This window comes from Pseudomonas sp. BTN1 (assembly GCF_001907715.1).
GTDB classification, from domain to species: domain Bacteria; phylum Pseudomonadota; class Gammaproteobacteria; order Pseudomonadales; family Pseudomonadaceae; genus Aquipseudomonas; species Aquipseudomonas paracarnis.
In genome coordinates this window covers 1-56,149 of the sequence record NZ_MPBM01000043.1, presented here as the reverse complement: position 1 = coordinate 56,149, position 56,149 = coordinate 1, and the positions used below count along the sequence as shown (strand labels likewise).

Genomic DNA, 56,149 nt, shown 5'->3' with positions numbered 1-56,149 from the left:
CGGCGTTTTGCGTTGATGGTTGACGATATTCGACACCTCCCCTTGCCGTCGGGTTAAGCCGTCACACTTGCTCAATCGTCAGAACTTTTGCATTAGCTTGAGTATCGCCATAAGCGTCCGGGCATCACGCCTTGCGTGATTAAAAAGATTGCGGCAGCAACTGATCGATTTCACTCGCCCGCTGCGTCGGCAGCCGCGTGAGAGCATCCTTCAGATATGCATACGGATCATGACCATTCAGGCGCGCAGACTGGATCAGACTCATGATCGCTGCCGCACGTTTTCCGCTGCGTAAGGCCCCTGCAAAGAGCCAGTTCTTGCGCCCAAGGCCCTATGATCGGATCTGGTTCTCTGCCCAGTTATTGTCTATGGGTACAGCCCCGTCATCGAGGTAGCGCGACAGCGCTGCCCAGCGTTCGAGACTGTAATCGAGTGCTCTGCTGATGGCTGAGACTTCAGGCACGAGGTCACGCTAGGCAATCAACCTGGCGTGCAGCATATTCATCACCCGTACAGCTTTTTCTTGCCGTATTCGGAGTCGTAAATCCGGCCCCAGATCGCGACTTCGCTTTCAATTTCGTACAACAACTGGATATAACGCAGAGCTTGCTCCGCAAGCGTGCTTTTATTCTTAGCGTGCAGCTCAAAGAAATTACGTTGCGCATGAGCCATTCACCCGATCTCGGTCACGTCTAGTTCGAAGCTGGCTTTGTAACCGACACAATCATCGCAGACCAGCTTGTCCTTCCAGTCATTCAGGAAGTTGCGAGCGTGTTCTCCGGCGCGGCTAGGGCTGAAGTCGTGAACCACCGCTGCCGCGTCCGAGAACTGGCTGGTGGCATAGGACCAAATATAAGAACTGTGGGTTTTCTTAGTTCCCGGCATGAGCATTTGCACAGGTGTCTCATCGGCTTGAATAATCTGCTGCCCGAGAACCACGTCGCGCAGCGCATCAACCAGCGGCTGGAACTGAACCCCAGTCACGGCCATCTGGCCACCGTCGGTGAGGCTATGCACGCTAACTCCTCCTCTCTTTCTCTTCGTTAAGTAGCATCAGCCATGAATTCATTCAAAAAGACCGTTCAAGTCATTGCACTCGTTGCAACGCTAAATGCAGCCTCATTGTTACAGGCAGCGTAATCAATTGCCGTCTACAAAGCCCCTAACTGTGGCTGCTGGACCAGGTGGATCGCTTATCTGAAGGAGTGGTCGACTATATGGAAAACAACATTAGCGATATGAACGAGAAGCTCGGCGTACCCGTAAATCTGGCGTCGTGCCACACGGGAGTTGTAAGTGGGAAATTCGTCGAAGGCCATGTTCCGGTCACACAAATTGCTGAACTAAGTCGACGAGCCAATCTGGACGGAATAGCTGCCTTCGGTATGCCCGTGGGATCGCTCGGAATGGAGTCAGGTGACCGACGCAGCGCCTACCCGGTAATTGGGATGAGCAAGTCAAGGGGAGAGACGGTTTTACAGGATTTTCGGGCCCGCTAGTGGCTGAGGAACCGCTCTACTAAACTGGTTGAATACCGGATACCGGGTTTCGAAAAAGCTACAGCCGGCTGATCAAATCTTCCGGCTGGAGTCTGATTAGCGGATCGCTGTATCCAAGCAAATATTAGTCGAAAATTTCCCGTAAAAACGATTTCTTATGATAAACCTGCTCTTCCTGATGCCTCGACTGATTCTGATGGCCGTTCTGATATCCGTCCCGCCAACCACCACCGTGACCAGGCTGCGGCGCGGAGTGGCCGTGCTTAGTGCCGCGTTTGTTGTCATGGTGGCCAGAAGACGGCTGGGCATACACAGGTTCAGACGGAGGTGTACCTTGCAGCGACTGAGATACGCTCTGTGGAAGAAAACGAGCTTCTTGTTCTTCCTGCTGGCTACGCTCGATGATCTTGTCGAGTTCTCCCCGGTCAAGCCAAACACCTCGACATTGCGGGCAATAGTCGATTTCAACGTTTTGACGTTCCGACATTACCAACAGTACTTCTTTGCAAACTGGGCAGTGCATGGTTCTCTCCTCCAGCGAATGAGCTATATAAAACGCAGCAGCCATTTCACCGACGCAGCAGCCGCAAGCCATTGAATACGACGAGCAAGCTCGCCCCCATGTCGGCGAAAACGGCCATCCACAATGTCGCGAAACCAGAGAGAGCCAACGCCAAGAAGACAACTTTTATGCCCAGAGCCAAAATGATGTTTTGCTTTAGAACCGAGGCGGATCGGCGACTCAGGCTGATAAAGTACGCGATTTTTCGAGGGTCGTCGTCCATGATCGCAACGTCAGCTGTTTCGAGAGCTGTCGCTGTCCCTGCGGCTCCCATTGCGAAACCTATATCGGATTGCGCTAAGGCGGGGGCGTCATTAACGCCGTCACCAACCATCCCAACGGCGCCATATCTGCGTTTGAGTTCAGCGACTGCAGTCTGCTTGTCCTCTGGCATCAGATTTCCACGGGCATCCTCGATGCCCAATTGCTCAGCGATCGACCTCGCCGTCGCAGGATTATCCCCAGTCAGCATTACTGGAACCACGTTCAAAGCCTTCAAAGCAGCCACAGCTTCAACACTCTCCGGTCGGACTGTGTCTGCGACCGCGAATATCGCGGCGGGGCCGCTATTGCCGCATAGCACGATCACCGTTTTGCCAGTTTCCTCAAGCCGTGAAAGTCTGGCCTCCAGCTCCGAAGAACACACGCCCAACTCCTCAACCAAACGATGGTTGCCTAGATGCCAAAGATGACCGTCGATCGTGCCTTTCACGCCTCGGCCATTTAGCACACTGAAGTCACTGACAGGCAGAGCCACAGCGCCAGGCTGCTGCGATTTCCACCCATTGACCAATGCTTTCGCTACTGGGTGGGTACTTTGCTCATCAAGACTCGCAGCAATCAAAGTTGCCTTCTCGATAGACAAGTCACTGAATATATCTGAGTCAGTCAGAACTGGCTTGCCCTGAGTCAACGTGCCTGTTTTATCCAGAGCAACCACCTTCAGCAGGCGCCCGCTTTCCAGGTAGGCACCACCCTTGATCAAGATTCCATGCCGTGCGGCTGCGGCAAGACCACTCACAACAGTGACAGGCGTTGAGACGACCAAGGCACAAGGACACGCGATGACCAACAACACCAGGGCCTCATACAACCATTCACCCCACGTACCACCAAGCAGCACTGGGCCTAAAACGGCAACAAGAAATGCCACCGCCACTACGGCTGGGGTGTAATACCGTGCGAACTGGTCAACGAACCTCTGCGTCGGCGCCCGCTGAGACTGCGCATCCTGAATCGCGGCAGCAATACGAGCGAGCGTACTTTCGCCAGCGACTGCCGTGACAGTCGCCTCCACGACGCCGTCTGTCACGATACTGCCAGCATATAGCGGATCCCCCTCTGCCTTATCTACTGGCAAGCTTTCACCAGTGATAGGGGCTTGGTCGAGAGCAGCACGACCAGATTCCACCCTCGCATCCAGCGGTACCCGCGACCCTGTGCGAACACGAATACGGCTGCCGAGAACGACATTCTCAACCGGGTGTTCTTTCCAGCCAGCTTCGGTCATGACTTCCGCAGTCTCAGGAGCTAATGCAGTCAGCGATTTAATCGCGTTACGCGCTCGCTCAAGTGAGAGTGCTTCGATGGCTTCGGCAATAGCGAAAAGGAAAACCACCATCGCGGCTTCCGGCCACTTGCCAATCACCATGGCACCCAAGACAGCCAAAGACATCAAGAAGTAGATGTTCAATGTGAAGTTCTTTACAGCGATCCACCCCTTCTTCAGAGTTGGTAGACCAGCAGTAAGAATGGACAGCGCAGCCAAGGACATTACAGGCAAAGAACCCTCCTGTCCGGTCGTCCAAGCGATCACTTCAGCGGCGATGGCAGCTAGACCGCTGACCGCCAGCAGCCCTTTCAAGCGCGTCGTCAGAGCAGGTGAAATGGCATTCGGGGTTGCGCCGGCCTCGATGAGATTGGGCCCCATATCCAGCGCGGTCAAAGCGATGACTATCGCCTTCGGATCATCCAAGCGATGATGCACTGTCAGCTCACGATCCAACAGATTGAAATCAAGTCGTGCGATGCCAGGCATCGGCTCTAAGCGATTACGAATTAGCCGCTCTTCGGTAGGGCAATCCATCTTATCAATGCGATACCGAACCAGGGTCGTGCCTTCTGGCTCAGCCATGGCCGAATGTGAAGTCACCGCCCCTGCGGAATCCACTTTGCTCAAACAGCAATGGTCGGCATCGGAATGGGCTTGAGCTGAAGTGCCATGATCGTGTGCGCTATGGTCTTGATTATGGTCGGTGGACTTGGCTCCACAAGGCTGAGAATCCTTCGAACCGCACGCATGCGATCCCGTTCTGCCCAAGCTCTCGGCGTGATCAGGCCCATGCTCAACATGATGTGCACGAGAATGAACCTGTTTGGCGAAGGTCTCGCGGGGGTCAGCAGAACAGCAATCGTCCGACTTCGGCACGAGGTGCAATTTGGCTTTCGACGGGTTTTCCTGGCTCATGACGCATCTACCAATAAGGATATGGCGTCATTGAACAGCCTGTAGTAGCTACAGTGTCAAGCAATGAGTTTGAAATTTCGACTGGGCCGAGGGCGCCGCTCGAGTCTACGTCCCTCAGTGCGAGCGCCTGATAGCTGCATGCTGCGATGCATCAGCCAGGTTGGTCAGCACCTCAAATGCCCACTCAGCTTTCACCCTGGGAGTCATGCATATCGAGCAAGTCGTCAATCGCGTTGTGAAGCCTACGAGTAAACGTTTGGAGAAATCCGCCATGATGGTTTTCGACGCCATTGGCATGTGTCGGCTGTAGACCTCTCTAAGCGCTCATTACCATCGGTAGCCGACAGGGTTAAGGGTAGAAATATCCAGAAAGCTCCTCGACACAGTCGCACCAGCATGTCCTCCTCAACAACCCTACTACAAGCTTTTCGGCATTAATTAGGAGATGCCCACTGGAAATCCGGTGACACCTGCTAACCGAGAATAAAACCCCGCCATGTCTGGCGGGGTCTCATCAATCACCCTTCTTGTGCTTATGCACGTCCAGGTCGGGATGCTTAGGCTTGTTCTCGGGGGTTACACGGCGACGCTGGTCTGTCTTGCCGGTTGATTCGGCAATTGGCTTGGGCCCAGGTTTGATGGCCATAGAACTTGCTCCTTCAGTTGATAGGTATATGCCCTGGCAAACGTCTGCCGTGTAAGCGTTCGCTCAGTACGGTCACGAGATTGAGGGCCCCAAACACTATAGCTTGATATTTTTATGCCAGCAGTGGCGCACCACTTTAGTAAGCGTCTGCCGAACACATCTTGCACCAGCCCGTTTGGTGTAGACGGACGCTCGAAAGACCCTGTCGAGACTATCGCGCTATTCGGTTTCAATGGCAGCTTGCTCCCCTATGCTCTTGACTCGTCTAGGAGCAGCAACCAGAGCGAGCCCCAGCAGCGGGTTCGAACAGTGACTCAATAATCGTACAGTCTGGAGTGTTCGAGCCTAGGCATCTTGACTCACACGTGCCTGCCATTGAGAGCAGCTCTATCCGGATCTGCAGGAGCTTAGCTACCTTAGATTCCACTTCTGCCAAGTGCTTCTTGACCACCGACAACGCATCAGCACACGGACGATCAGCATCTGCCGCGAGCGCAATGAGTTCGCGGATATCGTCGAGTGGAAAGCCCAGTTCACGATTCTGCCTGATGAAGATGAGTCGTGACCGATGCTTTTCGGTATAGATTCGATGCCGCCCTGTCGACCGTAGGGCCGGAGGGAGAAGGCCTATTTTCTCGTAGTAGCGAATCGTTTCAATGTGGCAACCCGTTGATTTCGACAGCGCTCCGATTCCTGACATCCAAACTCCCCAAGCATTTTCTTGAACCTGTAGTAGCTACAGATATTAACCTGCTCAATCGAAAAATGATTTCACGCGTTTTAAGGGCATTCCGTGGACAGAGAACAGCTAGAGAAGAACCAGATTCCCGTTTACTTCGTCGCGGTCATTGTCGCGGCTATCGGGGGCCTGCTCGCACCTGATGCCTCTCAAGCGTTAGGTGCGTTGGTGACACCAGCCATCGCTGTGCTGATGTACGCCATGTTTCTGCAGATCCCATTCTTGGATCTTCGCAAAGGGCTTGCAAACAAGCGTTTCATGACCGCGCTGCTGACCGCCAATTTCGTCGCCATCCCCCTGTTGGTTTGGGCGTTGACGATGGGCCTAGCCGACCACCCGGCGATTTTGGTGGGCGCACTATTGGTCTTGCTGACGCCTTGTATCGATTATGTTGTTGTGTTTACCCATATCGGTAAGGGCGACTCCAAACTGACTCTGGCGGCAACACCATTACTACTCGTGCTTCAGCTTGTGCTACTACCCCTCTATCTAGCCTTCATGGTGAGTGATGACTCGGCGGTGGTTATATCGGTCGGCCCATTTGTTGAGGCCTTCGTAGTGCTGATCGCTTTACCCTTGGTCTTGGCAGTAGCAACAGCTGCCGGGGCAAAGGGGTCACGCATCGTTGAGGGCTGGAACAATGTATGGGCTTGGATGCCTGTGCCAGCTATGGCGGCTGTATTGGTCGTAGTGATCGGCTCTCAGATTTCAACGGTGGTCAGAGACATGGACAAGCTGCTGCCTGTTATTCCCGTCTACATTGGTTTCATGCTCTTGGCACCCGTGGTGGGTGCGCTGGTGGCTCGGGCGTTTAAGTTACCGGCTAGCACGGCAAGATCTGTCGCTTTCAGCAGTTCGACACGAAACTCATTGGTAGTTCTACCATTGGCATTGGCCTTGCCCGAGGAAATCAGAGGGCTCGCTGCGGCAGCAGTGATTACTCAAACGCTGATTGAGTTGGTCAGCGAACTAATTTACATCCGAGCAATTCCTGCTTTGGTGTGGCGCAAAATGTAGATGCCAGGGAAGACATAAGCACAAAACACCCTGCGCGATTAAACAGGTGCCCACCTGTGCGGCAGCAGCTTGTTAATCTCACTCGCGCGCCGCGTCGGCAGGCGCGTGAGAACATCCTTTAGATAGGCGTACGGATCATGGCCATTCAGCCGCGCTGACTGGATCAAGCTCATGATCGCCGCAGCCCGTTTTCCGCTGCGTAGCGACCCGGCGAAGAGCCAGTTCTTGCGCCCAAGAGCCCATGGCCGGATCTGGTTGTCGGGTAGTCAGACGCGGTTGCCCGCGTCCAACCCCCTAAGAACCGTGCATGCGAGTTTCCCAGCACACGGCTCAAGCCTCTGCTAAGGCGCCATTGGGCACCCGGTTATACATCGTCGACATTGGCAAATTGCACATCTCGTGGGCAACGCAGGTGGTAAATCTCAAGATTAGCCGCAGCGTCCGTCCCGCCATGACCTAGCTTCACAATATGGCGACTGTGCCACGGTGTGTCTTTGGTCACCGGCTTGAAGCAGGCGCAGCACCTGCCGCCCTGTTGCACCCATACCCGATACAGCTTGGCTCGACCTTTAACGGAAGTGAGCATCTTCTTGCCCCAGCGGGACTCGAAGTACTCATCCCATGCAGGGTCGTGAGGGTTGGCAGCAGCCTTAATCTTGATATGTCGCACAATCGGTGTGTCTGAGGCGTCTACTAGCGTGTACTGACGCTTCCGACCATCGGCGGATTTTTCAGTACACGAGAACACCCAACGGCGCGCCCCTTGTACTTTGAAATACCGATCCTTCACCCATCGGCGTGTCTTGCGAGGGTGGCGACGTACCGCCCATCGCCAGAGCATTTCCCACACTGCGCTGTCCACCTGGTTGAAGACCTTCTTGGCGACGACATGACTGTGATAGTTCGCCCAGCCCCGTAGAACCGGGTTGAGCAAACCTATCAAGTTAGCCTGTCGTATCGTTTTGTTGGTCTTGATCAACTCTCGCAGCTTGGCAAGTAGAGCCCCGATGTTCGCCTTGGACGGCTTGATCAGGAGCTTGCCGTTGTACTTGCGCAGGTTCCATCCGAGGAAGTCGAACCCGTCCCCTATGTGCGTTATCTTGGTTTTTTCCGGAGAGAGGACAAGTCCACGCTCTGCCAGAAATTCAACCACGGCGGGCCTGACTTCATTCTCCAGCCATTCTTTCGAACAACCAGTGATGATGAAATCATCTGCATAACGCACCACGCGCATTTTTCGGGCTGTCCACTTCGCGTTGGGAAATCTCTTCGCCAGCATCGCTTCCAACCCATCCAGCGTCATGTTCGCCAACCCCGGGGATATGATGCCTCCCTGCGGGGTTCCGGCGTGGCTGGGGAATAGCTGCTTTTGGTAGACATAACCAGCCCGGAGCCATTTCTGCAAAATCGCCTTGTCCATGGGAATGTTGGCGATCAACCAGTCATGGCTGATATTGTCGAAACAGCCTTGAATGTCGCCCTCTAACACCCATTCCGCGTTTGCTTTTCGTGACAGCACACCAAAGCACTGTGCGACGGCATCCGCAGTTGAGCGTTCCGGCCTGAACCCATAAGAGTTCGGGTCGCCGGTAGTTTCCGCTATCGGTTCCAGAGCCAGCAGATGAAGCGCCTGCATGGCCCGGCATTTCATCGCGGGAATTCCAAGAGGTCTCGTTTTGCCGTTTTTCTTCGGAATAAGCACTCTCCGAAGCGGGAGCGGCGAGTAACCTCGCCGCGTCAACGACTCTATCGCGCCGAGCTTGGCCCTAGGCGTATTCCAAGTAACCTTGTCCACGCCGGGGGTATTTTTGCCTTTGTTTTCAGACACCCGTTTCACAGCAAATGCCTTGCCACTGAACGAGTGAGTCAGCAGCCATTGCAGGGCTTTCACCTTGTTATGTCTGCCATCTTGTACAGCCTTCACAATACGCGCTTGCAGCCCTCTGACACGACGTTGTACGGCGATCCAATCGATGCTGTCCCACGACGTGCCGGAAGGTGCACACGCCAATGCTGCTGCGTTCATTTGCTCTCCTTCCGTTGAAAGGGTTCTACCTACTCTCGTGTGAAGAGAGACCATGAGGACGTCTGCCCGCTTTCGCGTGAAGTGATGTTTCAACCTCTATCCAACCCATTACAGGACGGCGTTCGCTTTTTCCTCGTTCCTTCGCCCGCACCGCCATGGGCAATTTTTACAAACGGCTTTCCCTGACGGGAGCGATACGGGATTTCCACGTTCCGCTTACTGAAGTGCGTCGGGTTAGGTGCCTGCTATCGACCGGGAGGCATGTGGGTCACGAATGCGTAGTAGAAAGACGCAGTTCCCACCTCCATTACCATTTTGGTTCGAGCGTGTAAGCCATTTCCGCTCGCTTAATTTAACGATCGTTGCGCAGATTCACGTGTGTTCACCATACCAACTATCTAGCACTTGTCCGGCCATGGCTGCCAGAAGGGTACGCCTCTCACGATTGGTACCCCGCACCTTGCGGCGCCTCGTAACATTGTCGAAGGCGCTCTTGATTCAGCCTTCTAGATTCACCCGGTGACACGGGTGGTTCCCACCAAGGGGGAACAACTTCATTAAGCGACTTCGTGTCGCACCTCCGCCCAATTATTATCAATGGGAACCGCCCCGTCATCGAGGTAGCGCGACAGCGCTGCCCAGCGTTTAAGGCTGTAATCGAGCGCTCTGCTGATGGCCGAACCTTCGGGCACAAGATCACGCTGCGCGTTCATCCAGGCATGCAGCCTATCCTTCACCGGTACGGCTTTTTCTTGCCGTATTCGGCGCCGTAAATCCGGCTCCAGGTCTCTGACTTCTCTTTCGATTTCGTACAACAACTGGATATAGCGCAGGGCTTGCTCGGCGAGCGTGCTTTTATTCGTAGCGTGCAGTTCAAAGAACTTGCGCCGTGCATGGGCCATGCAGCCGATCTCGGTCACGCCGAGTTCAAAGCTGGCCTTGTAGCCGCCAAAATCGTCGCAGACCAACTTGCCATTCCAGTCCTGAAGGAAGTCGCGAGCATGCTCTCCGGCGCGACTGGGGCTGAAGTCATAAACCACCGCTGCCACATCCGAGAACTGGCTGGTAGCGTAGGACCACACATAGGAGCGGTGGGTTTTCTTTGTTCCCGGCATGAGCATCTGCACCGGTGTTTCATCTGCGTGGATGATTTGTTGCCCAAGCACTACTTCGCGCAGCGCATCGACCAGCGGCTGCAACTGAACTCCGGTCACGCCAACCCATTGAGCCAAGGTTGAACGTGGAATCGCCAAGCCCGCTCGACCTAAGATCGATTCCTGACGGTAAAGCGGCAGATGGTCAGCAAACTTGGCGATCATGACGTGTGCGAGCAGGCCCGAAGTCGGGATGCCCTTATCAATGACCTGCGGCGGAACCGGTGCCTGGATCAGCGTTTCGCAGTTATCGCAGACCCACTTGCCACGGACATGGCGTTCGACGGTGAACACGCCGGGCGTGTAGTCCAGCTTCTCGCTAACGTCCTCACCGATGCGCTTCAGGGCGCAGCCGCATGGGCGGTGAGTGTTGTCCGGTTCGTGATGGATCAACGTTCGCGGAAATTCTGCCGGCAATGCCGTGCGCTTGGGCCTTAGCTTTTCCTCGGTCGCCTCTGGTGCTATTTGCAACGCCTGAAGCTCGGCCTCAATCGCCGCGATATCAGTATCGATCAGGTCATCTAGCAGGCTGGCCTGTTCAGGATTCATCTGCTCGCTGCGCTTGGCAAACTTCAAACGCTTGAGCTGGGCGATCTCGTGGGTCTGTTTCTCAATGACTGTTTGATCACGGTTGATTTTCTTGCCCATAGTGTCGACTTGCGAGAGCAACTGCGCTGCGAGGACGCGCAGTTGATTGGGAGACAGTTGGTCGAGATTGGGCGAAGAAGTCATACGCCGGACTTTGCCAGAGCGGGCGTTTCGCGACGATAGACCGATAGGCTAATGGCTGCCGTTAAAGCAGTGTGATCGAGCCTCCAGAACCTGCGCGTTGCCATGGCAGCCCCAGCAACAACGTTTGAAGTTGCTCGGCATCCAGTTCCATCTCAGGACCATGGCGGATGCCAGGCCAGTGGAACTTGCCTTGGTTTAACCGGCGCGCCGCCAGCCATATTCCGAAGCCGTCATGCACCAGCACTTTCATGCGATTGGCGCGGCGGTTGGCGAACAGATAAGCGCAGTGCGGCTGCGCCGCACCGAACACCGCGATCACCTTGGCTAGCGCCGTTTCGGTGCCTGCGCGCATGGCCATCGGTTCGGTGGCGAGCCAGATGGAGTCGATGTGAATCATCGCAGAATATCTCGAAGAAAAGTCGCGCAGGCGGCAGCACTTTCAGTGGGCCAGTCCACTTTGATGATGGCGCGCGGGTGCTGTATTTCAACGCAGATATTCGATGATGCTGGATGGGAGTTCGCCCCCGCCAGCGGCATGGCTAACGGAATAAATGCAGGTGGGTGTGCCGGAATTTTCTGCGTTTGCAGCCGAATCCATTTGTGGACGAGGTTTGCGTTGAGGCTATGGCCGAGCGCGACGCTGGCAATCGAAGCGCCTGGTTGGGCGCACTCTTGAATGATCTGGGCTTTGAAGGATTTGGAATAGGAACGGCGTGTTGGCTGCATGAAATACCCGCTTGAAAGGCTAGAATTGGTGTCCACTTAATTTAAATGCACACCATGTCTTCGCTTTGCAGAGCTGGGTAGATGACCTGGCCGGACGGTTACCCACTTTATTCTGACTCCGCAGATCATTATCACGGGTTTTTAAGACTTTACTCCGCGCAGTGGGGCTACGGTATATGGCTTTACCCAACACCTTGCAACAGGCATTTCGACGGTGATGGCGGATTGGGCAAAAGCAGCCAGTGAGGGTGTTTTTTTGGCTATGCCGGCAGCTCTCAGATTACTTGCCTGCAGTTGATGGCCAAGAAAATCGCCGTGATTCAAAGCACGTCGGGAGATGTGCCAGATTCTGGTCTCGACTCGCTGAACCAAGATGGTGATTCAGTTGAAATGACACTTGCAAGGCAGCTCATTGCTTCATAGTTTGACGGCCACCTTCGGGTGGCCATTTTTTTATAACGATCCCAATTTACCAGCGGCCAACTCGACACTTCAAAAACCATGCGTCCTGGAAAACCTATTTCCTGATGCACCTAAGAGACTGGTTTGAGAGGGTGTATTCGCTTTTGCGCGAGGACGCCCATGAACCTACCACGCCCTACTCGAACCACAGCGATACTCAGTCTGTGCCTTGCATTATTGGCAGGCATTCTGTGTTATGAGCATCATCAACTCTCCCAACTCCGCACCAGCTTGGCTGCGACTGCAGACAAAGAGTCGCTCGATGCGTTGTTGACGCGGCTTGGCAAAGTCGATGAGCGACTGGGCACGGTAGCCGGCAACCACCTGGTGACCAACGAGGACTTCCGAGCCGGGCAGCAGGCTTTATCGAATCGAATTGATGCCGCACAAGCGTATGCAAAGCAAGCGACGGAGTCAGCGCAAGAAATCTCTCAAAATGCTGCGTCTGCTGGTGAATTGCTAGTCCTCAAAGCCAGCGTCGAAACACTCGATAGCCGTCTTCAAGAACTCAGTCAGTCACGCATCAAACAAACCACTGCTGTGCCCCTCAAGCCCAAGCCTAAGCCCGTTGCCCGCCAACCAAAGCGGCCAAAACCGCCCGCTACCGCCACTGTCACACCGCAAACACCCCCTTTTACCGTTGTCGGTATCGAGTATCGCGGCGGTGAACGCTTTTTGTCCGTAGCACCGCCTGGCAGCACGCAGTTGAATCAAATTTACCTTATCCGACCTGGTGACGCTGTGGCGGGCACCGCCTGGCGACTCAACGCGCTGGACGGAAGATCCGCACGCTTTGACGTGGCCGGAACACCTCAAACCGTAACCGTCGCGCAATAGGACCTCCTTTATGCACTCCCCTACCACTTCCTCGAAAACAATGAAGCCCAGGAACATTTTGGGTTTCATTGCAGGCTTGGCCACCTTCGCGTTTGCATACGGCTGTCATGCGGCTTCGGGGCAATCAACGTCGATCTCGAACACTCAGAACAGTGAAGTTCACAACTCTTCTCAAGGAGCAAGTCAGACAGAACTCGCCCGCGAGTGGGGATTGACCCCCCAAGAATGGTCCCGTTTTCAAACTGTGATGGAGGGTCCTCGCGGAATCTATTCGCCAGGCCTGGATCCTCTGACAGCACTTGGCATCGAAGCGAAGTCGGAGGAGGAGCGGCGACGCTATGCAGAGCTGCAGGTGCGAGCCGAGCGACAGCGTATCGATAAGGAACTGGCGTACCAAAGGGCCTATGACCAAGCCTTCGCACGTCTTTACCCCAATGAAAAAGTCATCCAACTATCGTCCAACCCTGCATCTGCTCCTGGCTCGGGAGCGTTAACTGCTGTGAAAGGCACTGGACGACTAGCCGTTTTTGTTCAAGACAGTTGCAACGCATGTATTGACCGCGTCAAAGACTTACAAAACCAGAAACAGTCCTTTGATCTGTACTTCGTTGGTAGTCAAGGTGATGACGAAATAATTCGCCGCTGGGCCATCTTGGCTGGAGTCGAACCGGCCAGCGTGAGAAGCCGACAGATCACATTGAATCACGATGCCGGTCGATGGCTTGGCCTTGGACTCGGCGGTGAGCTGCCGGCCGTGGTACGCGAGGTGAATGGACAATGGCAGCGTCTGTAATTCGCGCGGCTTTAACGGGGGGGCTACTGCTCACCGCGGCATTTGCTAACGGTGCCGAGGTTCCGCCACCGGCCTATCAGTTGATTGCCCTGCCTGCCGGCGTTCCGTCCGAGGTGCTGTACTCCGTTGCACTGCAAGAGAGTGGCACCCGACTTCGCGGCCAGATCGTCCCCTGGCCCTGGACGTTGAATGTCGCCGGCGCCGGATATCGCTTTGCGACACGCAGCGATGCTTGCAGAGCGTTGATGATCGCCCTTCAGACCGCAGGCCCAAATAGAGTCGACGTCGGGCTTGGACAAACCAACATCGGTGCCAACGGCCACCGTTATAGCTATCCCTGCGAAGGGCTGGATCCGTACAAAAACCTCTCGGTTACGGCCCAGATCCTGGCTGAGCAAAAAGCCAAAGGAGGCGACTGGATCACCGCTGCTGGTCGGTACCACCGCCCTGCCGGAGGCGAACCCGCTGCCCGATACCGACGAGCTTTTGCCAAACACCTCAGCCGGGTCACCGGTATCAACCTGATGGCGAATAATCCATGAATAGATTGCTGCATCTGCCTGTTTTGCTGTCTTTGGCCTCCCCCATGGCAGTGCATGCCACCTCGCTGATTGTTGTTGAAGACCGAGGGGGTGTTTCCGCTCTGCCCTACTACCAGTACTTGGCTCCAGAACCTACTGAGCAGTCAGCACAGTCAGAGAATATTGGTGTGCGTGGGCAAGGCTCGTTTCCAGTGCGCTCTGACCAACTGACACCCGGGCAGGTACAGGGCCGGGTAATCAATGCACCTGGCCTGCAACCATTGTTTCTTGTAGGCGACGATGAAAGCTCCAGAAAGTGGTTATCACAGCGCCGCGATCAGTTACAGCAACTGCAGGCAGTGGGCCTTGTGGTTAACGTGGCCAGCGCCGAGCGGTTTGCCGAAATCCAACGATGGGCAGGAAATCTACAGTTGGTCCCGGCTCCATCAAATGATCTGGCACAGCGCTTGGGAGTCCAGCATTACCCGCTGTTGATCACTGCCACAACGATCCAGCAGTAACCAGGGTATGGCCTCTCTTACGCACATCACCTTGGTCATCAAGCAACCAGATGACCCACGAGCAGGCCAACTGCTTTTTGAACAGGTCACCTATGTCGCCAAGCTCTATGGCGGCACCGTCATCGCCCGCGTACCTGGTGACGAGGTGGAGCTATGTCAGCGGCTAAAAGAACGACTGCCCGAGGCAGTTGAGCAAGCGAGGCAAGAGTTGGCCAATTCATCATCACGCATGAAAGGAGGATCCCGGCCCCATGAAGCTGACCAAGAAGCAACGCTGCGAGCTTCACGCTAAATTCGCGGGCCATTGCGCATACTGCGGTGTGCTGTTGGGTGACCGGTGGCATGCGGACCACATGGAAGCAGTATGGCGAGAACCAGAGAGGGTGGACGGCAAGTACTCCGGTGCCATCATTTTGGGGCGGCCAGAGAACCACGCCATCAGCAACATGATGCCCGCGTGCGTGCCGTGTAATTTGAGCAAGGCAGCGATGCCACTAGAAGTCTGGCGAGAGCGCATTGCTGGACACGTCAACTCCCTTAACAGCTACCACCCCATATACCGCCTGGCCAAGTCCTATGGGCTGATCGCTGAGACAGGCAAGCCAGTCGTTTTCCATTTCGAAACAGTGGGGCCATTGTCCCCTTTCACTCATAGGAAGTGATCCATGACCACCTCCTACACCATTGAGTCGTTACTACGCCCTGCTGTTGAGCTGTACACAGTTTGCGTATGTGCCGCTGCGGCGTTGCTCTGTATTTTCGCGCCCTGGGCGGTTGCTCTGACGCCTTTATTCGGCATGGTTGCCGGTACAGGCTTTCTGGGTCTAGGGTTCGTCCGCCTCAAACAAGCGTTGGTAGTGCTGCGTTACCGGCGCAATATTCGGCGCCTACCCCACTACACCATGACCAGCAAAGACATGCCGGTCAGCAATGAGCGGCTATTCATCGGTAAAGGCTTTCGCTGGACCCAAAAACATACTCAGCGGTTGATGGAGACTTACCTCCCAAAGTACGCCGAGTATGTCGAGCCCACGTCTATCTATACCTTTGCTCGCAGAATTGAGGAGCGTCTGGAGTTCGCACCCTTTCCACTCAAATTGCTGTCAAAGGCTACCTCGTGGGATGTGCCATTTAACCCGGCGCGTCCACTTCCTCCAGTCGGGGGGCTACCGCGCTTACACGGTATAGAGCCGAACGAAGCGGATGTCAGCCTGCCACTGGGTGAGCGGGTTGGACACTCCCTTGTATTGGGGACTACTCGTGTTGGAAAAACCCGCTTGGCAGAGTTGTTTATCACCCAAGACATCAGGCGTACCCGCCGTAGCCCCCGGCGCCGCGTTCATATGGGGCGCCGCGTGCAACCCGTTCATCGAAGCCAGCGCAATGTAGAAATGGACCTGGACCGCGAAGTGGTGATTGTCTTCGATCCTAAAGGCGACGCAGACCTCCTGAAGCGCATGTACATCGAATGCAAGCGCGCAAACCGACTGGAGGAATTCTACGTGTTCCACCTAGGCTGGCCCGATCACTCCGCTCGCTACAACGCCGTCGGCCGGTTTGGTCGGATCTCGGAGGTTGCCACCCGCATTGCCGGCCAACTTTCGGGGGAAGGCAATTCCGCGGCATTCCGGGAATTCGCCTGGCGTTTCGTCAACATCATCGCGCGCGCCCTCGTGGCACTGGGACGTCGGCCGGACTATGAACAGATCCTCAAGCATGTGACAAACATTGACGCGCTGTTTATTGAGTATGCGCAGAAGCACTTTGCTGAAAATGATCCCAAAGCCTGGCAAACCATCGTTGAGCTGGAAGGAAAGATCGATCGTAAGAACCTCAGTTTCGCCATGAAGGATCGACCGCTACGCGTGGTGGCCCTGGACATGTACCTCACTCAGCAACGCATCTCCGACCCAGTGATGGAGGGTCTGCGATCAGCCGTACGCTATGACAAAACCTATTTCGACAAGATCGTGGCCAGCCTTCTGCCATTGCTGGAAAAACTGACCACAGGCCGGATTGCAGAGCTGCTATCTCCCGACTACATGGATCTTGAGGACCCACGACCAATCTTTGACTGGATGCAGATCATCCGCAAACGGGCAGTGGTCTATGTCGGCCTGGACGCTTTATCTGATACAGAGGTAGCTGCAGCGGTGGGCAACTCGATGTTCAGCGACCTGGTGTCAGTTGCGGGTCACATCTATAAGTTTGGCATCGATGATGGCTTGCCCGGGGCCACCGGCGGCAAGGTAGCAATTAACGTACATGCGGACGAATTCAACGAACTGATGGGCGATGAATTCATACCGATGATCAACAAAGGCGGTGGTGCCGGCATGCAGGTCACGGCCTATACCCAAACCATGAGCGATATTGAGGCAAAAATCGGTAACCGGGCTAAAGCTGGCCAAGTCATCGGTAACTTCAACAACCTGTTCATGTTACGTGTACGTGAGACTGCAACCGCCGAGCTGCTGACCAACCAGTTGCCAAAGGTCCAGGTGTTTACCAGTACACCAGCAAGCAGTGCAAACGACGCTATTAACGGCAACACCGCTTTCACCTCTAACACTCACGATCAGATCCAAAGTGTCAGCGTACCGATGATCGAACCGGCGCATGTGGTTGCCCTACCCAAGGGGCAATGCTTTGCCCTGATAGAGGGCGGGAATTTGTGGAAGATTCGTATGCCGTTGCCGGCAAGCGATCCCGATGAAGTGATGCCCAAGGATCTTCAGGCCTTGGTTGAGGGCATGCGTAAAGGATCCGGAACCAGCAGCGACTGGTGGCAAGCACCGGGATATGACGCACTAAGTGAGTCGCTTCCTGATGACTTGGTAGACGACTTCCGCCAGATGGCCAATAACGGAAAAGCCGCATAGGCTTGAAGGAACAGAGCCATGGCCGATATCGCGGAAAAAGCCCAGCAACAGCAGGAAGGTCAAAAAAACTTCCTGGGCATGCTGTTCTCTACCCCTTTTCATTTCTTGGGGGTGATGTTCGGCTCCTTGCTCGGCGCCATCGTCGTTGAATGGCTTTGCATGTACACGTTCTGGCCGGATGCCGGCTGGAAACATGCTCAGCAGATGTTCCAACATGAACTGGGCTGGCTGTCCCAGGATCTGCTGCACAGCGTTGTCATCAAAGAACCGGGGCGTACGGCAACCTGGCTGGCACAAACGGTCTATGACTGGCTGATGGTGAAAACCGGCATGCAGGACAATATAAATGCACTGACACAGTACGCTCGCTCAACATCACCACAACAAACGGGAACCTTGAACCTTCGCTACGAACTCGGTCGGGCGATGATCAAATTCCAGGACTATGGCTTAGCCGCGTTATACACAGTCCTGACCTTCTGTGTGCGAATGGTCATTCTGACGTTGACGATTCCGCTGTTCGCACTGGCGGCGTTCACTGGCTTGGTCGATGGCCTGGTGCGGCGTGATCTACGAAAATTCGGCTCCGGCCGCGAGTCAAGTTACCTGTATCACAAAGCCCGGGGGACGATCATTCCGCTGACCATCGTGCCCTGGACGGTCTACCTGGCCATCCCCATCAGCATCAGCCCCCTTTTGATTCTGTTGCCCTGCGCCGTGCTGTTGGGTGTGTCCGTTTACATCACCGTTTCAAGCTTCAAAAAATACCTTTAGGAGCTGCCCATGCAGTGGACACAAGAACAGCAGCCCATCATCCATTCCACGGCTGACAAGCTACTGGTTCAGGCTTTTGCCGGTACCGGCAAAACCACCACACTGGTGGGCTACGCCACACAACACGCCTCGGTGAAAATGCTCTACCTCTGCTACAACAAATCCGTCGAGCTCGCTGCCAGGGGCCGCTTTCCACGCAGAAACGTGGTGTGTAAGACGGCGCATGGCCTCGCATATGCAGTCTATGGCAGTCAGTACGCCACCAAGCAGACCAATAACTTACGCCTGACGGACATCGCAAGGGCCATCAACACCCAGGACTGGGAGCTCGTGCGGGATGTCCTCAGCACGCTTAACAACTTCATGGCCAGCGCCGATGACGAGTTGGGCCGTGTGCATTTTCCCAGATTCCAGGGGCAACGAATGCTCACAAGTGCCCAGGAACGTTTCCTGAACAATGCTTTAAACGTGGCTAAAACCATCTGGAACCGGATGATCGATCTGCAGGACACAGCAATGTCGATCACCCATGACGCTTACTTGAAGCTGTATCAGCTAAGCAAGCCCGACCTGAGCGAACGATTTAACGCCATTCTGCTCGACGAAGGTCAAGACGTGAACCCAGTTATTGCCGACATAGTAAAAATACAACGGGTCCGCAAGGTGGCAGTCGGCGATCCCCACCAGCAGATCTATCGCTTCCGCGGCGCAGAAGATGCGCTCAACAGCGACTGGATGGCCGACGCCGAACGTCACTACCTGACCCAAAGCTTTCGCTTCGGCCCTGCCGTCGCGCATGTGGCCAACATCATTCTTTTTTACAAGGGTGAGACACGAAAGCTGCAGGGGTTAGGTTGCAATACCCTGGTTAAACGGGCTCTGCCTGAAGAGCTACCGCATCGCACGTTTATCCATCGTACCGTGACCGGCGTCATCGAGAACGCCCTGCAGCTGGTCGCAAGCAACCCCAAGATTTTCTGGGTCGGCGGTATCGACAGCTACTCGCTACGCGATCTGGAAGATTTATACCTATTCAGCCGCAACCGTAACCATGAGGTGCAGAACCGCAGGCTGTTGAGAGATTACCGGGACTTTTCACAGTACGTGGAAATAGCCGAGGTAAGCCAGGATACGGAGATGTTGCGATCGATCAAGATCATTACAGCCTATCCGGACCTGCCCCAGCGGATCCAAACCCTACGTTCCCGCTCTGTAGATAACGAGCTCGACGCCACCGTGACACTCACGACTGGGCACAAGGCCAAGGGGCTGGAGTGGGACTTTGTCAGCCTGTATGACGACTTTAGCGCTGATCCGCTTTCACCCGATATCGATCAAGGTCGTAAAGATGACGAGTTGAATTTGCTGTACGTGGCGGTGACGCGAGGGATGAAGATCCTAGCGTTGAACTCAATGGTGCTTTCTATCATGCAGCGCTATGTCGATGCTCGGACCTCTGCACTCCAACCTCAGAAATCACGCGCTTAGCAACAAACTATTTCAGATTGCTGGCACGCGCTTATTATTGAAACCCTGGTAGCTCTGCACATTGAGGACGTCGCCATGGGCCGTCAGAAATTTGAATACCACACTGAGTTCTCTCCCTTTCAGTACGTTGTCAGAACCAAAAAGCTCTTCATGTTCAAGTCCGAAGAGCCCACCACTGAACCCGACACCCAGGGTTTTCTGGAAGATTCTGAACGTCAAAACCGCCTTGCTCAATTAGGCAGCGAAGGCTGGGAGCTGGTCAGCGTGCAGCCCGTGGTCAAAGGAGAAGTCAAGGTTGGCAATCAAAACGCCCAAGGCTGGGCTTACGGATTCGCCTTGCCCATCGGGTATCTGCTGTTCTTCAAACGCCCTATCCACTGTGATTGATGGTGTCAGTACCGTCAGAAGAAATCCTTACAGTCCTGAATATGGTTTTCTTGCGGCGACCATAGCTTGATCACGGCAAGCTGACGGCATCAGGAATGACTAGAGCCCAGCCGTGATCCAGTACCCGCGTCTCACTGCACTCACTTGCCGACTTGCCTTGCCAGGCCTCATCGCACTTTTTGGATGCGGCCTGCCTGTCTCTCATGCGACCGCTGCTTCAGCCTCCGAACAGGCCAACCTGGACGTGATGATCCGCCAGTTGAATGCCTTAGAGGACACCGCACGTCGTAGCGCTCAAGTGGCCGACGAACCTGGCAAGCGTTACTTCTTCGATTACCAGCGTCTAGCAGGTGATATCGCTCGAATTCGTCATGGGTTGGAGGGCTATCTAACCCCAACCCGAGCCCAGCCTCGTGATCCTGTTGAGCTGTCAGGCCAATACACGACCGAAGGACGCAAGCCATGAGCATGAGCGGCGCTCAGGCTGCTGCGTTTCAAGCGGCAGGAGGATTTCCTGCCTCGACGAGCTACCTGTTTTTCGTCGGCGTCGCTGTAGCCATCATCTTTATGTGGGGCGCCTGGGCTATCTGGAGCTGCTACCGAGGATGGGCCACTGGCAACCTTGATCGAACGATTGCCTCGACCTCGCTCGTCCGCATCCTACTGCTTTGCATGATCCTCACCACATTTGTTCTTAGTTGACCCTATGGGAGATACACCATGACTTCATTCTTAAAACCGGGCCGCATGCTGATCGGGTTGCTTGCTCTCCCCCAACTGGCCATGGCGGCTCTTCCGCAGTCTCAGCCTCCTACCCGGGGGGAAGGCTCTAACCTGATGCAAACCATGCAGAACTACGCCTTTGACGGTTTTACTTTGCTTGGCCTCATCATCTGCGCAGTCATTTTCAGTGGCGTTGCTTGGCATGCCTTCGGCACCTACCACGAAATTCAACTTGGCAAGAAAAAATGGGGAGATCTGGGGGCGACAGCCGCCGTTGGCGTCGCCATCCTCGGTGTCGCCATTTTTCTGGTCACCAAGGCTTCAAATATTCTTTAAAAGAGCCGTGGCCATGACAGAACTCTCAGACGATGGGACCCTGATTTTCCTCCCTGTGCGATTGAACAATCAGCCAGTCATCATGGGCGGCCTTACCGCTGACGAAATGTGGGCCACCTTGGCGTTGAGCACCGGCGCAGGGCTGGTTATCGGTATTCCGGCCGCGATATTGACCCAGATTTGGGCACTTATCATCGGCGCCGCCATGCTCTGTGCTGTCCTAGGGCTGTTTCTTGCCAGTCGTTTCTTGCGTCGGTGGAAACGCGGCCGACCTGATACATGGCTATACCGCCAGATGCAATTGAACATCGCGCGGTTCTTTCCTACCTGGAATAAAGCCCTGCTGATTACTCGTACAGGTGCGTGGACCTGTCATCGAACGGAGGTTCAATGACTTACCGTAAAAAAGTAGACGCCCAACTGGCCCACATTAACAGCCTGCGCATGGTCATTGGTTTTCTCATTGCCCTGGGTCTGTACATGGCTTATGGCTGGCAGAGCGCACCGCGTGACCTAACTGTTCATGTACCTCCAGATCTACGTTCAGGTAGCACCCGTAAGTGGTGGGATATTCCACCGGAGTCGGTATACGCCTTCGGTCTGTACATTTTTCAGCAGATGAACCGTTGGCCCGTTGACGGTGAAACCGACTACGAGGACAACATTACCCGCTTGGAAAGCTACCTGACTCCCAGCTGCAAAGCCTACTTGCAGAAAGATTTCGAGCTACGCCGCAATAGCGGGGAACTGCGCAAACGTGAGCGGGGTGTATTTGAAATTCCAGGCAGAGGCATCGACGATAAGTCTGAGCAACATATTGAACAGCACAGCATCAATGACTGGACCGTCAACCTGGACATCACCGCTGACGAGCACTACGGCGGGGAGCGCGTAAAGCGGGCATTTGCTCGCTATCCGTTAAGAATTATCCGATTCGACGTCGATCCCGAAAAAAACCCATTCGGCTTGGCCTGGGACTGTTATAGCAGTAATCCACAACGCATCGAAGTCTCCGCAGAAACGACCAGAGCAGGAGGCAAATGATGACACGCCGCCTACTGATCATCGGGCTCGTAGCCCTTCACTTCTGCGGGTTGGCCAACGCCGTCGAAATCCTGCGCTGGGATCGTATCCCTATAGCACTGCCCTTGATCGTGGGTCAGGAGCGTATTGTCTTTGTGGACCAAAACGTACGGGTGGGTCTGCCTCGTAACCTCGTCGACAAACTGCGCGTGCAGAGCACCGGTGGTGCCCTCTACCTGTTGGCGAAAGAGCCGATTGAACCGACTCGCTTACAGCTGCAGAACATGAACTCCGGTGAGATCATGCTCGTGGATATCATCGCAACGGTAGGGAAACCAAATCAGGTCGCATCCGAGCCGGCTAAAATTGTAGCCGGGGACAGTCCCGCCCCGCGTTACGGCCAAGTCAACGCCAAACCTACAAGCAACCATTCAACTTCTTCCACGGCCCAAGCCAGCGCTCAAGCCGAGGAGGATGAGGACGCGCCGAAACCGCGTCGTGAGACCCCTCTTCCGGTGGTCATGACGCGCTATGCCGCACAGATGCTTTACGCGCCCCTACGCACCGTTGAGCCCGTGGAGGGGATTGCTCAGATCAATCTGAAGCGCGGTTTGGACCTCACCACCCTAATGCCGATATTGCCGGTCGAAGCCTCTGCGTTGGGGTCGTGGCGGTTAGACGAGTATTGGGTCACGGCGGTGAAGCTACGTAACACAAGCGCCCAAAACCTCACATTGGATCCGCGTGACCTGATGGGTGACTTTGTCACCGCGACTTTTCAGCATCCCTACCTTGGCGCCAAAGGTGATTCCAGCGACACCTCGACGGTCTACTTGGTGACCCGTGGTCATGGTCTAGCCGAATCGTTATTGCCGGCCGCCATCAGCCAGATCGATCCGAAGGGAGGCCGTCGTGAAGAGTAATCCACTTGTTAAATACCTGGTCATACCGTTCGCGATCCTGGCGATATACGTAGTGGTCAAATTATTCAATCGCGAAAGTGCCGACCAACAGGTTCATGCGCCGGAAACGGTTGTACTTAGTACGAAGGAGGCTAAAAAGCTTGGGGTTGACGGAGATACACCCAGCGACACATTGCGCACCATTGTCGTGGAAAGCAGACAACTCAAGGACCAAGTCTCCAATGCTTTGAAGAACAATGACGAACTAAAGCAACAGAACATCGAGCTGCAAAAACGCCTGCAGAACATCGACCTCAACGTCGATAACAAACTGCAGAACGTTCAGCAAACGATGAAGCAGGAGGCGCAACAACAGAGCCAAACCCTCTTGGACACACTGCAGCAGCAGTACAATACCCTGAGCAGCAAATCGGGCAGTGGCAATGAGTCTGGATCTGATTTGCCGATCGGCTTCGGCGTTCAGCCAGGTGACGGTCAAGGCTTCAAAGGCGGACCTGGCGCGGACGTTGTTTGGATAGAGCCGCAGGACGCAACGCCGGTCGATGTCAACGGCAAGCCCATCGCTGCAGGGACAAATCAAACGGCAAGCGGCTTCAACTTCCCGACCTCTTTTGGCGAGTCCGTGGACCGAGGACAAAATGCACTGCGCACGGGCGCTCAAAGTGTTGCGAATGAAATCTCGCCACAGGAGGCCCGCAAACAGGTGCGCAAGGTCTACACCTTGCCGCAGAACTCGACATTGATGGGTTCGGTGGCCATGTCCGCGCTGATCGGCCGGGTGCCCATTGACGGCACTGTCAACGACCCCTACCCGTTCAAGGTATTGATCGGGCCGGACAATCTCACGGCCAACGGCATCGACTTGCCCGACGTCGCCGGCGCGGTGGCCAGCGGAACGGCTTCCGGCGATTGGACCCTGTCTTGCGTACGCGGTCAGATCAAAAGCCTGACGTTCGTCTTCAATGACGGCACTGTGCGCACGCTGCCACAACCTCAGGAAGAAACGAATAGCAGTCAAAATAGTAACAATCAGAACAATGGCAACCAAACCACCATTCAGGGTGGCCTGGGCTGGATAAGCGATGCCTATGGCATTCCTTGTATCAGTGGCGACCGCAAAAGCAACGCCTCGCAATACATTGGCTCGCAGGTACTGATTACCGCCGCCGGCGCAGGTGCTGCCTCCCTCATCAAGTCAGATGGAAACAGCGGCTCTTTTATAAACCCTCAGTCCGGGACCATCGGTTCTGTCGGCGGCTCGGGCAGTGAAGCCATGGGCAAAATTATTGGCCAGGGCGTCAATGACGTCTCCAGCTGGGTCAACAAACTCTACGGGCAAGCCTTCGCAGCGGTGTATGTACAACCCGGGGCAAAGATAGCTGTGCACCTGGACCAGCAACTGACCATCGATTACGAACTCAATGGCCGCAAGGTCAACTATCGCTCAGGAGCCCGTCATGTTTCGACTGCGCTTGACTAATCATGGCTTAAAACTAGGTGCATACCTGGCCATCGCCCTACTCGCCTCGGCCTGTTCCACCAACAAAGACGAATTGCTCCCCCATGGGGACCGCACAATGATGGACGTTTGGGATCAAGGCTCCAGCGGCTCAAGCAGCTCGAGCAGCCGCCAATTGCTCGATGCACGCCAAGATCTTCGTCGGCCTCTGGAGACGAGGGAAACAGACAACACCATGTTCACACGTACCGCACAAAACGAGATCTACAGCCAATTTAAACGCCTACCCAATCCCGACCTGGTGATGTACGTCTTTCCTCATTTAGCGGGTTCAGACCCGGCACCGATCCCAGGCTACACCACGGTGTTTCCGCTGTATCAGCGGGTGCAATACGCCATGCCTGGCGAACGCACGGAGGCATATTGATGGGTTTTTTTGAACGATTCAAAACGCGACGGGCGACAGAGCGTGTGGAACCTGGCGTAACACCAGGTTCGCCGTTATCTGACGATGTGCAGGGACCAGCAACCGAGACGTTTGAGGCTGCTACAGAGCGTTACTACGAACGCCTTGCTGCCATGGGTATTCCCTCGCCGAGCGATTGGCGTAACCCAAAGAAAAAGCCAGCCACAACCGCTGATGCTGACCGTCTATACCACGTCAACCCCTCCTTCGTAGACCTACTGCCGTGGGTAGATTACCTGCCTGCAGAAAAAGCCATGCTATTGGAAGACGGCGTGTCTCGTGCTGCCTTTTTTGAGCTGACACCGATTGGTACTGAAGGTCGGGATCCCGAATGGTTACGCAAGGCCCGCGACGCCCTGGAAAACGCCCTCCAGGACTCCTTCGACGAGCTTGAAACCTCACCCTGGGTGGTTCAGCTCTATGCCCAGGACGAAACCAGCTGGGACGATTACCTTCAGCAACTGCATGACTACGTTCAACCACGCGCACAAGGCAGTGCATTCACCGAGCTTTATTTGAAGCTGATGAAGCAACACCTGGAATCCATCTCCAAACCAGGCGGGCTGTTTGAAGACACCAAGGTCAGCCAACTGCCCTGGAGGGGCCAACAGCGCCGCGTCCGTGTTGTTGTCTACCGCCGTACCCAAGGCGCGCAAGCGGATGTGCGAGGCCAGGCACCAGGTCCTTACCTGAAAATCATCTGCGATCGCTTGGTGGGCGGCTTGGCGAACGCCGGCATTAAAACCCATCGCATGGATGGCCACGCCATTCGCCATTGGCTGATTCATTGGTTCAATCCACGTCCCGATCATCTTGGCCCTGCCGATGCAGATATTCGCCGCTTCTACGAATTGGTGTGCAAGCAAGCACCTGGTGCTGCAGAGGGCGAGCTGCCGCTCGCCAGCGGCACTGACTTCTCGCAAAACCTGTTTTATCGCGAACCACTGTCAGATATAGAGAAAGGTCTGTGGTATTTCGACGGCCTTCCCCATCAGGTGGTGATGCTTGACCGCTTGAGGGATGCTCCCAAGACCGGGCACTTAACCGGTGAAACCCGAAAGGGCGGTGATGCGCTCAACGCACTGTTCGACAAAATGCCAGAGGACACCATTCTCTGTATCACTCTCGTGATCACCCCGCAGGACATTCTCGAAGGGCATCTGGAACAGCTTTCACGCAAGGCAGTTGGAGACACTCAGGCCTCGATCCTGACACGCGAAGACGTCGCCACCGCCCGTCAGTTGCTCGGGCGCAAGCACAAGCTGTACAGAGGTAGCGTAGCGTTTTACCTGCGGGGTAAAGATGATGCCCAGCTGCACGAACGCAGTTTGCAACTCAGCAGCGCATTGCTGGGTGCGGGCATGGAGCCGGTGGAACCTCGGGATGAAGTGGCACCGCTGAACTCCTACCTTAGATGGCTACCCGGCAACTTCGACCCCAATGCGCGCAAAGCACTGGAGTGGTACGCACAACTGATGTTCGCCCAACACATTGCGAACCTGGCCCCCGTCTGGGGTAGGTCGACCGGAACCGGGCACCCGGGTATTACCCTGTTTAACCGTGGGGGAGCGCCGATAACCTTCGACCCGCTGAACAAGCTGGACCGGCAGATGAACGCGCATTTGTTCATTTTCGGGCCTACGGGTTCAGGTAAATCGGCCAGCGCGACAAACATCCTTAGCCAAATCATCGCCATCTATCGGCCACGTCTATTCATTGTGGAGGCTGGCAACAGCTTCGGCTTACTCGGTGATTTCGCCAAAAAGTTGGGTTTGACGGTAAACCGGGTTCGACTTGCACCTGGATCGGGTGTCAGCCTCGCGCCATTCGCTGATGCCGTGAAGCTCATCGAACCCAGCCAAAACGTGAAGATTATCCAAGCTGATGATCTTGAGGCGTCGGACGAACATCTGACTAGCCAGACCGAGGATGAACAACGCGACATCCTGGGCGAGATGGAAATTGCGGCCAGGCTGATGATCACCGGTGGTGAAGAAAAAGAGGATGCCCGTCTTACTCGTGCCGACCGTAGCGCCATCCGCCAATGCATACTGAATGCAGCGAAAAAATGCGTGACGGAGCAACGTATCGTTCTGCCGGAAGATATCCGTGAAGCGCTGCGAGAAATGGGACTCGAGCCCGGTATTCCAGACGCCCGAAGCTCACGATTCTTGGAGATGGCGGAAGCCTTGTCCATGTTCTGTATGGGCACCGAAGGCGACATGTTCAACCGTCCTGGCACCCCATGGCCAGAAGCGGACATTACCATTGTCGACCTTGCCACCTATGCGCGAGAAGGCTATAGCGCACAGATGGCCATCGCTTATATTTCCCTGCTCAACACGGTCAACAACATTGCCGAGCGTGACCAGTTTAAAGGCCGTCCGCTGATCTGCTTCACCGACGAAGGCCACATCCAGTTGAAGGTCCCACTCCTATCCCCCTACTCCGTCAAGATTACCAAAATGTGGCGAAAGCTCGGCGCCTGGTTCTGGATGGCCACCCAGAACGTTGACGACGTGCCGCCAGAGGCCTCAGCCCTGCTCAACATGATCGAGTGGTGGATGTGCTTAAACATGCCGCCTGATGAGGTGGAGAAGATCGCGCGGTTTCGTGAACTGACTCCTGCACAGAAGTCGATGATGCTGTCAGCGCGTAAAGAAAGCGGCAAATTCACCGAGGGCGTCGTGTTGTCCAAAAGCATGGAAATGTTATTCCGGGCGGTACCACCGAGTTTGTATCTGGCCCTGGCCATGACCGAGCCGGAAGAGAAAAAGCAACGCTTCGACATCATGCAAGCCAAAGGCTGCAGCGAGCTGGATGCGGCCATTGAAGTTGCTGCAACGCTTGACCGCTATCGCGGTATCGAACCTCACATCATTACTTTCCCCGAGCAAGTCACGGCCTTGGAGCGCCAAGCATGAGAGCATTGAATTCCCTGACCCAGAACCTTATAGAAAGTCTGACCCAGCTGCTTGAACAACCGGGTGAAGACGCCCTTCAAACCCTTGAGGTGTGTGCCCCCGTTTTGATAGAGCAACTGCAACAGGTTTTGGTTCGTGCGGTGGATCGTCGTGACATCGAGTCCCAACTTCACGCGGTGTTAGCCAATTGGCTGCTACAGCACCCACAACCCGAGAATGCTGAGAACGCTCTTCTTGAGGCCCTTCGTAAACAAGCGCTGCTTTCATCGAAGCCAGCAGAGGCTCGGGCATGATAGGCCTTCGCAAATATTGGTTGATGCTGGGGTGCGTTTTGGCAGGCACATCGATGGCCTGCTTAGCCCTCACTCGAAGTGAGATACCATCCCCGCACAACACAGGCCCGTGGTTGTTTGGTCCTTCCAAAGCACGCTGGACTGTGACTGAGTTCGCGGATCTGGAGTGCCCCTACTGCAAGACGTACACACCTGCGTTGAAAACCTGGATACAGCAGCAGAAGGATGTAAACCTGCAGTGGCATCATCTGCCACTGGATGTGCACGGTCCGACCGCATTACACGAAGCCAAGCTCGCTGAATGTGCGGGGGCGCTTGGTGGCGCACCTGCCTTCTGGCAAGCCATTGACCAGATTTTTGACCGGACCCGTAGCAACGGTGAGGGTTTCAATGGGCATCTGAACGTCGTTGATGTTACTTACCAGGACTTATTGTCCTGTGCAGCTACCGACAAAGTGATCGCCCGGCATGTTGGCCAACAGGTCGAGGAGGCCCTCAAAGCGGGCATTACGGCAACTCCTACTGTGATAATTAAAGACAACACGACTGGCAGCTCCGTAAAGCTTGAGGGACCAGCTGACGGGGTATTGTTATTATCAGCTCGTGATTGGCTGGCTCAAAAAAAGAGCTGCGACGCTCTGCAAAAGTCGAACGTTAAATCACTTAGCCATTGTCATTAAATGAGCTTGCATTCCATTCATACATTTTCATGCCCGGCATGTCCTACGCGTGGGCCGAAAGAGACAGCGCAAATACGGTGTTTGCAACTGCAATCAGGGTCAGTTTCATACGACTTTTTCTTGAGGATTGATGGGCTCAACTGAGAGGTGCCGGCGACGCATCAGTCGATAGGCTGCCGGAATGACAAACAGCGACAGCAAGGGCGCGGTAATCATGCCTCCAACCATGGGTGCCGCAATTCGGCTCATCACCTCGCTGCCGGTCCCGCTGCCCAGCAAAATGGGTAACAAGCCAGCAATGATGACAGCCACAGTCATGGCTTTGGGCCGAACGCGCTGGACAGCGCCTTCACGAATCGCGGCCATCAGCCCGTGCTCGGTCCTATCGCCGAGGTCTTCACGCTCAGCCCAGGCGTTCTTCAGATAAAGCAGCATAATTACGCCAAATTCGGCAGAAACACCGGCCAAAGCGATAAAGCCGACACCAGTGGCGACCGACAGGTTGAATCCCAATAGATAGAGAAACCATACCCCACCAGTCAGTGCGAATGGCAGAGTGGCCATGATCAGCAAGGCCTCATCGAAGCGAGCAAAGGTTAAATAAAGCAGCACGAAGATGATCAACAGCGTGGCAGGCACCACCAGCTTGAGTCGTGCGTTGGCCCTTTCGAGAAATTCGAACTGTCCTGCGTAGCTCAGGCTCATACCAGGCTGCAACTTAACCTGCTCGCTGACGACCCGTCGTAGATCGGCGACTACCGAAGCAATATCCCGTCCCCGCACGTCGATATACACCCAGCCTGAAGGTCGGGCGTTCTCACTCTTAAGCATCGGCGGACCATCGCTGACCTTGATCTTCGCAACGGTGCCAAGAGTGATCTGGCTGCCTAGAGGGGTATAGATAGGTAACTGCTCCAGAGCGCCGAGTGAATCCCGCCACTCACGAGGGTAACGTACGTTAATTGGGAAACGAGCCAACCCTTCAATCGTCTCCCCGACGTTTTCACCGCCGATTGCGCCGGCCACGATCGATTGCACATCGGCAATATTTAACCCATAGCGGGCCGCAGCTTTACGATCGATATCCACATCAATATAGCGGCCACCGGTCAGTCGTTCGGCCAACGCTGAACTCACACCTGAGACATCCTTGGCAACACGTTCGATGGCTTGGGTGACGGCATCGATCTCCGTCAGGTTGGTACCGGCAACCTTCACACCAATAGGGCTTTTTATGCCAGTGGCCAGCATGTCGATGCGGTTACGAATCGGCGGTATCCAGATGTTGGTCAATCCTGGGACACGCACCGCTTGGTCTAGCTCCTCAACGAGCTTTTCCTGGGTCATGCCTGGGCGCCACTGTTCGTGTGGTTTGAATTGGATGGTGGTTTCGAACATTTCCAAAGGTGCTGGGTCAGTCGCGGTTTCAGCGCGGCCGGCTTTGCCGAAAACGTGTTCGACCTCTGGAACTGTCTTTATCAGACGGTCAGTCTGTTGAAGCAGTTGCGCGGCCTTCTGCGCCGATAATCCAGGCAGAGCTGATGGCATATAGAGCAGGTCCCCTTCGTCCAGCGGGGGAAGAAACTCACCACCCAGACGAGAGATCGGCCACAACGCGCTGACAAAGACTAGCAACGCAACCAGCAGCGTTATTTTAGGTCGATGTAATACGGCGTCCAGAGCGGGTTCGTAGATCCGGATCAACCAGCGATTTAGCGGATTCTGCTGCTCATTGGGAATTCGTCCACGAATCCAATACCCCATCAACACCGGTACGAGAGTTACCGACAGTCCAGCCGCTGCGGCCATAGCGTAGGTTTTGGTGAACGCCAATGGACCGAATAGACGTCCTTCCTGAGCCTCCAGCGTGAACACCGGAATGAACGACAGGGTGATGATCAGCAGACAGAAGAACAATGCAGGTCCTACCTCGGCAGCCGCTTCAGTCATCACGTGCCAATGACGTTCACCTTTCAGTTCCTCCCCAGGATTGGCCACGTGCCAAGCCTCGACCTTCTTGTGGGCATTTTCAATCATCACCACGGCAGCGTCGACCATAGCGCCGATGGCGATGGCAATCCCGCCAAGGGACATGATGTTGGCGTTGATACCCTGATAGCGCATCACGATGAAGGCGATCAGCACCCCAACCGGCAGGGAAATGATTGCCACCAGAGATGAACGCAGGTGCCAGAGAAAGATTCCGCAGACCAACGCGACGACGATGAACTCTTCGATCAGCTTGTGGCTGAGGTTTTCCACGGCACGATCAATCAACTTGCTGCGGTCGTAGGTGGTGACGATTTCAACCCCCGCCGGCAGACTGCTTTTCAGCTCGTCGAGTTTGGTTTTGACCGCCGCAATGGTTTCACGAGCATTCTTCCCGCTGCGCAGAATCACCACGCCGCCGACGGTCTCACCTTCACCGTCGAGTTCGGTAATGCCTCGACGCATCTCAGGCCCTAACTGAATCGTGGCAACATCGCCCAACGTGACCGGCACACTGCCCGCGCCCAGTTTGAGCGGGATGGCGCGAAAGTCATTGAGCGTCTTTAGGTAGCCGGAAGCTCGTACGATGAACTCTGTCTCCGCCATTTCCAGCACGGCTCCACCGGTTTCCTGATTGGCTTTGCCGATCGCCTCGGTCACCTCAGACTGCGTGATACCCAAGTTCGCCAACTTTAGCGGATCGAGCTGGACCTGATACTGTTTGACCATGCCACCTACGGTGGCAACTTCCGCAACGTTCGGCAGCGTCTTGAGCTCGAATTTGAGAAACCAGTCCTGTAGGGCTCGCAGTTGCGCCAGATCGTGCCCACCGCTGCGATCAACCAACGCGTACTGGAAAATCCAGCCAACGCCAGTGGCATCAGGTCCTAAGGCTGGCTTAGCACTGGCTGGTAGGCGGCTTTGTATCTGGCTCAGGTATTCCAACACCCGCGAGCGGGCCCAGTACAAGTCAGTTCCGTCTTCGAACAGCACATAAACGAAGCTGTCGCCAAAGAAGGAGTAACCGCGCACAGTCTTGGCCCCAGGTACCGAGAGCATGGTGGTTGCCAGTGGATAGGTCACCTGGTTTTCGACGATCTGTGGGGCTTGGCCTGGGTAAGGTGTACGGATAATTACCTGAACATCCGACAGGTCTGGCAATGCATCGATGGGCGTACTTTGAACCGCCCAGATCCCCCATGCCGTGACGAACAGCGTCGCCAGCAACACAAGAAAGCGGTTGGCCACCGACCAGCGAATAAGGGCCGCAATCATGGCTGGCCCCCAGAGCGTTCCAGACGTTCAACACGCAGACCATCGTCCGTCTGGCTAACAGCGATCCGAACCTTGTCGCCCGTTTTTAGGCCCTTCATCAGAGCAGGAGTGGCGAGAGGGAAAGTCATCGTCATGCCTGGCATACCCAATGTCTTGAAGGGACCGTGGGCGAGCGTGACTTCTTTGTCGTTGATCTCAACGATCTGACCATCGGCCTCATGCAAAGCGCCAACGGGCATAGTAGATGGCGAAACGTCCAATGAGCTTGCGACAACGCCCTTGAGACTGGCCTCCGAGTCGAGCAGGAACTGGCCAGAGGTCACCACTTTCTGCCCCTCTTCCAAGCCTTTCAATATCGCCGTCTTGCCATCGTTATCCTGGCCTAGCTGCACCTCCACCGGGCGATATCGACCAGCGTCTTCAGAGAGCATGACCAACGCACGTCGACCGGTACGAATGACGGCCTCGCTCGGCACCCACAGAACACTTTGCTCCGTTGAACGATTGAGGCTTACCTGTGCGGTCAAACCTGGTCTGAGTCGGCCATCTGGATTGGGTAACTCAACTCGAACGCGAAGTGTGCGACTGTCCGAACTGGTTTCCGGAAGAATCGCACTGACGACGCCCTTGAGCACAACTCCAGGGAATGCGGATAAACGCGCTTCAGCTGCTTGCCCTACTACGATTGACCCAGCTTCCGCCTCTGGTACAGCCACGGCCAGCCAGACACTGCTCAAACCATTAACACGAGCCAACGTCTCGCCTGCGGCCACCGTCATACCTTCACGCACACTCAGCTCTTGAAGCACACCACCAATAGGGCTGGTCAGAGTCAGGTTCGATTGAACTTTGCCAGTGCGCTCAACTTGAGCAATTAACGTAAGTGGCATTCCGGTTAGCCGCAGTCGCTGCCGGGCCGCTGTCAGCAAGCCAGCATCGCCACTACGCTTGAGGGCGAGAAATTCCTCCTGAGCAGCTGCCCACTCCGGCACCAAGATATCTGCCAAGGCGGCATTCGCTTTCAGCACATCACCAGGTGCGTGGGCATACACACGCTCGACAAAACCCGCTGTACGGGCCTGAATGACTGCAACGTCCCGTTCGTTGAAGGCCAGCACACCTACCACGTTCAGTGTCGAGGCAAATACGCCTCGACTGACACTAGCCAGTCGCACACCAAGGTTCTGAGTCAGGCTTGGATCAATTCGAATGGCAGCGCTGTCCCCCTTGGTATCTGCGTATTGAGGGATCATCTGCATGTCCATGAAGGGTGACTTACCCGGTTTATCGAATTTCTGTTGTGGGTACATGGGATCATACCAATACAGAACTTTTCGATCGGCAGAGGCTTTGGGTTCATGATCCGGTACGACACCAGCTACTCCGCTCATTCGCGGTTGGGCTAACCAGTAACCCCCGGCAACACCCAAGGCAATCGAGATGCCGATGATTAAAGTCCCTTTCCATAATTTAAAAATCATTGAGCGGACTCCCCGTAAGAGAAATACAGGCGAGCGCTGGTCAGGGCACGTTGCTCTTCAACGTCAACCTGCTTGAGACGGGCTTCGATGAGTTCGCGTCGGGCGGCAACAACCGAGTTCAAATCACCCTTGCCGGAGCGGTAGCTGGCCATCGTGAGTTCGACCTTTTCTTTAGCCAACGGCAACAAGCTTTCCTGATTACGGCTGACTGCACGATTGAGGCGCTCGTAGTCAGCCAACTCATCCTCCAGTTGCTGGGTATGCTCGCGTGACAGGGCTTCGCGCTCAGCCTCAAGCTGGTTTAGTTCGGCGTGCTTGGCCGCAATCTTGGGGTTTTGCCGAGAGTTAGGGAACAGCGGGAGATCCCATGAAAACTGCACGCTGACCATGTCACCGAATTGTTGGCCTCGGTGCTGATAATCGAATTCCCAGCTCCAGTCAGACTGCTTTTCCGCCTCAGCTTCACGGATCTTGGCTTGTGCTTCACGGGTCATCGGCACAAAAGCCGCTAATTCGGGGTGATGTTGCAGCTTATGGGAGTAACCTGAGGTCTCAATAGGCCAATCAGGCAAACCGCCTACCGGTTTGTCATCGGCGGCAGGGCCAATCCAGCGCTTGAGGGCGGCCCGGGCCTGTGCACGTTGACGAACTAAATCATCCTGCTGCTCAGCCAGTTGAGCAGCTTCCTGTTTAGGTGTCACCGCATCGGCGGGTTGGGCTCGGCCACCCGCAATCTGAGCTCTGACGGTATCGGTCAGAAGACGGTTTTCTTTGTAGAAGTCCTGGAACAACGCATCTTTACGCTCAACCGAGTAGCTTCTGATCCAGGCTAATGCCGTGGACTGTCGGACGTTCAGACGCGCCACTCGACGCTCGGCTGACGCTCGATCAACAGCCGCATCCGCGACCTCGATACGTGCTTTGCGCTTGTCGCTGTTGGGCATCTCCTGCCTAATCCCGACCACTTGCATGGTCATGAAGTCCTGGTCGATGCTCCATCTGTCGGGTCCACCAATGGGGTAGTTCTGCACGCCCAGCAGTAGCTTGGGATCGGGTAGTTCGCCGGCGGGAATGGCCGCGCTAGTGGCTGCTTGAATTTTGGCGTCTTGTGCGGTCAACGATGGTGCATTGTTTTCGGCCAGACGCAGCGCTTCATCGAATGTCAATGCGCTAGCGAAGCTCGGCAATGCAAGTACGCTTGCCGCCAGGCCGGCCAGGAAGGACCAACCTGTGCAACAGCACTTGGAGTTCATGTTCACGATTCCTGTGATGATCCACCGCGCGCTTCATAAGACATGCGCGCAGATATGCCATCCCGCTAACGCGGAATGAGGCTCAGTGTGGTACAGGAATCAAGTACGTGGGGGTCGCCATACCCCTGAAGAGGTTTGTACGAGCGGGAAATGGCTGGAGAATGATAGAATGAGAGGACTGGACAGGGTGATAGGAGGCTTGATGATCGATACTTGCAACATGCCGCCAGTTTTGCATTCCTGACCGGGCTTACAAGGTTTGCCATGCTCGGTGGGACTTTTCATGTCGTGGCAGCAGTCTTGCCCCATACCATCCATCATCGCCATGCCCATGGTTTTCATCGGGCATGGTTCAATCGATGTCTGAACACCCGCCATCCCGCTGAGGGGAAGCGCCAAGCTAATCAGGAAAATTAGGCAAAACCGCAGGTAGCGTTTCATGAGCTGGAGTGTAGACGGTGCAAATGGCCCTTACAATTCACCCTTGAGACTCCTTAGTCGGCCATCACCAACCGCTATGCCGCGCTCATTTCCATGACCGGGCTTAAAGTACCTAACCATGCGACTAGACAAATAATGATGACTGCCATTGAAAATTCGAGCTTCATGCTACGGCGCAAGGCATTGACCGCGACAGCATAGTCTCCATTTCGAACAGAACGTTCCAAGAGCGGGCTTAGGTGAAAACGGTTGAGCGTCGCTAATACGATCATCCCGGCAAAGAGCAGGACCTTCAAAAATAGCAACTCGCCATAAGTGCTGAGCATCACCTCATCGAGATTTGGCCCAACGATAAATAGGTAGTTCGCCACTCCCGTAATGCTGATGATCACTACAATCACCGCGCCGGCCGATTCAAACCCTGTCAGTACCCGAGCAAGAATTCGTGCTTCTCGCTCACCTTTCAGTGATTTCAAACGCAGCAGCAGGGCAAATGCCGCTAGCGCACCCAACCAACCGCCTGCGGCCAAAAGATGGAAGATATCGCTAATAAAGTGCCAGTAGCGACGGCTCCCCTCGTCCATTGCTCCGTGCCCTGTCCATGCCAGCGTCGCTAGCGCAATCGCGCCACAGACAGTGACAATCCAAAGACTCAGTGTTGGAAAGCGCTTGTTCAGGGAAACGCCAATAATGGCCGTCACCAACGCCCCTATTCGGACCATCCAGGTCAAACCGACGTCAGTCCCCATGAGAACCATTTGAAAGATATGGTGATGTAGCTCCATGAAACCCGACACGCCACTCATTGCTTTCGCAAGTAACAACATGGCGGCAAGGGACAGAGCTACACCTACAGCAGAAGTACTGTAAAGAAGCGACTCAAAATTCAAAACTGTTCCCGATATTCTTTCTTTTCCCCTGAGGCTATAAAGACCAAAAATTGCCAGTCCAAATAACAGCATCAGGTCGAAATAAAGAGCAAAGCGAACAACGATATTTAATGAGTCGCTCATGAATCATTTCACTTTGAAAGAAAAGTTGCCGGTAATCGGGTGAGTGTCCGAGGAAACGGCACGCCATTCGACTTTGTAAGTACCCGTGGTCAATGGCGATGCGGGTGTAATAACCATCGTCTTCGGATCACCGCCACCTGCCACGTTAGCTTTTACGCCCATAGGTGAATTCGGCATACCAGGCATATCGGTCATAATCAGCTTTGCACCAGAGAACTGAGTCGTTAGATTCTCAGAAAAGTGCAGTTCGATTTTAGACGGAGCCGCCGCATCCGATCCTTCAGCGGGAGTAGAAGAAACCAGCTTTGGATGCGCCTGAGCAACTGCACTCAGAAGCAAACCCGCAGTCAGCGCAACAGCTACGGTGGTAGTTTTAAGGAATGACATGCAAGACTCCTGACAGCAAAAGCTGTTGGTTCTAGGTTTTTAGGGAATATCTAGTTTTTTACTTTTTGACGCTCGTTAAAACCACTGACGAATACCTAGCAAATTCCGTGTTCTAGGGCCGGCTGGACAGGGAGGAATCACAAGATTTCCAACGTCACAGTGCGAGTACACGATGCCACATGAACGCAAACTGTTCGATTACATTTCAGTCAGCTTGGGGCGGGTTTTTGGCACTGATCTGCCCGGATACGGCGCCAAATACGCGACTTTCTTTGGAACGCTCCAAGAGTTTTCTCTCATCCAAAAACGATCCTATTGAGCTAACCACATGTTGCCTGCATACATATGAACAAGGTGTCTTAGACCTTTCTTGCATCAGCACATGGGAGTTCAATATGAAAGGCTGTTATTCCGTTTAACGACGTACACCATATTTTTCCGTCATGCGCTTCAATGATAGATCGAGTAATCGATAAACCTAGCCCTGCATTACTTGGACTTCCTTCTCTGCGAGCTGGGTCCACGCGATAAAATCGATCAAACAGCTTTTCAAGATGCTCGGACGCAATGGGCTCTCCCGGGTTCTCCACAGAGACTGATATTGAAGTTCCTTTCTGCCGAATATCGACAGTAATACACTTTCCTTCGGGGGTGTACCGGAGCGCATTTGAGAGCAGATTAGAGATGGCCCTGTCGAGCATGAGTACGTCACCTCGGACGCTACCCCTGCCTGTGACCTTCAGGTCGATCCCTCGCTCATCAGCCAGCAAACGGTAGTACTCGAGTAATTTCTCTACTACTGCTACCAGGTCAATCGGTTTGTTTTCATGTGTAATTAGACCGTTATCTGATTTCGCTAGAAAAAGCATGTCATCAATCATACGTCCCATACGTTTCAAGTCATCAAGATTTGAGTACAGATTGTCCTCGTAGTCCTCAATATTTCTTTTTCTAGATAAAATCACTTCAGTGTGAGTCATCAAATTGCTAACGGGTGTCCGTAATTCGTGAGCAATGTCCGCAGAGAAGTTCGATAAACGAACAAACGCATCGTCCAGTCTAGATAACATTGCGTTGAACGAGAGCACCATCTGCTGGAGCTCTTGGGGAACGGGACCTAATGGAATACGCTCTTTGAGCGATTTAGCTGACATCGAAGCTGCTACCTGAGTGACTAGGCGAATAGGTCGTAGTCCACTACGCGCTACCATCCAGCCCAGTGCAGCACTGACCAGCGCGCTTATCACCAGTCCTATCCAAAACCATCGTTCAAGCGTCTCGAAGAAGGCCATATGTTGAGTAACATCAAAGATCAACATCACTGTCAATGGCTTGTCCTGCCCCGTCACTATGGCTTGCGCCGTCACGCCTCGAAATATCTGCTCCTGGTCTCGCCACTCCCAGACATTGCTGTTTGTGACCGTTCGGAAGTCTTCAGGAACTACGATCGGACCTGGGTCAGCAAACAGGAGCTTACCGTCACCATCGATGATAAGAGCTGTCAAATCACGATGAGCACCAAGCAGTGCCTCCAGCTCAGGCTTAACATCACTGAATTGATCAATGCTGTTCAACCCAGTCAAAATTCTTTGCGTCGAGTGAAGCTTTTCGTTCAGCGCCTGCTGATCCAGCATCTTGAAATGATGCCGGCTGAGGTTGTTAAAACTGAGTCCAGCGACGGTGAGCACAGCCGTTACAGCTAGCATGAACATCAGGCTCATGCGCGTAGTCAGGGACATTCGCTTCATTCCGACCCCGTCCCCGAATCCGGCGCATCCAGCATGTACCCCATGCCTCGAGAGGTGTGGATAAGCTTGACCTCAAAATCATCATCAATCTTTGCTCTGAGCCTCCTGACAGCAACCTCGATGACGTTAGTATCGCTGTCAAAGTTCATGTCCCAGACCTGGGAAGCAATAAGCGACTTGGGCAGAACCTCACCTCGACGACGGAGCAGCAATTCGAGCAACGCAAACTCTTTGGCCGTTAGATCTATACGTTTGCCTGCGCGGATAACCCTGCGTTTGAGGAGGTCCACCTCCAAATCAGCCAATTTCATATGGGTTTGGGAGGGGGCAGTGGTACCTCTACGCAGCAGCGTTCTGACGCGAGCCAGCAATTCAGAAAATGCGAAGGGTTTGATCAGGTAATCGTCAGCCCCCAGCTCAAGTCCTTTTACCCGATCCTCAACTCGGTCTCGCGCCGTGAGGAAAAGCACAGGGACATTTTTTCCGGATGCTCTCACTTTCTGAAGTACTTCCCAGCCATCCAGCCCAGGCATCATCACATCGAGAATCAGCAGGTCATACGCCTCGCTCAAGGCGTGCTGAAGCGCGTCTTTGCCATTGGTAAAACGATCAACATTGAACCCCGCCTCGGTGAGTCCTTGCTGCAAATAAATACCTATTTTGGGTTCGTCTTCCGCAACCAGAAGTCTCATGGGGATGGCTCTCGAATAATTGTGAGGCTGAGTCTGCAATGAAATGCCTCTGCCAACCAGCAACTGACAGAAAAGTAATATTGGCTTCAGGTAGATGTCAGCGAGTGCTGTCTAGGGTTCGAGCATGAGTACTTTCTGGTGCTCGACCGACTCTTAACCATGAAAGCTAGAGGAGCCGGAAAACAAATCAAAAAGGAGCTTCCTCATGAACCGTTTAAAAGTCCTATTCTTTGCTAGTTCGATACTCATCTCAGCATCTGCGTTGGCTGAAGGTGGTGCAGATCGGATTATGGAGCGCATGGAAAGCCTGCGCGATAAAGCCGAAGCGACCTTGGTACAAGCTGAAAAAGCTCCTGAAGGGCAGCGCCATGTTCACATGGCCGAGCATATGAAAATACTGGGCGAGATCATGGGCCAGCTTCATCTAGATCATCCAAAAGCATCAATGTCACCTCAGGAACATCTCGCCTGGATGGAAAAACACGACGCCATGGTTGATGACGTTTTGAACCAAATGCAGCGCGAGCACAAACTGATGCTTTCTGAGAACCATCAGTAACCGAATAACTCCTACGGGGCTCTCTGAACCGCCCACTAGACACGGCGTCATCTGGGCGCCGTGTTTTCTCAGGAAAACTGACAGAAATGTAGTGTTCAAGTCAGTTAACGCTCAGCTCTATCCCTTTAGCATAGCTAGTATTTTCCACTGGCTCTCGAGGTCACCATGAAAACTAAGCTCATTACTCCAGTTATTGCGGCAATCACCCTACTCCTCGGCGCTACGGCGATGGCCAGCGTAGGTCATGGGAAAGAGGATATCGGTCAGCCTGGAGTCGCCTCAGAGGTCACTCGCACGGTTGATGTAGAGATGGGTGATATTTTCTTCAAAACTAAAAGCATCGACGTAAAGCCCGGTGAAACGGTTCGCTTTGTACTTCACAACAAAGGGGCGTTGCTGCACGAGTTCAATATCGGCCAAGCCGCTGCTCACGCGGCGCACCAAAAAGAAATGGCGAGCATGTTCCAGAATGGAACGCTTACACCCACCGGAACTGGAAAAATGTGGGGCAACATGGGCCATAGCATGGGAGGCATGAAGATGGTTGGAATGGAACACAACGACCCGAATAGCGTGCTGATCGAGCCAGGGGCAACCAAGGAGTTGATCTGGACCTTCAACAACACAACTGGACTTCAATTTGCCTGCAACGTGCCAGGTCATTACCAGTCGGGGATGGTCGGTCAATTTGACTTGAAGTAAGCCTGAACCGACCGCTAAAACCGCGTCGACGCAAGAGTTCGCTATGCTCTGAGGCAGAGATCAGAGCAACACGCTCACACACGGGGTCTAGATCATGGATAAGCATCAGCATCCGGCTGGAAGCACCTCCCCACCATTTTGGAGGCGCAAAACAGGCGTTGTACTGATCATGCTCATTGCGATCGGTGCCTTTTACGGGGTGCGGGAACATTTCACCCACGTTTATCCGTATTTGCCCTACCTCATCCTGTTGATCTGTCCATTGATGCATTTTTTTGGACATGGACATGGCGGACATGACCATGGCGATCAGGCAGGAACCAACAAGGAAGAGAAATAGCTATGCCCACTCCACCGAGCCACCACGATCACGGTCCCGCCCACGCTGCCTCACCCAATGACGGTGGTCTACGCGACCCGGTGTGCGGTATGGCGGTTATACCTCCAAGTAAATTTGGCGAGTCTTACCAAGGACAGACGTATCAATTTTGTAGCCAGAAATGCCAAGAGAAATTTCGGGCAGATCCAGAACGCTACATTGGTAATCATCCCAGCGCTGAACCCAGCAGCGCCGCTATAGAGCCCACGCTACAGGTAGCCACTGAGTTTACCTGTCCTATGCACCCGGAAATAAGACAGCCAGGGCCCGGCAATTGCCCTAAATGTGGCATGACATTAGAGCCCGTCATGCCCGCGCTTGATGACGATGACAAACCCGAGCTCCTGGATTTCACCCGCCGCTTTTGGTGGTCGCTGCCTTTAACCGTAATGGTGGCCCTTCTAGCCATGGCGGGTCACTCATTACAAATCTTCCATGGTTCGGTTCAAAACTGGATCGAGTTCGCTCTTGCCACTCCGGTCACCTTATGGGCAGGTTGGCCCTTTTTTGTAAGAGGCATAGCATCCGTTAGAAATCGCAGTCCAAACATGTGGACTCTGATTGGTTTAGGTACTGCCGCAGCCTATCTTTACAGCGTCGCGGCAACCCTATTTCCCCAAAGTTTTCCCACCACCTTCATGCAAGATGGACGCATCGGCGTCTACTTCGAAGCCGCTGCGGTCATCATCTCGCTCACCTTGCTTGGGCAGATTCTTGAGCTCAAAGCACGGTCACAAACCTCCGCCGCCATTAAGTCCCTTCTTGGCCTATCTCCCAAGACTGCACGCAGGATCAACGCCGATGGTCAGGAGGAAGACATTCCTCTTACCCATGTTCACTTGGGAGACCATTTGCGGGTCAGACCTGGTGAAAAAGTGCCAGTTGATGGCTCTGTACTCGAGGGAGAAAGTGCGGTGGATGAATCCATGCTCACTGGTGAACCTGTGCCGGTCATGAAAAGAGCAGGGGATAGTCTGATCGGTGCCACGCTTAATACTCATGGAAGCTTGGTGATGGAGGCGCGAAAGGTCGGCGCTGACACCATGCTGTCGCAGATAGTACAAATGGTCGCACTAGCCCAACGCTCCAAAGCGCCCATGCAACGAATGGCCGACTCGATCGCCGGCTACTTTGTGATGGCGGTTATCGCGATTGCGTTGCTGACCCTCATAGGTTGGGGACTGTTCGGCCCGGAACCCAGCTGGGTCTTCGGCCTGATCAACGCTGTCGCCGTGCTTATCATCGCTTGTCCCTGTGCTCTGGGTCTGGCAACGCCCATGTCGATCATGGTTTCGACGGGTAAAGCCGCCAGTATGGGTGTGCTGTTCAGAGATGCCAGTGCCATCGAAAACCTTTGCAAGATCGACACACTGATTGTCGATAAAACGGGAACCCTGACAGAGGGACGGCCGGTATTTCACAGTGTGGAGGCCACACCAGATTTCAACCCACGCGATGTGCTTCAACTGGCCGCTAGCCTTGATCAAGGCAGCGAACATCCTTTGGCACACGCCATCGTCGATCACGCCCGAACTGAAAATATTGCGCTCACCAAGCCTGAATCGTTTGAGTCCGGCTCAGGGATTGGGGTGAGTGGTCTCGTTGATGGCAAGAAAGTACAGCTGGGCAACACTGCACTGATGGAAGCTGCCGGCGTGAGCACAAAGGTCTTACAAGAACGTGCAGAGTTGTTGCGCCTTGAAGGCATCAGCATCATCTATCTAGCAGTTGACGGGGTCTTGGCAGGATTACTAGCGGTCTCAGACCCGATAAAACCGACCTCTAAAGAAGCAGTCACCAAGCTTAAGGCTGATAACGTAAAAATCATCATGGCCACGGGAGACGGGCTCACCACCGCACGTGCTGTCGCCAAGGAGATGGGTATTGAAGAGGTTCATGGTGAAGTGAAACCTCAGGACAAGGAGCGCCTGGTGGCGGACCTCCAGCAATCCGGTCGAAAGGTTGCCATGGCCGGCGACGGTATCAACGACGCACCGGCCTTGGCGCGAGCAGATGTGGGCATTGCCATGGGTACAGGGACTGACGTCGCGATGAATAGCGCGCAGCTCACGCTGGTAAAAGGCGACCTGATGGGGATTTTACGGGCACGGGCACTTTCGGTTGCAACGGTAAAAAACATGCGGCAAAACTTGGGGTTCGCCTTCCTTTACAACTCAATGGGTATTCCCCTCGCCGCAGGCCTGCTCTATCCACTGACGGGGCACCTTCTGTCTCCAATGATTGCTGCGTTAGCCATGAGCGTCAGTTCTGCGTCTGTAGTTTTCAATGCTTTGAGGCTGAGGAATACCCGAATTGAATGAGCGTAACCGATGCTCACAGCCCGCTATACATAACTCTTGACCTTACCGTGGTGTCAACGTTGATCTTGTTGTTGCGGTGAAAATAGACTGCTCAGCACAAGAGGAATAACCATGTTCGTCTTAAACGTATCAGGCATTGGTTGCGGTAGCTGCGTCAGCAAAATCACCAAAGCAATTCAGTCACTGGACAGCGAGGCTATGATTTCCGTGGATCGCGCAGCAGGTAAGGTAAGCGTTGAAAGCAGTGAAAACCCAGAGCAAGTCCGTAAAACTGTCGAAGCACTCGGTTTCCCTTCCCAAATCAGCGCCTGAGGCGCTGATTCCCTCGCTGGGTAAAGTTTATTATTCACCTCGCAGAGCTTTAAGTAGCCCCTTAAATGCTCCATTTAATCTAGTAAAGGCGGTTTCGAAATGAATTTCATTTTCCGTATACTTTGCGACCTCGACCTGTTGATCCACAGTATTTTGATCAATGGAAGGTTGGTTCGGCGTACTGTAAAGCAAAGCACCGCCGTGAATATCACTTACTAATTCGTTTACGGCAATATGTTTTGGGTTTGTTGTTTTTAAAGAGAACGGAGTAGCCAAACCTCCTTTTGTTTGGCTAGCCAGTACAGCAGAAAAGTCCAAGTCCCTGGCCTTAAAGTTAGGAGTGTCGGCATTAGCGATATTATTGCTAAGTACCTCAGCTCGTTGGCTGCGAAAACGTAATGCTCTTTCTGCGGAGCCAAGCGCTTTGTCAAAATTAATACTCACCGGTGGCCACCTTTAGTTACGCTGCCATTTAATTCCCACCTATCGAACACTCAAGTGCTTAACGTAGTGCGTCCGAGCCGATGTATGATTTCAGCGAAAAACTCAAAAAACGCCACGCCATCGTGCAGTGACCGGAAACTTACAACGCCGCACAGGTAAATTTTAGATGGTGGATGGAGGTTATGTGTCGTTGGATAGCTTAGACCTTACGGACTAATCACTCTGCATCTCAAGAGAAATATCGCAACCTGACACAACTGTAATATTGGCCTAAGCTTCCTGACAGGGGATGAGTCTTATAGTCCTATTGAGCCTCAAGCTCACCCCCTAGAGTCAACGACTGATGTGGATTCAGGGGTCACCAATAATCATCCGAGGCCCCCCAAATGAACCCTATCAAAACCTTGTTCGTCATCGCGGCTCTGACCGTCTCTTCTTTGGCTATGGCTGAAGGGGGTGGTGACCGGACTTTCGCACGCATGGAAGTGGCCAGGAATAATTCGATGGAATCGTACCGAGTAGCTCAAACGCAAAATGCCCAACATCCCGTCGCTGAAAGCAAAGCCAAGGCGATGGATCACAAGAATTGCTAAATAGCTAGCCCTCCAAGCTGACAGAAATGTAATCACTGCGGTGGTTTAAATGTGGCAATTTCTGAGCTCGCTTGCCGTAAGAGTTTGTCTTTTGTGACGGTGGGCAAAGCTGATCCGGGCAACTCATGATCGGTTGTTTCGCACGGCTTCCCTTTTGACTGATTGGAAATAAACGGCATGCATTCCAAAACCTCTAGACGGACATTCGTAAAAGGCTTGGCCGCTGGTGGCATTCTCGGCGGCTTTGGCCTTTGGCGCACTCCAGTATGGGCGGTGACAAGTCCAGGTCTGCCGAGCGTACTCACCGGCAATGAATTTGATCTGTTTATTGGTGAAACACCTGTAAACATTACCGGCTCGCCGCGAACAGCCATGACCATCAATGGATCATTGCCAGGACCTTTGCTGCGTTGGCGCGAAGGAGAGACAGTCACCCTGCGTGTAAAAAACCGCCTGGACCAAGACACCTCAATCCATTGGCACGGGATCATTCTGCCGGCCAATATGGACGGTGTACCTGGCTTGAGTTTCCATGGCATCGCACCCGACGGCATGTACGAGTACAAGTTCAAGGTTCATCAGAATGGTACGTACTGGTACCACAGCCACTCGGGCTTACAGGAGCAGGCAGGGGTTTACGGGCCAATCGTTATCGACTCGAAAGAGCCTGAACCTTTTCAATACAACCGCGACTATGTGGTGATGTTGACTGATTGGACCGATGAAGATCCTAGTCGCGTCATGGCCAAGCTTAAGAAACAGTCGGGCTACTACAACCACCATAAACGCACCGTTGGTGATTTTATCGACGATGTCAGTAAGCAAGGTTGGTCAGCTACAGTAGCTGACAGGAAGATGTGGGCTGAAATGAACATGAGCCCAACCGACCTTGGAGACGTCAGCGCAGATACTTACACCTATCTCATGAATGGCCAGGCGCCAAACGGTAACTGGACCGGTATTTTCAAGCCGGGTGAGAAGCTACGACTACGCTTTATCAACGGCTCGGCGATGAGCTATTTCGACGTCCGCATTCCTGGTTTGAAAATGACCGTTGTGGCCGCCGACGGCCAACACGTCAACCCAGTGAGTGTTGACGAATTCCGCATCGCCGTAGCTGAAACGTATGACGTGATCGTAGAGCCTGCCAGTGAAGAGGCTTACACCATCTTCGCCCAGTCTATGGATCGGACGGGTTATGCACGCGGAACCCTCGCTCTTCGTGAAGGGCTAGTTGCTCAGGTACCTGCTATAGATCCACGTCCAATCGTCACTATGGATGACATGGGGATGGGCGGTATGGCTGGTATGGACCATGGCAGCATGGCTGGTATGGGCGGCGCAGAGAAGACACCAGGTGACATGTCCGGCATGGCGGGCATGGCGGGCATGGACCACAGCAAGATGACCGGTATGGACCAAAGTGACATGACCGGGATGACCGGCATGGACAGCGGTGACATGACTAACATGGCGGGCATGGATCACAGCAAGATGGCTGGGATGGGCAATGGTGATATGTCAGGGATGGCTGGCATGGGTGGTATGGGTGGAGAAATGCAGACACACCCTGCCTCTGAAACCAACAATCCCCTGGTTGATATGCAAGCCATGAATCCAACGCCAAAGCTAAGTGATCCGGGCATAGGCTTGCGGAACAATGGTCGTCGAGTGCTCACTTACTCCGACTTGAAAAGCACTTTCCAAGACCCTGACGGCCGCGAGCCAAATCGTACCATCGAGCTTCATTTGACCGGTCACATGGAGAAGTTCTCGTGGTCGTTCAACGGCATCAAATTCTCTGACGCCGAACCGCTGCGCCTGAAGTATGGCGAGCGTCTGCGCATCACCTTGGTGAACGACACCATGATGACCCACCCCATCCACCTTCACGGCATGTGGAGTGACCTCGAGGATGAGAACGGCAAGTTCATGGTGCGCAAGCATACGATCGATATGCCACCAGGTACCAAACGCAGCTATCGAGTCACCGCTGATGCCTTAGGCCGTTGGGCATATCACTGTCACCTGCTTTTCCATATGGAAATGGGCATGTTCCGTGAAGTACGGGTAGATGAGTAAAGGAGACGATCTGTGAGCACATACCTAAATCGTAATTCCCTCGTGGGTTGCCTCTTTGCTGCTGTCCTGCTGAGTGGACTCTCGTCCACGGTGCTGGCAGAGGAAAATGGCAGCGACCATTCAACCACTGTTCCTGCTACAGCAACGGACAAGCCAGCAACGGCAAACGATCCGAAGCTAGATCACGGGGCGATGGACCATAGCCAGATGAGCCATGAGTCGATGGATCATGACCAAAAAACCAAAAAGGCAGATTGAGATCATGACCAGTAAGTTTTTACGCCCAACGCTGATGGCACTTGCAGTCTCTACCGGTCCAGCATTCTTTTTCATGGCTCAAGCCGCTGAAGAGATGGATCCGTCGATGGCGATGCCATCAAGTGCGGACGCAAAGTCTTCAACTGCACAAAAATCCAAACCCGCCAAACCGAAAGATGCCGCGATGGATCACTCCAAGATGGACCACGGCTCAATGGGAGCCATGGACCATAGCAAGATGGGGGCTATGGATCACAGCGATAACGGGCAAATGGACGGTATGGAAAGCATGGATGGAGGGGCGACTACCACAAGCCGAACCCCAATCCCCGTACTTACCGACGCTGACCGGGCCGCCGCTTTTCCAGACTTACCAGGCCATGGTGTGCACGATAAAAAAATTAACTCGTTCATCCTCCTGGATAAATTTGAGTACCAAGACGCTGACAACGGTAGTGCGCTGGCTTGGGATGCAAAAGGGTGGATCGGCGGTGACGTCGATCGCCTATGGTTGCGTTCGGAAGGCGAACGTACCAATGGCGTAACCGAGAACGCTGAACTTCAGGCTCTGTGGGGACACGCCATCGGTCCTTGGTGGGATGTCGTCACCGGCATTCGACAAGACTTCAAACCTGGGTCACCTCAAACATGGGGAGCGCTCGGTATTCAGGGCATGGCCCTCTATAACTTTGAAGCTGAAGCGACTGCTTATATTGGTGAGAACGGTCAAACCGCAGCTCGGTTTGAAGGCGATTACGACATCCTGTTGACCAATCGCCTGATCTTGCAGCCGACCGCCGAAGTAAACTTGTACGGGAAAAATGATCCTCAGCGCGGCATAGGATCTGGATTGGCCAACACCGAACTAGGCCTGCGGTTGCGCTACGAAATTACTCGTCAATTCGCACCCTACATTGGTGTTAGCTGGAATCGCTCATATGGTAAGACGGCTGACCTAGCCAGCGATGAAGGGGAAAAGACAAACGAGGCCCGGTTTGTAGCTGGTATTCGGATGTGGTTCTGAGCGATTTGAGCACTAGCCCTACGAATTCAAATGATCGGGGAGTTGGCTCCCCGACTCTAAAGTAGATCCTTCAATGTAACCTTTGCAGCGGCATGAACGCTTGAGTGGGGTTCTATTGCTTCGTAGAACATCTCGCCGTCTCCAAGGGAAAAGGAAATATTCATGACAGGTAGCTTCCGACTTTCAAGTCGATTTCTGCGTATTGCAACATTCGCTGCGCTGTTCATCGGCTCAACGGCTCAAGCGGCGCAGGCCCTGACCATCGATGTGCATCGAGATGCAAACTGCGGATGCTGCAAAAAATGGATTCAGCATCTTGAGGCCAATGGCTTCACCGTCATTGATCATGTAGAAACCAACATGAGTGCTGTCAAACAAGATCTAGGTGTCGCTCCACGACTCTCGTCTTGTCACACTGCGATGATCAACGGGAAGTTTGTTGAAGGTCATGTGCCAGTTGAGCAAATAATTGCGATGAGTAAGCGTGACGACCTTCTCGGGATCGCTGCTCCTGGAATGCCAGCAGGTTCTCCAGGAATGGAAGTCGACGGAGTACATGAGACCTACCAAATAATCGGCCTGACCAAAGCCGGCGTAGATCAGGTCATTGCTGAATACCCCGCAAACTAATCCCACCTCATCCATTCGGCCACAGCATGGTCCCAGCTCATGGCCATGCAGCGGGACATGCTATGTTGATTTCATTCTCAAGCAATACGCAAAGGACGATCAGCAACAAGCTGTAAAGGCGCGCCTGCGCCGAATCGGATAACCCCGTACCGCTGTCCTCAATAACAATTTGAGATGACGCCATGCTCCGTCTGCTGACAAGCACTGCGCATCTGACCACGATAGTGCTAAGTTCGGGTGGCGTTGCCACTCAGCTTGCCTTTCCGAATCTGGACATCTGTCTCGGCTGAAAGCGTAGAAAAGTTAAATTACAGTGGTTTGAGAGTTCTTTTTTTGCAGGCTTTTCAGACGCAGGGTCGCGCGTTGTACAGCGGCCATTTTTTCTGGACGCTTCATTCGTTTCCATTTTCTGATGTCTTCCTTGGTGCGACCGCAGCTGACGCACAGTTCGCTGTTCAACTGGCAGACAGAAGTACACGGATTCTCGATGTCCTTGGCCATTGGTCAATTCCTCGGCGAACTTATGCGAACTACGGGCTCATTGCTAAGCCTGAACGGCGACCTGATCGGGTGAAACAGCGCCCGGCTTCGTGCGGTACTCAACTGTCAGATGAGTGATCTCATGAACTGTCGCAAGCCGTTCTCGTATGTTTTGTGCATTCACTGCTGGGCTGCCTAGAACACTCACAATAGCGGCGCGGGCTTGCGGCCCTACCTGCCAGACATGAAGATCTATGATCGAAGCATCTCCCTGTCGCTCAACCAGTTCACGAATCTCTTCAGCGACATGATCATCTGTCTGGTCTAGCAATACACTCGCAGTCACCCGCATCAACGACCAAGCCCAGCGTGCGATGACAACTGCACCCACAATCCCCATTGCAGGGTCGAGCCAGACCCAACCAAGGTAACGACCAGCAAGCAGTGCTGCGATGGCCAGAACCGAAGTCAGTGCATCTGCAATGACGTGAATATAAGCAGAGCGCAGATTATTGTCATGACCATGTGCATGGTGAGATTCATCTTGGCCGTGGTCATGCCCATGGTGATGATTATGACCGCCAGACAGCAAAAGCGCGCTCACCACATTCACTGCTAATCCGACAATTGCGATAAGAGTCGCTGTCCCGAATTGCACTTGAGTCGGTTGAAAGAGACGAAATAGCGACTCTCCGGCAATTCCCAAAGAGACCAGTCCCAAAATCAGAGCAGATGCGAAGCCACCCAAGTCTCCAACCTTGCCAGTTCCAAAACTGTAGCGAGCATTTGAGGCATGTCTTTTTGCGTAACCGTAAGCAGCTGCGGCTATGCCAAGTGCTCCAGCGTGTGTTGCCATGTGAAATCCATCAGCAAGCAACGCCATTGAGCCAGTGAGATAACCTGCGGTGATTTCAGCAACCATCATTACGACGGTCAGAGCCACTACCCACAAGGTTCGCTTGGCGTTTTCTTCATGTGATTTCCCCAGGAACATATGGTCGTGGGAATAGTCGGTGTACGAATTACTCATCTGGGCAAATCCTATTTGGAATAGCGGCGAATGGCTTCGAGAAGCTCATCGACGCCTTTCGCTCTTTCTTCGTTGCTGAGTGTCGGATTCGCAACGTGTTCACGAGCGTGGTCTTCGATAATTTCATCCATCAGCCCATTGATAGCGCCACGGGCAGAAGCGACCAAAAGCAGGGTTTTCGAGCAGTCATCATCAGAGTCGAGTGCTCGCTCAATCGCCTGGACTTGCCCAGCGATTCGCTTTACACGCTTAAGAAGATTGTCTTTGCTTGATCTCATATGACCCATACCATACCCCCCCTACCTATATTGAGAGTATGTTCACACGTTCCAATCAGCCATACAACCCCAGGGACGCTCGCCGCCGGGATGGATATACCAACAGTTTCTTCAATCCACAAAAAAAGGCGCCACTAGGGCGCCTAAGCCGTCTCCAAACCAAAGGAGAAACAAGGAGACGGGGTGTATCGGGGATACCGGACAGTTGATGCCGATGGCTAATGCCCGTTAAAGGAGTTGCAGTGGATATTCAACAATCAGTCTGACCTCGTCCAAATCAGATTCGAAATCGGTAGCTCGTGTCGTTGCTTGGCGGACACGTAAAGACATGTCCTTCAGTGAGCCTGACTGGATGACATACTTAGCCTCGATGTCTCGCTCCCAACGCTTTTGGTCCTGCAATGGGGCACCGTCCGCTCCGCGACGCATGTACACGCTGTTTGCGTTGGAATAGTCCGCATCCCAACCCTTAGCGTAGCGGGTCATGAAGCTCAGACCGGGGATGCCGAAAGCCTGCATATCTAGATCGTAGCGCAGCTGCAAGGATTGCTCTTTCGGTGAGTTGAAATGTAACCGTCCGGCCAGCACCCTCTCCTGACAGCCCTCCAAATTGGCCAAGATAGTGGACACCATTTTTTAGTGGACACTATCTTGGATACAGTTGCCCCAGCCCGTCGAGCCGGTCGCCGCCCCAACTTTCCGCTGGACTTTAAACGCCAAGTCGTCGAGGCCACCTTCCAGCCTGGCGCCTCCGTGTCATTGATCGCTCGCGAACATGACGTCAATGCCAATCTGGTCTTTCGCTGGCGGCAGCAATACCAAGAAGGGCTATTCGGCCCGGTCAGCCAGAGTGCTTCGTTTTTGCCAGTCCAGGTGATCGAGGCGCCAATGGATCTGCCGCCAGTCTTCCAGCCACAGGCAGAGTGTCATTCCGAGATCGCAGTTGAGGTAGGAAAAGCCAAGTTGCGTATCACCGGAGCACCAGACCCGCAGACGCTGCAACTCGTCTTGCAGCAGTTAGTGCGATGATTGCCCCTCCCGCTGGAACCCGTATCTGGATCGCCGCTGGCGTCACGGACATGCGTCGTGGCTTCGACGGTTTGGCGGCCATGGTGCAGACTCAACTGGAAGCCGATCCCTTCTCCGGTCAGATCTTCGCCTTTCGCGGACGGCGTGGTGACCGGATCAAACTGTTGTGGTGGGATGGCGACGGCTTGTGCCTGTTTTGCAAACGGTTGGAGCAAGGACGCTTTGTCTGGCCGCAAGCAACCAGCGGCAGCGTGTCGCTGACGACCGCGCAGTTGTCGATGCTGTTGGAGGGCATTGATTGGCGCCGGCCAATTCGTACAGCACCCGTCCTCGCGGTCTGACTTGCCGCGCTGAAAAAATCCCCAGTAATATTCGGGCATGACCCTCGTGACCGACTCCCTGCCGAATGATCTTCAAGCCTTGAAGGCGCTGATCGCTGCCCAGCACGCAGAGATTGAGCGCTTGAAGATGATGATCGCCAAGCTGCGTCGTACGCAGTTCGGTCGCAGCTCCGAGCAACTGGAAGCGATGATCGACCAGCTCCAGTTGAGCCTTGATGAGCTGCAAATCAGCCAAGCCGAAATGACACCTCCAGTCGAGCCGGCACCTCGCGCAGTTTCGCGCCGTAAACCATTGCCTGAACACCTACCTCGCGAAACCCACGTTCATCAGCCCGAGTCGCAATGCACTGGCTGCGGTGGGACGCTTCGCCATTTAGGTGAGGATGTGTCCGAAGTGCTGGAGTACGTTCCGGCACGTTTCAAAGTCATTCGCCATGTCCGTCCGAAGTGGGTTTGCCGCTGCTGCGAGCACTTCGCCCAGGTGCCGGCACCGAGTCGCCCGATCGCCCGAGGTCTTGCCGGCCCAGGGTTGTTGGCCCATGTGCTGGTCTCGAAGTTTGTCGATCATTTGCCGTTGTATCGGCAGTCCGAGATCTACGCCCGTGAGGGCGTGGAGCTGGAGCGCTCAACCCTGGCCGACTGGGTTGGCCAGAGCAGTCAGTTGCTGCGACCACTGATCAACGCCCTTGAGCACCACGTCATGAGCGGACACAAAGTCCATGCCGACGACACGCCGATTGGCGTGCTCGCGCCGGGCAACGGCAAGACCAAATCGGCGCGCCTGTGGACGTACGTGCGGGACGACCGACCTACGGGGGACGCGACACCGGCGGCGGTCTGGTTTGCCTACTCGCCGGATCGCAAGGGGCAACATCCCCGCGCGCATCTCAAGCGCTTCAGCGGGATCTTGCAGGCGGACGGCTATGCCGGTTTTGCTCAACTATATGCCACGGGCACCATTGAGGAAGCGGCGTGTTGGGCTCACGCCCGGCGCAAGTTTTACGAGGTCTACAAAGACCTGGCTTCACCACTTGCCGCCGAGGCGCTGCAACGGATTGCGGCCCTGTATGCCATCGAAAGCGAGATTCGAGGGCAACCGCCCAACCTGCGAAAAGTGGTTCGGCAAAGCCGAGCCAGTCCGCTGCTGGAACAACTCCACGCGTGGCTCAACCAGACGCTGACTCAACTGTCGAAAAAATCGGCATTGGGCGGTGCGATTCTCTATGCCCTCAATCGGTGGCAGGCCTTGGTGCGCTATTGCGATGACGGGCGAATTGAGATCGACAACAACGCTGCCGAACGCGCGCTACGTGCTGTCGCGCTAGGCAGAAAAAATTATCTGTTCGTCGGTTCCAACGCCGGCGGCGAACGAGCGGCTGCGATTTACAGCCTGGTGGGTTCAGCCAAACTCAACGACCTGAACCCGCAAGCCTATTTGACACACGTGCTGGAGCGCATCGCCGACCACCCGATCAATCGGGTCGACGAACTGCTGCCCTGGAACGTTTCTCTCGCCTCCACGGAACTCTGCGAGGCCGCCTGATCCATGGTCAAAACTGTTCGCTTGCCAAAACCCGAACCTGATTTGTTGCTACTGCACATTGAATTGAAGTGGATCGAACCTGCCATCTGGCGCCGTGTGGCGGTGCCCGAGAACATCACCTTAGGCAAATTGCACGCGGTGATCCAGATCGCAATGGGCTGGCACGATGACCATCTGCATGAGTTTGAAATAGCTGGTGAGAGTTACGGTATTCCCGACTCCGATGGATGGGGGCCTCCCGTGAACTCGGAGACCCGCAAGACTCTGATCAAAGCGTTGAACGGGAAAAGGACATTCCGCTAGGTCTATGACTTTGGCGATGGCTGGGATCACCGGATCAAAGTCGGAAAGAGAAATCCGATGCCCACTCCGTAGGACATTGAGTCGAAATCCAATCACGATGTTCTCATTGGAAGGGTCTGCAACAGATGTCGATTAAGCTCCTGGCCCACGCCGAACGCCTCTTGGACGCTTACGATAGTCAATCCTTGATGCTTGGAGGCCCAATCTTCTGCCGCTGGGATAGATGCGAAGAAATGCACATGGCAACAGAAGGACTGACGAACGTCGGCCGCCTCCTGCGGCAATACCAGTGACACTGCCACGTCGGCAGGTTCAACAGCCTGTATCTCGCTGGGTGAAACCGTAAGCGAAACGGGTGCTCCAGTTGCAGCGCAATGCGACGAGACGCGAGCTGTACGGCCGATTAACGCCGGGAGCATCAGGGTGTCCAGCGCGCACCAGGCATACAGCCGGCGGTTGTCAATTTCCAAGACATGCGACGTCTCGCGCAAGGTGAGGACATAGCCGATGATGTTCCCATCGTTGTCGTATTCGGTACTGGTGGCTTGTTCGAGCACAGCCGCCACTTGCTCAGCGGGCCAGCCAAGAGTCCTGGCAAGCGTAGTTCGCGAAATCGGGCGTCCCTTGGCAAGTTCACCCAGTAGCGCGACCAAGAACTCCGCAAAACCTTTGGGCCGGTTGGTCGGGGTGAGACGTTCGGCGATCTCGGTAATGTAGCGGGCAAATTTCATGGTGCTCTCCATTCATCCAGCGCAGCAGGACAATTGCTTTACGTCCTTGGTGAAAGTCTGCGCCGCGAGCTTCAGGCCCTCGACCATGGTTAGGTAGGGGAACAACTGGTCGGCCAGCTCCTGCACGGTCATGCGGTTGCGAATAGCCAGCACCGCCGTCTGAATCAGCTCGCCCGCTTCCGGGGCCACCGCCTGCACGCCGAGCAACCGACCAGAACCCGCTTCGGCGACCAGCTTGATGAACCCTCGCGTGTCGAAGTTGGCCAGCGCACGCGGCACGTTGTCCAGGCTCAGCGTGCGACTGTCGGTTTCGAGGCCTGCGCGCTGTGCTTCCGCTTCGCTGTAACCGACGGTGGCCACCTGCGGATCGGTGAACACCACCGCCGGCATGGCATCGAGATTAAGCGTAGCTTCGCCGCCGGTCATGTTGATCGCCGCACGGGTGCCAGCCGCCGCCGCGACGTAGACGAACTGCGGCTGGTTGGTGCAGTCGCCGGCTGCATAGATATCCACTGCGCTACTGCGCATGCCCTGATCGATCTGAATGGCGCCGCGTTCATCCAACAGTACACCCGCCGCTTCCAGGTTCAGGCTTTGGGTGTTGGGCGTGCGGCCGGTGGCGACGAACAGTTGGTCGGCGCGCAGTTCACCGTGGTTGGTGGTCAGTACGAATTCGCCGTTGGCGTGGGTCACCTGACTGGCTTGTGTCTGCTCAAGCACGTCGATGCCCTCCATGCGGAAGGCTGCGGTCAGCGCCTCGCCGATGGCCGGATCTTCGCGGAAGAACAGCGAGTTGCGCGCCAGGATGGTGACGCGGCTACCCAGCCGGGCAAAGGCTTGCGCCAGCTCCAAGGCCACCACGGATGAGCCGATCACGGCGAGCCGTTGCGGAATACTGGCGCTGGCCAGTGCCTCCTCCGAGGTCCAATAGGGGGTGTCTTGCAGCCCGCGAATCGGCGGCACGGCCGCACCGGCGCCGGTAGCGATCAGGCAGCGGTCGAACGCGACTTCGCGCCCGCCCCCCTCGACCAGTTCGACGCTGAGCGTGTGGCCGTCCTGGAAGCGAGCGGTGCCACGCAGCACGGTGATGGCTGGTGTGCTCTCCAGAATGCCTTCGTACTTGGCGTGACGCAGTTCGTCGACAAGGCCTTGCTGTTGCGCGAGCAGCCGCTCGCGCAGGACGGTCGGCGGCGTGGCGGGCATTCCGTCATCGAACGGACTCTCGCGGCGCAAATGAGCCACATGCGCGGCGCGAATCATGATTTTCGACGGCACGCAGCCGACGTTGACGCAAGTGCCGCCGATGGTGCCGCGCTCGATCAGAGTGACGCGGGCGCCGGCTTCCACCGCCTTCAAGGCGGCCGCCATTGCCGCACCGCCGCTGCCTATGACTGCAATGTGTAGCGCGTCGCCGTTTTTGCCGACCTCGGTGTCGCTGCGCAACCAGCCCAGCGCCTTATCGAGCTGGCCGGGGCGCGGTTGTAGCGAGGCGACTTCGAACGACGCTTGATACCCAAGGGCCTCGACGGCGGCTTGCATTTGTTCACGGCTGACAGCCGCGTCGGCCGTCATTTCGGCCTTCCCACCGGCGTAGGAGACGTCCGCCCGGTGCACGCCGGAGATTCCCTCCAGAGCATCTCTGACGCGGTCGGCACAGGAGGCGCAGGTCATACCGTGGATTCGCAGTGTGGTCATAGCGTTTACTTCCTCAAATGGGTCTCTTTGCGGCATTACTGTTTTGGCTGTGGTGGGCAGGCACCCGGGGCGCAAC

Annotated in this window: 57 protein-coding genes and 6 pseudogenes; 38 read left to right on the top strand and 25 right to left on the bottom strand. The window is 54.7% G+C overall.

Features of this window, described 5'->3' with window-relative positions; genetic code table 11:
* Window positions 1–139: 139 nt before the first annotated feature.
* Window positions 140–984 (bottom strand): annotated as a pseudogene (locus BMH52_RS21365) (IS66 family transposase); the annotation flags it as partial.
* A 233-nt stretch (window positions 985–1,217) separates the two neighbouring features.
* Here BMH52_RS21365 and BMH52_RS21360 point away from each other — a divergent pair.
* On the top strand, window positions 1,218–1,499 hold the full coding sequence (locus BMH52_RS21360) for a DUF411 domain-containing protein (protein ID WP_181125140.1): 282 nt from the start codon (window positions 1,218–1,220) through the stop codon (window positions 1,497–1,499).
* 124 nt (window positions 1,500–1,623) lie between these two features.
* Here BMH52_RS21360 and BMH52_RS21355 read toward each other — a convergent pair whose 3' ends face one another.
* The 4 genes from BMH52_RS21355 to BMH52_RS21345 all read right to left on the bottom strand — a co-directional run bounded on the left by BMH52_RS21355 (window position 1,624) and on the right by BMH52_RS21345 (window position 5,874).
* Window positions 1,624–2,022, bottom strand: coding sequence for a zf-TFIIB domain-containing protein (locus BMH52_RS21355; protein WP_073844972.1), 399 nt, complete (start codon window positions 2,020–2,022; stop codon window positions 1,624–1,626).
* A gap of 46 nt (window positions 2,023–2,068) precedes the next feature.
* On the bottom strand, window positions 2,069–4,528 hold the full coding sequence (locus tag BMH52_RS21350) for a heavy metal translocating P-type ATPase (RefSeq protein ID WP_024073364.1): 2,460 nt from the start codon (window positions 4,526–4,528) through the stop codon (window positions 2,069–2,071).
* Window positions 4,529–5,042: 514 nt separating this feature from the next.
* Window positions 5,043–5,174, bottom strand: a complete 132-nt coding sequence (locus tag BMH52_RS29695) for a hypothetical protein (protein WP_024073362.1) — start codon at window positions 5,172–5,174, stop codon at window positions 5,043–5,045.
* 265 nt (window positions 5,175–5,439) lie between these two features.
* A complete protein-coding gene (locus BMH52_RS21345; RefSeq protein WP_024073361.1) occupies window positions 5,440–5,874 on the bottom strand; it encodes a helix-turn-helix domain-containing protein in 435 nt (144 codons plus the stop codon).
* A 93-nt stretch (window positions 5,875–5,967) separates the two neighbouring features.
* Between BMH52_RS21345 and BMH52_RS21340 the strand changes: the two genes are divergently transcribed.
* A complete protein-coding gene (locus tag BMH52_RS21340) occupies window positions 5,968–6,930 on the top strand; it encodes an arsenic resistance protein (RefSeq protein ID WP_024073360.1) in 963 nt (320 codons plus the stop codon).
* Window positions 6,931–6,968: 38 nt separating this feature from the next.
* Here the strand turns inward: BMH52_RS21340 and BMH52_RS21335 are convergent.
* The 5 genes and pseudogenes from BMH52_RS21335 to BMH52_RS21310 all read right to left on the bottom strand — a co-directional run.
* Window positions 6,969–7,190 (bottom strand): annotated as a pseudogene (locus tag BMH52_RS21335) (transposase domain-containing protein); the annotation flags it as partial.
* A gap of 104 nt (window positions 7,191–7,294) precedes the next feature.
* A complete protein-coding gene (gene ltrA / locus BMH52_RS21330) occupies window positions 7,295–8,956 on the bottom strand; it encodes a group II intron reverse transcriptase/maturase (protein WP_024073359.1) in 1,662 nt (553 codons plus the stop codon).
* Between the two features lie 578 nt (window positions 8,957–9,534).
* Window positions 9,535–10,842, bottom strand: a pseudogene (locus tag BMH52_RS21320) (IS66 family transposase); the annotation flags it as partial.
* 61 nt (window positions 10,843–10,903) lie between these two features.
* Window positions 10,904–11,239, bottom strand: a complete 336-nt coding sequence (gene tnpB / locus BMH52_RS21315; RefSeq protein ID WP_024073357.1) for an IS66 family insertion sequence element accessory protein TnpB — start codon at window positions 11,237–11,239, stop codon at window positions 10,904–10,906.
* Complete coding sequence (locus tag BMH52_RS21310) at window positions 11,236–11,568, bottom strand: transposase (RefSeq protein ID WP_073844970.1); 333 nt, start codon at window positions 11,566–11,568, stop codon at window positions 11,236–11,238. The genes tnpB (BMH52_RS21315) and BMH52_RS21310 overlap by 4 nt, the downstream gene beginning before the upstream one ends.
* A gap of 191 nt (window positions 11,569–11,759) precedes the next feature.
* On the opposite strand from BMH52_RS21310, the pseudogene BMH52_RS30030 reads away from it, so the two are divergent.
* From BMH52_RS30030 to BMH52_RS21205, 22 genes and pseudogenes are all read left to right on the top strand, one after another.
* Window positions 11,760–11,991 (top strand): annotated as a pseudogene (locus tag BMH52_RS30030) (DEAD/DEAH box helicase); the annotation flags it as partial.
* 159 nt (window positions 11,992–12,150) lie between these two features.
* The gene (locus BMH52_RS21300) at window positions 12,151–12,867 is read left to right on the top strand and encodes a hypothetical protein (protein WP_024073356.1); all 717 of its coding nucleotides are present in this window, start codon (window positions 12,151–12,153) and stop codon (window positions 12,865–12,867) included.
* A gap of 40 nt (window positions 12,868–12,907) precedes the next feature.
* Complete coding sequence (locus BMH52_RS21295; RefSeq protein WP_024073355.1) at window positions 12,908–13,660, top strand: TIGR03759 family integrating conjugative element protein; 753 nt, start codon at window positions 12,908–12,910, stop codon at window positions 13,658–13,660.
* Entirely contained in the window at window positions 13,645–14,202 is a 558-nt protein-coding gene (locus tag BMH52_RS21290) for a lytic transglycosylase (protein WP_008437382.1), read from the top strand. Before BMH52_RS21295 ends, BMH52_RS21290 begins: the two co-directional genes overlap by 16 nt.
* On the top strand, window positions 14,199–14,702 hold the full coding sequence (locus BMH52_RS21285; protein ID WP_008437383.1) for an integrating conjugative element protein: 504 nt from the start codon (window positions 14,199–14,201) through the stop codon (window positions 14,700–14,702). Before BMH52_RS21290 ends, BMH52_RS21285 begins: the two co-directional genes overlap by 4 nt.
* Before the next feature lie 7 nt (window positions 14,703–14,709).
* Window positions 14,710–14,994 (top strand): hypothetical protein, encoded by a 285-nt coding sequence (locus tag BMH52_RS29215; protein WP_024073354.1) that lies wholly within the window; start codon window positions 14,710–14,712, stop codon window positions 14,992–14,994.
* Entirely contained in the window at window positions 14,954–15,364 is a 411-nt protein-coding gene (locus tag BMH52_RS21280; RefSeq protein ID WP_008437384.1) for a hypothetical protein, read from the top strand. Before BMH52_RS29215 ends, BMH52_RS21280 begins: the two co-directional genes overlap by 41 nt.
* A 3-nt stretch (window positions 15,365–15,367) precedes the next feature.
* A complete protein-coding gene (gene traD, locus BMH52_RS21275) occupies window positions 15,368–17,584 on the top strand; it encodes a type IV conjugative transfer system coupling protein TraD (RefSeq protein WP_024073353.1) in 2,217 nt (738 codons plus the stop codon).
* A gap of 18 nt (window positions 17,585–17,602) precedes the next feature.
* Window positions 17,603–18,358, top strand: coding sequence for a TIGR03747 family integrating conjugative element membrane protein (locus tag BMH52_RS21270; RefSeq protein ID WP_008437388.1), 756 nt, complete (start codon window positions 17,603–17,605; stop codon window positions 18,356–18,358).
* Window positions 18,359–18,367: 9 nt separating this feature from the next.
* The gene (locus BMH52_RS21265; RefSeq protein ID WP_008437391.1) at window positions 18,368–19,846 is read left to right on the top strand and encodes a UvrD-helicase domain-containing protein; all 1,479 of its coding nucleotides are present in this window, start codon (window positions 18,368–18,370) and stop codon (window positions 19,844–19,846) included.
* Between the two features lie 75 nt (window positions 19,847–19,921).
* A complete protein-coding gene (locus BMH52_RS21260) occupies window positions 19,922–20,233 on the top strand; it encodes a hypothetical protein (RefSeq protein WP_008437393.1) in 312 nt (103 codons plus the stop codon).
* A gap of 157 nt (window positions 20,234–20,390) precedes the next feature.
* Window positions 20,391–20,699, top strand: coding sequence for an RAQPRD family integrative conjugative element protein (locus BMH52_RS21255; protein ID WP_178110642.1), 309 nt, complete (start codon window positions 20,391–20,393; stop codon window positions 20,697–20,699).
* A complete protein-coding gene (locus tag BMH52_RS21250; RefSeq protein WP_008437400.1) occupies window positions 20,696–20,935 on the top strand; it encodes a TIGR03758 family integrating conjugative element protein in 240 nt (79 codons plus the stop codon). The genes BMH52_RS21255 and BMH52_RS21250 overlap by 4 nt, the downstream gene beginning before the upstream one ends.
* Before the next feature lie 18 nt (window positions 20,936–20,953).
* A complete protein-coding gene (locus tag BMH52_RS21245; RefSeq protein ID WP_008437401.1) occupies window positions 20,954–21,292 on the top strand; it encodes a TIGR03745 family integrating conjugative element membrane protein in 339 nt (112 codons plus the stop codon).
* Window positions 21,293–21,305: 13 nt separating this feature from the next.
* On the top strand, window positions 21,306–21,686 hold the full coding sequence (locus BMH52_RS21240; RefSeq protein ID WP_008437403.1) for a TIGR03750 family conjugal transfer protein: 381 nt from the start codon (window positions 21,306–21,308) through the stop codon (window positions 21,684–21,686).
* A complete protein-coding gene (locus tag BMH52_RS21235; RefSeq protein ID WP_020302977.1) occupies window positions 21,683–22,336 on the top strand; it encodes a PFL_4703 family integrating conjugative element protein in 654 nt (217 codons plus the stop codon). The genes BMH52_RS21240 and BMH52_RS21235 overlap by 4 nt, the downstream gene beginning before the upstream one ends.
* Window positions 22,336–23,238, top strand: coding sequence for a TIGR03749 family integrating conjugative element protein (locus BMH52_RS21230; RefSeq protein WP_008437410.1), 903 nt, complete (start codon window positions 22,336–22,338; stop codon window positions 23,236–23,238). Before BMH52_RS21235 ends, BMH52_RS21230 begins: the two co-directional genes overlap by 1 nt.
* Complete coding sequence (locus tag BMH52_RS21225; RefSeq protein WP_024073352.1) at window positions 23,228–24,718, top strand: TIGR03752 family integrating conjugative element protein; 1,491 nt, start codon at window positions 23,228–23,230, stop codon at window positions 24,716–24,718. Before BMH52_RS21230 ends, BMH52_RS21225 begins: the two co-directional genes overlap by 11 nt.
* Window positions 24,696–25,124 carry a TIGR03751 family conjugal transfer lipoprotein gene (locus tag BMH52_RS21220; protein WP_008437412.1) on the top strand — a complete coding sequence of 143 codons (429 nt, stop codon included), beginning with the start codon at window positions 24,696–24,698 and terminating at the stop codon, window positions 25,122–25,124. The genes BMH52_RS21225 and BMH52_RS21220 overlap by 23 nt, the downstream gene beginning before the upstream one ends.
* On the top strand, window positions 25,124–28,087 hold the full coding sequence (locus BMH52_RS21215; protein ID WP_024073351.1) for a conjugative transfer ATPase: 2,964 nt from the start codon (window positions 25,124–25,126) through the stop codon (window positions 28,085–28,087). The genes BMH52_RS21220 and BMH52_RS21215 overlap by 1 nt, the downstream gene beginning before the upstream one ends.
* Window positions 28,084–28,380, top strand: coding sequence for a hypothetical protein (locus BMH52_RS21210; protein WP_008437414.1), 297 nt, complete (start codon window positions 28,084–28,086; stop codon window positions 28,378–28,380). The genes BMH52_RS21215 and BMH52_RS21210 overlap by 4 nt, the downstream gene beginning before the upstream one ends.
* A complete protein-coding gene (locus tag BMH52_RS21205; protein WP_008437415.1) occupies window positions 28,377–29,060 on the top strand; it encodes a DsbA family protein in 684 nt (227 codons plus the stop codon). The genes BMH52_RS21210 and BMH52_RS21205 overlap by 4 nt, the downstream gene beginning before the upstream one ends.
* A 105-nt stretch (window positions 29,061–29,165) precedes the next feature.
* Here BMH52_RS21205 and BMH52_RS21200 read toward each other — a convergent pair whose 3' ends face one another.
* The 8 genes from BMH52_RS21200 to BMH52_RS21165 form a co-directional block, all read right to left on the bottom strand.
* Window positions 29,166–32,324 (bottom strand): efflux RND transporter permease subunit, encoded by a 3,159-nt coding sequence (locus tag BMH52_RS21200; RefSeq protein ID WP_008437418.1) that lies wholly within the window; start codon window positions 32,322–32,324, stop codon window positions 29,166–29,168.
* Window positions 32,321–33,805: an efflux RND transporter periplasmic adaptor subunit gene (locus tag BMH52_RS21195; protein ID WP_008437420.1), complete on the bottom strand. Its 1,485-nt coding sequence runs from the start codon at window positions 33,803–33,805 to the stop codon at window positions 32,321–32,323. Before BMH52_RS21195 ends, BMH52_RS21200 begins: the two co-directional genes overlap by 4 nt.
* Window positions 33,802–35,058, bottom strand: coding sequence for a TolC family protein (locus tag BMH52_RS21190; RefSeq protein ID WP_008437421.1), 1,257 nt, complete (start codon window positions 35,056–35,058; stop codon window positions 33,802–33,804). Before BMH52_RS21190 ends, BMH52_RS21195 begins: the two co-directional genes overlap by 4 nt.
* Window positions 35,059–35,157: 99 nt before the next feature.
* Window positions 35,158–35,499: a hypothetical protein gene (locus BMH52_RS29690; RefSeq protein WP_073844967.1), complete on the bottom strand. Its 342-nt coding sequence runs from the start codon at window positions 35,497–35,499 to the stop codon at window positions 35,158–35,160.
* 74 nt (window positions 35,500–35,573) lie between these two features.
* Window positions 35,574–36,512 carry a copper homeostasis membrane protein CopD gene (gene copD / locus BMH52_RS21180; RefSeq protein ID WP_008437423.1) on the bottom strand — a complete coding sequence of 313 codons (939 nt, stop codon included), beginning with the start codon at window positions 36,510–36,512 and terminating at the stop codon, window positions 35,574–35,576.
* A gap of 3 nt (window positions 36,513–36,515) precedes the next feature.
* Entirely contained in the window at window positions 36,516–36,899 is a 384-nt protein-coding gene (gene copC, locus BMH52_RS21175; protein WP_008437424.1) for a copper homeostasis periplasmic binding protein CopC, read from the bottom strand.
* Window positions 36,900–37,258: 359 nt separating this feature from the next.
* Entirely contained in the window at window positions 37,259–38,647 is a 1,389-nt protein-coding gene (gene copS / locus BMH52_RS21170; protein WP_008437425.1) for a copper resistance membrane spanning protein CopS, read from the bottom strand.
* A complete protein-coding gene (locus BMH52_RS21165; RefSeq protein WP_008437429.1) occupies window positions 38,644–39,339 on the bottom strand; it encodes a heavy metal response regulator transcription factor in 696 nt (231 codons plus the stop codon). Before BMH52_RS21165 ends, copS begins: the two co-directional genes overlap by 4 nt.
* Window positions 39,340–39,544: 205 nt before the next feature.
* Between BMH52_RS21165 and BMH52_RS21160 the strand changes: the two genes are divergently transcribed.
* The 5 genes from BMH52_RS21160 (at window position 39,545) to BMH52_RS21135 (ending at window position 43,612) form a co-directional block, all read left to right on the top strand.
* Window positions 39,545–39,898, top strand: coding sequence for a co-regulatory protein PtrA N-terminal domain-containing protein (locus tag BMH52_RS21160; protein WP_008437430.1), 354 nt, complete (start codon window positions 39,545–39,547; stop codon window positions 39,896–39,898).
* Between the two features lie 165 nt (window positions 39,899–40,063).
* Window positions 40,064–40,600, top strand: coding sequence for a plastocyanin/azurin family copper-binding protein (locus tag BMH52_RS21155; RefSeq protein ID WP_008437431.1), 537 nt, complete (start codon window positions 40,064–40,066; stop codon window positions 40,598–40,600).
* A 94-nt stretch (window positions 40,601–40,694) separates the two neighbouring features.
* Window positions 40,695–40,940 (top strand): DUF2933 domain-containing protein, encoded by a 246-nt coding sequence (locus BMH52_RS21150; RefSeq protein ID WP_032899631.1) that lies wholly within the window; start codon window positions 40,695–40,697, stop codon window positions 40,938–40,940.
* Between the two features lie 2 nt (window positions 40,941–40,942).
* Entirely contained in the window at window positions 40,943–43,300 is a 2,358-nt protein-coding gene (locus BMH52_RS21140; protein WP_024073349.1) for a heavy metal translocating P-type ATPase, read from the top strand.
* A 111-nt stretch (window positions 43,301–43,411) separates the two neighbouring features.
* On the top strand, window positions 43,412–43,612 hold the full coding sequence (locus BMH52_RS21135; RefSeq protein ID WP_008437435.1) for a heavy-metal-associated domain-containing protein: 201 nt from the start codon (window positions 43,412–43,414) through the stop codon (window positions 43,610–43,612).
* Window positions 43,613–43,642: 30 nt separating this feature from the next.
* On the opposite strand, the gene flgB is transcribed toward BMH52_RS21135, so the two are convergent.
* Window positions 43,643–44,056, bottom strand: a complete 414-nt coding sequence (gene flgB / locus BMH52_RS21130; protein WP_008437437.1) for a flagellar basal body rod protein FlgB — start codon at window positions 44,054–44,056, stop codon at window positions 43,643–43,645.
* A gap of 386 nt (window positions 44,057–44,442) precedes the next feature.
* Between flgB and BMH52_RS21125 the strand changes: the two genes are divergently transcribed.
* From BMH52_RS21125 to BMH52_RS21110, 5 genes are all read left to right on the top strand, one after another.
* Window positions 44,443–44,649, top strand: a complete 207-nt coding sequence (locus BMH52_RS21125; protein ID WP_019821302.1) for a co-regulatory protein PtrA N-terminal domain-containing protein — start codon at window positions 44,443–44,445, stop codon at window positions 44,647–44,649.
* A 177-nt stretch (window positions 44,650–44,826) separates the two neighbouring features.
* The gene (locus BMH52_RS21120) at window positions 44,827–46,731 is read left to right on the top strand and encodes a copper resistance system multicopper oxidase (protein WP_008437439.1); all 1,905 of its coding nucleotides are present in this window, start codon (window positions 44,827–44,829) and stop codon (window positions 46,729–46,731) included.
* 12 nt (window positions 46,732–46,743) lie between these two features.
* Window positions 46,744–46,989, top strand: coding sequence for a hypothetical protein (locus tag BMH52_RS28990; protein ID WP_139271943.1), 246 nt, complete (start codon window positions 46,744–46,746; stop codon window positions 46,987–46,989).
* Window positions 46,961–48,013 carry a copper resistance protein B gene (locus BMH52_RS21115; RefSeq protein WP_008437443.1) on the top strand — a complete coding sequence of 351 codons (1,053 nt, stop codon included), beginning with the start codon at window positions 46,961–46,963 and terminating at the stop codon, window positions 48,011–48,013. Before BMH52_RS28990 ends, BMH52_RS21115 begins: the two co-directional genes overlap by 29 nt.
* Window positions 48,014–48,175: 162 nt before the next feature.
* Window positions 48,176–48,643 carry a DUF411 domain-containing protein gene (locus BMH52_RS21110; protein WP_008437448.1) on the top strand — a complete coding sequence of 156 codons (468 nt, stop codon included), beginning with the start codon at window positions 48,176–48,178 and terminating at the stop codon, window positions 48,641–48,643.
* Window positions 48,644–48,946: 303 nt separating this feature from the next.
* Here BMH52_RS21110 and BMH52_RS21105 read toward each other — a convergent pair whose 3' ends face one another.
* The 4 genes and pseudogenes from BMH52_RS21105 to BMH52_RS21090 all read right to left on the bottom strand — a co-directional run.
* Complete coding sequence (locus BMH52_RS21105; RefSeq protein ID WP_008437450.1) at window positions 48,947–49,144, bottom strand: DUF1289 domain-containing protein; 198 nt, start codon at window positions 49,142–49,144, stop codon at window positions 48,947–48,949.
* A gap of 43 nt (window positions 49,145–49,187) precedes the next feature.
* On the bottom strand, window positions 49,188–50,153 hold the full coding sequence (gene dmeF, locus BMH52_RS21100) for a CDF family Co(II)/Ni(II) efflux transporter DmeF (RefSeq protein ID WP_008437453.1): 966 nt from the start codon (window positions 50,151–50,153) through the stop codon (window positions 49,188–49,190).
* A gap of 11 nt (window positions 50,154–50,164) precedes the next feature.
* Window positions 50,165–50,440, bottom strand: coding sequence for a metal/formaldehyde-sensitive transcriptional repressor (locus BMH52_RS21095; RefSeq protein WP_024073346.1), 276 nt, complete (start codon window positions 50,438–50,440; stop codon window positions 50,165–50,167).
* A gap of 219 nt (window positions 50,441–50,659) precedes the next feature.
* Window positions 50,660–50,998, bottom strand: a pseudogene (locus BMH52_RS21090) (OprD family outer membrane porin); the annotation flags it as partial.
* Window positions 50,999–51,163: 165 nt separating this feature from the next.
* On the opposite strand from BMH52_RS21090, the pseudogene BMH52_RS30025 reads away from it, so the two are divergent.
* The 4 genes and pseudogenes from BMH52_RS30025 to BMH52_RS21070 all read left to right on the top strand — a co-directional run.
* Window positions 51,164–51,260 (top strand): annotated as a pseudogene (locus BMH52_RS30025) (transposase); the annotation flags it as partial.
* 196 nt (window positions 51,261–51,456) lie between these two features.
* Window positions 51,457–51,801 (top strand): IS66 family insertion sequence element accessory protein TnpB, encoded by a 345-nt coding sequence (tnpB, locus tag BMH52_RS21080; protein ID WP_003425037.1) that lies wholly within the window; start codon window positions 51,457–51,459, stop codon window positions 51,799–51,801.
* Between the two features lie 37 nt (window positions 51,802–51,838).
* A complete protein-coding gene (locus BMH52_RS21075) occupies window positions 51,839–53,344 on the top strand; it encodes an IS66 family transposase (RefSeq protein ID WP_003425038.1) in 1,506 nt (501 codons plus the stop codon).
* Between the two features lie 3 nt (window positions 53,345–53,347).
* Window positions 53,348–53,647, top strand: coding sequence for a plasmid pRiA4b ORF-3 family protein (locus BMH52_RS21070; protein ID WP_003425039.1), 300 nt, complete (start codon window positions 53,348–53,350; stop codon window positions 53,645–53,647).
* A 92-nt stretch (window positions 53,648–53,739) separates the two neighbouring features.
* On the opposite strand, the gene merB is transcribed toward BMH52_RS21070, so the two are convergent.
* The gene (merB, locus tag BMH52_RS21065) at window positions 53,740–54,378 is read right to left on the bottom strand and encodes an organomercurial lyase MerB (RefSeq protein ID WP_003425042.1); all 639 of its coding nucleotides are present in this window, start codon (window positions 54,376–54,378) and stop codon (window positions 53,740–53,742) included.
* Window positions 54,379–54,390: 12 nt separating this feature from the next.
* Entirely contained in the window at window positions 54,391–56,073 is a 1,683-nt protein-coding gene (gene merA, locus BMH52_RS21060; protein ID WP_003425044.1) for a mercury(II) reductase, read from the bottom strand.
* Between the last annotated feature and the right edge of the window lie 76 nt (window positions 56,074–56,149).

Bases quoted from the DNA above. Each gene is read 5' to 3' on its own strand.
- BMH52_RS21360 (WP_181125140.1), top strand. From the start codon at position 1,218: ATGGAAAACAACATTAGCGATATGAACGAGAAGCTCGGCGTACCCGTA.
- BMH52_RS21150 (WP_032899631.1), top strand. From the start codon at position 40,695: ATGGATAAGCATCAGCATCCGGCTGGAAGCACCTCCCCACCATTTTGG.
- BMH52_RS21290 (WP_008437382.1), top strand. From the start codon at position 13,645: ATGGCAGCGTCTGTAATTCGCGCGGCTTTAACGGGGGGGCTACTGCTC.
- traD (WP_024073353.1), top strand. From the start codon at position 15,368: ATGACCACCTCCTACACCATTGAGTCGTTACTACGCCCTGCTGTTGAG.
- BMH52_RS21270 (WP_008437388.1), top strand. From the start codon at position 17,603: ATGGCCGATATCGCGGAAAAAGCCCAGCAACAGCAGGAAGGTCAAAAA.
- BMH52_RS21165 (WP_008437429.1), bottom strand. From the start codon at position 39,339: ATGAGACTTCTGGTTGCGGAAGACGAACCCAAAATAGGTATTTATTTG.
- ltrA (WP_024073359.1), bottom strand. From the start codon at position 8,956: ATGAACGCAGCAGCATTGGCGTGTGCACCTTCCGGCACGTCGTGGGAC.
- merA (WP_003425044.1), bottom strand. From the start codon at position 56,073: ATGACCACACTGCGAATCCACGGTATGACCTGCGCCTCCTGTGCCGAC.
- BMH52_RS21265 (WP_008437391.1), top strand. From the start codon at position 18,368: ATGCAGTGGACACAAGAACAGCAGCCCATCATCCATTCCACGGCTGAC.
- tnpB (WP_003425037.1), top strand. From the start codon at position 51,457: ATGATTGCCCCTCCCGCTGGAACCCGTATCTGGATCGCCGCTGGCGTC.
- BMH52_RS21140 (WP_024073349.1), top strand. From the start codon at position 40,943: ATGCCCACTCCACCGAGCCACCACGATCACGGTCCCGCCCACGCTGCC.
- BMH52_RS21345 (WP_024073361.1), bottom strand. From the start codon at position 5,874: ATGTCAGGAATCGGAGCGCTGTCGAAATCAACGGGTTGCCACATTGAA.
- BMH52_RS21105 (WP_008437450.1), bottom strand. From the start codon at position 49,144: ATGGCCAAGGACATCGAGAATCCGTGTACTTCTGTCTGCCAGTTGAAC.
- copC (WP_008437424.1), bottom strand. From the start codon at position 36,899: ATGTCATTCCTTAAAACTACCACCGTAGCTGTTGCGCTGACTGCGGGT.
- merB (WP_003425042.1), bottom strand. From the start codon at position 54,378: ATGAAATTTGCCCGCTACATTACCGAGATCGCCGAACGTCTCACCCCG.
- BMH52_RS21240 (WP_008437403.1), top strand. From the start codon at position 21,306: ATGACAGAACTCTCAGACGATGGGACCCTGATTTTCCTCCCTGTGCGA.
- BMH52_RS21260 (WP_008437393.1), top strand. From the start codon at position 19,922: ATGGGCCGTCAGAAATTTGAATACCACACTGAGTTCTCTCCCTTTCAG.
- BMH52_RS29690 (WP_073844967.1), bottom strand. From the start codon at position 35,499: ATGAAACGCTACCTGCGGTTTTGCCTAATTTTCCTGATTAGCTTGGCG.
- dmeF (WP_008437453.1), bottom strand. From the start codon at position 50,153: ATGAGTAATTCGTACACCGACTATTCCCACGACCATATGTTCCTGGGG.
- copS (WP_008437425.1), bottom strand. From the start codon at position 38,647: ATGAAGCGAATGTCCCTGACTACGCGCATGAGCCTGATGTTCATGCTA.
- BMH52_RS21245 (WP_008437401.1), top strand. From the start codon at position 20,954: ATGACTTCATTCTTAAAACCGGGCCGCATGCTGATCGGGTTGCTTGCT.
- BMH52_RS21135 (WP_008437435.1), top strand. From the start codon at position 43,412: ATGTTCGTCTTAAACGTATCAGGCATTGGTTGCGGTAGCTGCGTCAGC.
- BMH52_RS21235 (WP_020302977.1), top strand. From the start codon at position 21,683: ATGACTTACCGTAAAAAAGTAGACGCCCAACTGGCCCACATTAACAGC.
- BMH52_RS21190 (WP_008437421.1), bottom strand. From the start codon at position 35,058: ATGAACTCCAAGTGCTGTTGCACAGGTTGGTCCTTCCTGGCCGGCCTG.
- BMH52_RS21070 (WP_003425039.1), top strand. From the start codon at position 53,348: ATGGTCAAAACTGTTCGCTTGCCAAAACCCGAACCTGATTTGTTGCTA.
- BMH52_RS21095 (WP_024073346.1), bottom strand. From the start codon at position 50,440: ATGGGTCATATGAGATCAAGCAAAGACAATCTTCTTAAGCGTGTAAAG.
- BMH52_RS21215 (WP_024073351.1), top strand. From the start codon at position 25,124: ATGGGTTTTTTTGAACGATTCAAAACGCGACGGGCGACAGAGCGTGTG.
- BMH52_RS21300 (WP_024073356.1), top strand. From the start codon at position 12,151: ATGAACCTACCACGCCCTACTCGAACCACAGCGATACTCAGTCTGTGC.
- BMH52_RS21125 (WP_019821302.1), top strand. From the start codon at position 44,443: ATGAACCCTATCAAAACCTTGTTCGTCATCGCGGCTCTGACCGTCTCT.
- BMH52_RS21120 (WP_008437439.1), top strand. From the start codon at position 44,827: ATGCATTCCAAAACCTCTAGACGGACATTCGTAAAAGGCTTGGCCGCT.
- tnpB (WP_024073357.1), bottom strand. From the start codon at position 11,239: ATGATTCACATCGACTCCATCTGGCTCGCCACCGAACCGATGGCCATG.
- BMH52_RS21295 (WP_024073355.1), top strand. From the start codon at position 12,908: ATGAAGCCCAGGAACATTTTGGGTTTCATTGCAGGCTTGGCCACCTTC.
- BMH52_RS21160 (WP_008437430.1), top strand. From the start codon at position 39,545: ATGAACCGTTTAAAAGTCCTATTCTTTGCTAGTTCGATACTCATCTCA.
- BMH52_RS21355 (WP_073844972.1), bottom strand. From the start codon at position 2,022: ATGCACTGCCCAGTTTGCAAAGAAGTACTGTTGGTAATGTCGGAACGT.
- BMH52_RS21195 (WP_008437420.1), bottom strand. From the start codon at position 33,805: ATGATTTTTAAATTATGGAAAGGGACTTTAATCATCGGCATCTCGATT.
- BMH52_RS21250 (WP_008437400.1), top strand. From the start codon at position 20,696: ATGAGCATGAGCGGCGCTCAGGCTGCTGCGTTTCAAGCGGCAGGAGGA.
- BMH52_RS21110 (WP_008437448.1), top strand. From the start codon at position 48,176: ATGACAGGTAGCTTCCGACTTTCAAGTCGATTTCTGCGTATTGCAACA.
- BMH52_RS21115 (WP_008437443.1), top strand. From the start codon at position 46,961: ATGACCAAAAAACCAAAAAGGCAGATTGAGATCATGACCAGTAAGTTT.
- BMH52_RS29695 (WP_024073362.1), bottom strand. From the start codon at position 5,174: ATGGCCATCAAACCTGGGCCCAAGCCAATTGCCGAATCAACCGGCAAG.
- BMH52_RS21155 (WP_008437431.1), top strand. From the start codon at position 40,064: ATGAAAACTAAGCTCATTACTCCAGTTATTGCGGCAATCACCCTACTC.
- BMH52_RS21310 (WP_073844970.1), bottom strand. From the start codon at position 11,568: ATGCAGCCAACACGCCGTTCCTATTCCAAATCCTTCAAAGCCCAGATC.
- copD (WP_008437423.1), bottom strand. From the start codon at position 36,512: ATGAGCGACTCATTAAATATCGTTGTTCGCTTTGCTCTTTATTTCGAC.
- BMH52_RS21200 (WP_008437418.1), bottom strand. From the start codon at position 32,324: ATGATTGCGGCCCTTATTCGCTGGTCGGTGGCCAACCGCTTTCTTGTG.
- BMH52_RS21220 (WP_008437412.1), top strand. From the start codon at position 24,696: ATGTTTCGACTGCGCTTGACTAATCATGGCTTAAAACTAGGTGCATAC.
- BMH52_RS21075 (WP_003425038.1), top strand. From the start codon at position 51,839: ATGACCCTCGTGACCGACTCCCTGCCGAATGATCTTCAAGCCTTGAAG.
- BMH52_RS21205 (WP_008437415.1), top strand. From the start codon at position 28,377: ATGATAGGCCTTCGCAAATATTGGTTGATGCTGGGGTGCGTTTTGGCA.
- BMH52_RS21350 (WP_024073364.1), bottom strand. From the start codon at position 4,528: ATGAGCCAGGAAAACCCGTCGAAAGCCAAATTGCACCTCGTGCCGAAG.
- BMH52_RS21285 (WP_008437383.1), top strand. From the start codon at position 14,199: ATGAATAGATTGCTGCATCTGCCTGTTTTGCTGTCTTTGGCCTCCCCC.
- BMH52_RS21210 (WP_008437414.1), top strand. From the start codon at position 28,084: ATGAGAGCATTGAATTCCCTGACCCAGAACCTTATAGAAAGTCTGACC.
- BMH52_RS21230 (WP_008437410.1), top strand. From the start codon at position 22,336: ATGACACGCCGCCTACTGATCATCGGGCTCGTAGCCCTTCACTTCTGC.
- BMH52_RS29215 (WP_024073354.1), top strand. From the start codon at position 14,710: ATGGCCTCTCTTACGCACATCACCTTGGTCATCAAGCAACCAGATGAC.
- BMH52_RS21280 (WP_008437384.1), top strand. From the start codon at position 14,954: ATGAAGCTGACCAAGAAGCAACGCTGCGAGCTTCACGCTAAATTCGCG.